Source organism: Halobacteriovorax sp. RT-1-1 (assembly GCF_047085455.1).
GTDB lineage: Bacteria > Bdellovibrionota > Bacteriovoracia > Bacteriovoracales > Bacteriovoracaceae > Halobacteriovorax_A.
Window position 1 is genome coordinate 57,672 of sequence record NZ_JBKIXZ010000002.1, and the last position, 57,671, is coordinate 115,342.

Genomic DNA, 57,671 nt, shown 5'->3' on the forward strand with positions numbered 1-57,671 from the left:
CACTCTTACATCCACTCGGTGAGAAGAGGATATAGTCTTGTGTATTTGAATTTCTGATGATTTGTTCGTATTTAGAATTCTCAACTTTCAAGTTCTTCATTGCCCATGCAAAATAGAGCTTCATTGAATTCCAGTAGTCAAAGCCAATATCTTTTTCCCAATATTTTTCTTTGATTCCTTTTATATCAAATTGATAGCCAGATACTTGAAGATTATCAATTTGATCGATATCCTCAAGGCGACAATCAGTTACCCTTTCGTCTATGTCTAGCAGCTCTTGTGCGATTCGATTTAAGTCTTGAACCGAGGGTTTTTGACCAAAGAGATTCGCCTGTAGAGGACCGAATTTCTTTATTCTAATACACTTAAAAGTTTCATCATCATTGATATATTTTTTCTGAATATAGTTATTATCTTCAAAACTGTCATAGAGACGATGTTTTAACTTATGCGAGTTTGTCCATAGTACGTCCATATAATTATTAAGTTTCGGACACTCTAGTTTTCCATAGCACTCTTTCAATATTCGTTGATACTTAACTGGGATGTTATTTTCACTATCTAAGTAGGGGAGTAGAGGGAGTTCTTGATGAATAAGTTTTTGATGGATTTCATAGATAAGTCGAGTGACTTTATTTCGATAGTCTCTAATAAGCTCTTTTACAACTACCGTCTTATCCTGTCCCGTTCGATTTGCAAGTCGATAAGCAGCTTTTGCAGGAATAGTATTATTTAAAAAGATAAATATTGAAGTTGTTGGTTTTTTTGAATCAATTGCACAAGAGGCACGGTTGTTTAAGTCTATTGTTGTTAACGGTGTGATTAAATTATTTAATTCTTGATGTTGCCAATCATGCCATTTAATTTTTGCATGGGCCGTAAACGTAATTAAAAATAGAAATAAAAAACCTCTCATCATAGAGAGGTTTTATAATTTTGAATTAATCTTAACAATTAAAGAAAAGCTTAAGTTTTTTAGCTTCCGCTATTTCCATTACAGTTGCTTGATTTACCAATGATTGTTGTATAGAAAAGAATCATTGCTTCATCAGCAGGAGTGAAGCCACGGCGTGTATTACCATCTGTGTCAAGTAGGCCATACATATAACGGTTAATAGCAATATAAACAGACTTAGGTACTTTAATACGTTGAGTACACTTACCGTTGTAGTATCTAACATTAACTCCCCAGTATTCTCCGTTAATTTGTCCACCGTATCCTCCAGTGTAGATATTAACTCCACTTCCAGCTTGTTGATTCATGCCTTCGCCAATATTGAATCCAACTTCAAAACCAGCAAATTTGTTTTCAGTAGAAAAAAGAGTACATTCTCCTTTTCGACACGAAACTTTAATGTCTTGTTCTATTCTTAGTAGGATTTCTTCATTTGAAAATTTCTCAAATTCAAATTGGTCCTCTCCACTCCCAAACATATCGTCAACATCATTTGCGAAAGTCGTGCTTGTAAACATTAATAATAAAATCATCAGTAATTTTCTCATTGTTTCCCCTTTGCTAAATATAGCGACTAAAAATCAATATCCCCAAAATCATCATCACTGTCATCGTCCGTTGGGTCCTTCCCTGGAGGAGTACAAGTAAAATATGGTGCTTTGTATTCGTTTGTTGTCTTGTTATCTTGAACATTACTTATTTTTTGGTATTCAAGGACTTCTGAAAGCAGCTCTCCAGTCTTTTCATCTTTCGTTATCTTGAATTTTAATTTCAGTCTTAGCTTGTGATCTTTCATTAAGACACATGATCCCTCGATACAGTAGTCTGAAAAGTATGGTGGCCAAACTGGGTCGTCGAATACACGGCTAATTGAATTAACAGTATTCATTACACCTAAGTGGCTATTCCCAGTAAATTTAATCGTATCAAATACTGGATAAGTCGGTAGTGTCTTTAAAACTTCAACTTTTGCAAATGGTGAAATTTCACCAATTGTTCGTCCTTCTCTATTAATAGAAGGTATTGTTGTCGGTCTCAAAGTTAGGCGTGATTTAATACGGCCCTTGAACATCATAAAATTATATTCTTGATCATCGAGGATTACTTCTAGTTCATAATTCTTTCCAATCTCAAAATAATTAGAAGTAATTTGCGTACCAATTCCGTTTATTAGGCCTGTCCAGTTTGCTGGTGCGATACCTCCATCAAACCAAGAAGTTACATAGTGTTTTTTACCATTGCCAGCTAGCTGAGTAAGAACAAATTCTGCGGCTACTGGTTGCGTATAATTACAAGGTGCCGTGCATAGCTTCCCTGGTTCGCACTTTTTCTCACATGTATTTCTTACAAATAACGGTACTCCGAAGTAGGCACTGTTTTTAGCATCTGCTGAAGTTGTTAAGTATAGTTGTCCCAGTTGAATATCGTTTACAGGCCACTTTGTTGGAAACTTTGGCTCTTCCGGTGTAACTGTTTTATTTACCGTTAATAATCCTTCTGGTGATTGATTTACTCTTAATTTAAAGTCATTAATATATTTTAGTTCAGTTGATCGTCCTGTTGCATCTCCTGAAACATAGACACCAATTGAAGCTAATATATCTTGAAGCTCAAATTCATTTTCTGTGTAAAAATCTTTTGTTAAACAAGCTTCGTTAATAATAGGTTTAATAATATAGGCAGAGTCAGTTTTTGGTTTGAAGAAACAGTAGTAACCTTGAAACCTAGCTGAGTTTTCATCAATTCTTGTTACTTTACAACCTGATTGTGATTTTGGGAAATCGATACCTGTTGCTGATACGTCATTCACTTCAAACTCTAAACAGCGATTCATAATTCGACGACGACCTAATAATCGTTGTTCTCTTTCATCTTTGGTTGTTCCATATGTATTTTCAAGATTTTCAATTCGGCAAAAATCTTTTGAACCATATGTAACACTATCGTTAATACTGTATGTTAGAAATTTATCTGTTAGAACGTAATTTTCTATACCAACTGTAATCATTGTATAGTGATTGTTTGTTGCCGCCGTCATACAGTTGGAAGCTAGTATGTTTGGCATATCATCTTTTTTTACCCCAGCCTCATCATAGATATACAGACCTTTACTGAGTGGAGAAATCGAAATGTTAATATTCTTTGGTGCCGATGCAATTAAGCAGGCAAGAGTATTAAATGTTAAAAATAATAGTATTAAGCCCCTGTAAATCATTTTTCCCCCGCACATCTCTTCACTTAGTAAAGGCAGGGTGGAAAACCACCCTGCAGTATTTAAAAATTGAGATTAGTATCCGTAGTCGTGATCGTGACCTTGGATGTTAGTGATAGCTGTATCAGTACAGATGTTTGCAGCTTGCATTTTCCATCTTCTGAATTTATCAACTGTTTTGTTTGCATATCTTGCATTCTCTTCGAATTCGTAACGAACAACACAACCTCTTAGGTCAGCTGCTGCATAACGCTTGAAGAATTCAACAACAGAGTTTGAAGATAGGTCGATTTGAGCAGAAGGGTTTCCTGATCCACCGTAAACTTGAACGAAGTCACCATCTTTGTCTTTACAGAAAATTCCTGATTTAACAGCAAGTTGAGCTGCTGATTGGTAACTTTCTTCTGACCAGATAACGTCATCTTCGTTTAGATCCCAGTCACCGTTAGTGTTAGAACCTGCGATGTCTGTTACTGTAACTTTTCTTTCGAATTTGTACAGTGGGTTGTCGATGCTACCAAATGACTCTGGCATACCTACTACATAGTCATCTCTGATTTCTTCAGGTACGATGAAATCAAATCTGTCTTCTGAAGACTCTGCTAGGTAGTCTGGTCTTTGACCGTAGTCAATTTGTGTTGCACGGAAACAGATATCAACAAAGTACTTCGCACCATACATTTCTGAACCTAGGTTGAATGATAGTTCTTTAAGTCTCTTGTTGAATTGCTCGTTGTAAGAAAGTAGGCTGTGGTAGTCATACTCACCAGCTGTTTTCTCAAGCGAGAAGCTGTGGTGAGAACGATCTCCGTGATCAGTCCATTTTGTGATTTTACCACGTACTGTATCTAGAGTATTTTCATTTCTTCCATCTAGATCACCAGCACATACGCAATCACAATTTGTTCCATCTGGTCCACAGTCTTGGCCACCGCCATTTGAGCCACCGTAACCGCCGTTACCACCTTCAGCGATAAGTCCTTCTAGGAAAGGATAACCACCATGGCCACCTCTTGATCCTGGATCACATGATCTTAAAGTTTTTGGGTTGTAGCAGAAAACACCTCTGTGCTTTTTGTGCTTTAAACCAGCGTTACATGGATAGATTGATGCTCCCGAAGAATAAACATCAAAGTCGAATTGAACTCTCGCCGCTTGCGTCGAGAAGGCTCCCATAAAAAGAGCCGAAGCTAGTAGTAATTTTTTCATTACCCTCTCCTTTTTAGTTAGGTTGTTAGACAAAAAATATTGATGACAAATTTGTAACAACCGATTTTTTGAAAGTCGAGAGGGGTCAAGGGTGGAAGGCCTGAATTTGTACTTAATTAACCGGCTTTTAAGAAAAGGTTAACTGATTTAATCATTTTCTTTCGATTCTGTGATTTGATAACCGAATTGTTTTACAATATCTTTCGGCGTAAGAATTCCAATGATTCTTTTTTCGTCAAGTCTCGAAACGACCGGTAGACGGGAGATTTGGAACCTTTTAAGTCTGTGAAGGGCAATGTATAAACTTTGATCTGGATATATTTTTATAATCTTTTTTTCGCAACAGTGCTCAATTTTTACATCACCGTTACCTTTAGCAAGTTGTACTTTAAGTTCTGAAGTCGACATCATTCCTAGAAGTCTTCCATTTTTTAAGACAGGAAAACCTTGAAGGTCTGGATTATATTTTTGAATATCTTTTAGTGTTTCACTTACTGTTAAAGTAGCACCGTATGTAACGATATCTTTTATCATTGCATCTTCTACATGTAACTGATCAAGCACTTCAAGGTCATCTCGTGTTGGTAAGTGTATTCCATCTTGTGCTGAGATTTGTTCGTAGATAGATTCATTTTGTGTCGGTTTTGAAGAGAGCATATAGGCAATAATATTTGCAATCATTAGTGGCAAAATAATATTGTAGTCTCTTGTTAATTCAAACACGATTAAGATAGAAGTAAACGGAGCGCGAATAACTGTAACAAAGAAAGCTCCCATTCCTACTAGTGCATATGCACCCGTGTTCGTTGTAATCTCTGGAAAGAAAACACTTGCTAGTGAACCAATTAAACTTCCTAATGTTGCTCCCATTAAAAGTGTTGGCATGAAAAGACCACCTGAAATTCCTGCCGAATAACAAAGGGAAGTCGCAAGAAACTTCAAACAAAACATTAGAAATAAAACTTTTGGATCGAGTATTAGTGAAAGCAATGTATCTTCTAAAGTTCCATGTCCACTTCCAATGACACTTGAATGTACCTGAGTCATTAGTGCAATAATGAGAAAAACAATCATCATATAAGTAAGCTTATGACTCTTCATATGTTTTCGATTGAATTCTCTAAATGCTAAAACCGACTTCATCCAAAGAGGGCCAATAAAAGCACAGCTAATTCCAATTAATAAATAGAAAAGTAGTTCACGATGGTCGTGCATCTTATAGTAAAGCTGCTCAAACATATGATGTTGGCCAGTTAGCATCTGTCCAGTGATTGAGGCTACAACTGAAGAAATAACAATTGAACCAAGAACTTTTGCGTTGAGGTCACCAACAACTTCTTCTAATGTAAAAACCACTGCTGATATCGGAGTTGCAAATGCTGCTGCAATACCACCAGCTGCACCAACTGCAACAAGGGCCTTCACTCTCTTTTTAGAGATATGAAATGAGTAGCCAAGCCATGAGGCAACACCTGAGGCGATAGTAACTGTTGGACCTTCTCTTCCTAGAGAGACACCAGAGCCTAGAGCAAGCAGAGTTGTTACTGCTTTTGCAAATGTATCTTTTAAACTGATTCTTCCGTGATCAACGACTAAGGCCGCACGAACTTTTGGGATTCCCGAACCTTCAGAGAATGGAAATCTACGAGTCGTTAGCCAACCAGAAATAAAAAGGGCGATTCCACCAAGAATTACGGATTGCCATGTAAATGTAGTATCTGTTTTGAGGATATGTTGAATCCAGTGAACACCTTTTTGAAGACCAACGGCGATAAGAGCTGATGAAACACCTGTAATGAGCGTAAGGACAAAAAATGTTCTCTCTTCTGCAGTCTCATTTTGCAGGAATTTACCTAAAAGTTTTTCATTAAACTTTAGTTTCATATGCTGTTTATCGGAGCGACTCCTTATAAAGATAAGTTAACTGACTAATTTTTCGCAATATCTCACAATTTTAACCTTACGGGAAGAGAAATTTTGCTTTGCGCCAATATAAATGTGAAAAAATATGATTTTTTCTAAGTGGCAGACCTTGACATGTATCCGTTCACTCCCAATTTATGTATAAACATACGTGAAATAAATAAAAAATGTATTTAACTGGAGGATTTATGCAAGTTAAACCATTACAAGATAGAGTTCTAATCAAAAGAATTGAAAACGAAACAAAGACAGCTGGTGGTATCTACATTCCAGATAACAACTCAGAAAAACCAAGTGAAGGTGAAGTTATTGCTGTTGGGCCAGGATACCGTCTAGACAATGGTTCTGTTGCAGAACTTGCTGTTAAAGAAGGTGATAAGGTTCTTTTTGGAAAATACGCTGGAAGTGAAGTAAAGCTTGATGGTGTTGAGTATCTAATCATGAAAGAATCAGATATTTTAGGAATTTTAGTTTAATCAAATTGATTAATATACAGGAGATAAAAAGATGGCAAAAGAATTAAAGTATTCAGAAGAAGCTAGAGGACTAATCCTTGAAGGTGTTAATCAACTTGCAAATGCAGTTAGAGTAACTCTTGGACCAAAGGGGAGAAACGTAGTAATCCAAAAATCATTTGGTGCTCCACACATCACAAAAGATGGTGTTTCTGTTGCAAAAGAAATCGAATTAGAAAATAACTTTCAAAATATGGGCGCTCAAATGGTTAAAGAAGTTGCTCAAAAGACTAACGAAGACGCAGGTGATGGTACAACTACTGCAACTGTTCTTGCTCAAGCAATCTATACGGAAGGTGCTAAGCTTGTAACTGCTGGTCACAATCCAATGGATCTTAAAAGAGGAATCGATACTGCTGTTGAGAAAATCGTTTCTGAATTAAGAGCTGTTGCAAAAGAAATCAAGACTAACGAAGAAATTGAACAAGTTGGTACAATCTCAGCTAACAATGACAATGAAATCGGAAAACTTCTAGCGGAAGCGATGGATAAAGTTGGTAAAGATGGTGTTATTACTATTGAAGAGTCAAAAACAGCTGAAACAACATTAGATGTTGTAGAAGGTATGCAATTTGACCGCGGTTACCTATCTCCATACTTTGTAACTAACTCAGAGAAAATGGAAGTTTCTTTTGATAATGCAAATATCCTAATCACTGATAAGAAAGTTTCTAACATGAAGGAACTTCTTCCAATCCTTGAAAAAGCTGTTCAGACTTCAAGACCACTTTTAATCATCGCTGAAGATGTTGAAGGTGAGGCAATTACAACTCTTGTTGTTAATAAGCTAAGAGGAACTCTGAATGTTGCAGCTGTAAAAGCTCCAGGATTCGGTGATAGAAGAAAAGAAATGCTTAAAGATATCGCAGCACTTACTGGTGGTACTGTAATTTCTGAAGAACTAGGAATGAGCCTTGAGACAGCTGCTCTTGAGCACTTAGGTTCGGCTAAGAAAATTTCAATTGATAAAGAAAATACAACTATCGTAGATGGTGCTGGTGATGTAGCTGCTGTTGAAGCACGTGTTAACCAAATTAAAGCACAAATTGCAGAAACAACTTCTGACTATGACAGAGAGAAACTACAAGAAAGACTTGCTAAGCTTTCTGGTGGTGTTGCAGTTGTTAACGTTGGTGCTCCAACTGAAACTGAAATGAAAGAAAAGAAAGACCGTGTTGAAGATGCACTAAACGCAACAAGAGCTGCTGTTGAAGAAGGTATTGTTGTTGGTGGTGGTTCTGCTCTTGTTAAAGCTGCTCAAGTTCTTGCAGATCTTAAAGCAAATAGAGAAGAAGAAATGCACGGAATTAAAATCGTTCAAAGAGCTGTTGAAGCTCCTCTTAGACAAATTGCTACAAACGCAGGACTTGAAGGTTCTGTTGTTGTTAACGAAGTTAAGAAGAACGAAGATGCAAAATATGGTTTCAACGCTCGTGATGAGAGATATGAAGACCTAATCGCTGCTGGTATTATTGATCCAGTTAAGGTTACTCGCTCAGCACTTCAAAATGCTGCTTCAGTTGCAGGACTTATGCTTACAACTGAAACAATGATTGCTGATATTCCTAAGGAAGACGGTCCAGCGATGCCTCCAATGGGTGGAATGGGCGGAATGCCTGGTATGATGTAACCCGCAGCATCTTAGCGAAGCTAAGATTTGATGCGGGGTAGGCGCCCATCTTTTGGAACGCCTATCTCACCGGTTTGCCCCAGCGCGAGGGGACTCACTTAAGTAAAAATAAGCCTGCTTTTATGCAGGCTTTTTTTTATATTACTACTTGCTTCTTTGAGAGTGACTAGTTAAAAGCCAACTCTTCAAGGCGCCTATTTTCAAACCCATCCTATTTAAGGACTCTAGTTTTCAATGCTTTACACCGCTTATCTTAAGTAAATAAAGAATTTTCATTGGATTCCGATATAATATTTATTACGAAAGAGTTCACTTTAAGGGGAAAGTTCATGGAGTATTCAAGTATAAAAGCACTTGTTGTTGATGATCTCGATTATATTAGAAAATCAGTTAAAAGTATTTTGAATGATATTGGAGTAGAGAATATTAATGAAGCTGTTGATGGTATTTCGGCACTTCGAAAAGTAATCGAAGCCCATGAAAGTGGCTCTCCCTATCAAATAGTTTTTTGTGATGTGCATATGCCAAACTGTGATGGACTTGATTTTCTCTTTCAACTTAGAGCTGATGAAAGGATGGCCGACTTGCCTGTCGTTATGGTTAGTTCTGAAAATTCTATTGCAATCATTAGAAGAACAATTGAATTAGGTGCAAATAATTACTTACTCAAACCTTTTTCCGCAACAGTATTAGAAGATAAAATGAAATCTGTTTTAAATATAGAAGCGGCCGTTTAGGCCGCTATGATTTATTCTTACTGATCTTGTTTTCTTAATTCGTAACTGATGTCACTAAAGTTGCGATTCACACAACTTACGAAAGAGTAGCTAACGCCTCTTCCAATATTCATACAGTGGCTCAGAAACATTCCTAATTCACTTTCAATTCTTCTGAAATTATTGTTTACACAACTTTCAAATGAGAAGCTTAAGTCATCACCAAAGTTGCTGCAATATTGTAAGAATAGATTTGGTACTTCGAATTCTGCTCGTCTAAAGTTTGAATTAATACAACTTGTGAATGAATAGCTTACTTTGTCTCCAAAATTAGAACAGTGTGATGGAAAATATGCTTCTTGTTCACTTGATGCACTAACATTTAGAATAGTAAAAAATAAAAATACAATCGTAACTAAAGCTGATTTCATAATTCCTCCCTAAGTTTTATGAATAATATTATTTTATGCAGCTTTTTAAAGGATGTGCAACCAAAGTGTCTAACGCAATTAGCCTTATACTTTTTAGGGACAACTCGTTATAATTTTTTAAGTTAATAAAGTGAGGAAATATGTTTAATAAAGCACAAGAAGTTGAGGAGCAGAAACCTGCTTTTCTTTCAGGTCAATGGTTTAAAGATGAAGCGCTATCATGGATTAAAATTATTTTAATCGTATTTGGTTTCAGATCTACTTTTGTTGACCACTACCACATTCCAACAGGATCACTACTTCCGACAAATGCTATCGGTGATTCAATTGTTGTTAATAAGATGTCTTACGGGTTTAAAGTTCCATTTACGGAGTTCTTTAATCCTATTTATATCGGTGGGCAATCGCTCCCTGAACGTGGTGATATTGTTGTTTTCGAATATCCAATTAATCCTTCTATCCTTTTTGTTAAAAGAACAATTGGCTTACCTGGGGATACGATTGAAGTATATGAAAATGAATTATTTATTAACGGTAAGAAAGTTGAAAAGACTGCGATCGAAGGTGAAAAAGATCAAGAGCTAAGAGGTCTTTACGATAAAGAGCCTTCTCTTAATCCTGAAGATATGAAGTTCTATTATCAACAAATTGGCGAGAAGAAGTTTACGGTTGGTGAAAACCCAACATTCTTTAGGCATCTAAATCAAGAAAAGGTTACTGTTCCAGATGGACACGTATTCGTCATGGGTGATAACAGAGATTATTCAAGTGACTCACGTGTTTGGGGATTTGTTCCTGTAAAGAATATTCGCGGTAAGGCATTCATGGTTTGGATGTCGCTAGTGTACCCTTGGTCAGATAAACCTTTCCACTTTAGACCAAGTCGAATCGGTACATCTCTTTAAATTTTCCTGACAATAAATTTGCTATGGGGCCACAAAGGAAAGTACTCTGGTACTAGTTCCTTTTTGGTCCTATGTTAAGTGCTTGTTTTTGTAGGACCATTGATTTCTCTATAGTGCGGCCTGTGGGGCATTTTGCACACTTCAATTGTAAAGTTTTTGTAAGTTATTGAATCTATTATTTGTCAATTTTGGCACGCTACCTGCTTATATATAAGTATCCAGAGGCCAGGGGGCCTCCCCAAGATTAGGACGATTTTGGGAATTAGCAATAGGACGTTGCTATGGAAACTGAGAGTTACACTTATGAATGTAAGGTCGCTTTCAGGAAAAATGGGCCTAGAGGAAAGGGCAACAGAATTGTAAAAAGCACGAAGCTTAATCAAACCACCTCTAGGCCCCTTTTAAAAGTTGTTGTTTATTTAGAGTGTCCACGGAAGGACACGAAGAAAACATGGAAGTTATAGATAAGCTTTGGAGACATCCCTCTCTCCCTATGATTTGACCCAAAGCTTATAGAGGCCGAGAGTAACGTGTGTGGTTTTAAGAAAGGAGTGCTCTCGGCCTTTCTACGTTTTAGGGCAATTTTTTCCACAATCTTATTCATCTTTAATTAACGTTTGCAATGAACCGATGGGCTCATTGTGAGAAAGTCAAACTATGTCATCTATTTACAATTTGAACGAGCCTTAGGAGAAGAGTTTCTTTATATGTCTCGTGTGTTTTCAGAATTTGGAATGAAACTAGTTCCAATGAAACTTGATGACTTTAAGTCGATTAGAATGAAGGAGCATCAATTTGTTATTTGTTGTATCCGAGATATTCGTGCACTTTTTAATTATAATAAATTATTAAAGAGATATATGAACTTCATGCTTAGACAGGGAAGTATCACACTATTTGAGTATAGTTCATTTGCTATAACTCATGATGATGCCATCTTAAAAACAAAAAAAGTTTTTCAAGAAAGACTACCTGTTAGTATGTTTCGTATGGCCGATCGTGCGGGACAAGAAATGTTCAGCAAACTTGTGACAAATTCTTCTCGCTGGCCAGGTGGAAGAAGAGCAAAGTTACCTGAGTATTAAAAGGGATTGAGAGAGAATGAGAGTTTCAAAGGAAGTAAGTCGCTTACTTATTATTCTTAGACAAGATGCTGCTAGACTTGCAGATAAAATCATTCACCGCGAAAGAGAGTATTTGCAAATCTTATCGATGAAGCGAACACGCGAACACTTCAATGCCATTTTTAGATCTAATTTTAAAACGATAACAGTTGCGCAGTTAATGCTTTTATCTGAAGAGCTGATTATCAATCTTGAAGATTTCTATAATACCGTGGATGACCTCCATTGGTACCTCGCGCATACAGAAGATATGCCCGCAACTATTGAAGATAAAGTCCATGCTATGGTAAAAATGGTGAAAAACAAGTATGAACAACTAAATCTTTATTTAAATGCGGAGCTTGAGACTCATGAAGAAAGCGCAATTGCTTAAATTCATTATTTTACTATCTTGTTTATTTCAAGACACCTTTGCACGCCAAAGCATATCTGGTTCTCGTTATGAGTTACTAACAGGTCAAAGAGTTCAAGATAAAGCCTCAAATATCTGGGATAAGAAGTTTGCTCAGCACGACTATATTTATGGGAAGTCTCCTGCAAATTTTTTAGCAAAAAATTATCAGCATATACCTCGAGGAGCTACTGTTCTAGATATTGGGATGGGTGAAGGAAGAAATGCGGTCTTTCTTGCTACAAAGGGATATAAAGTAACAGGTGTTGATATCAGCTCAGTGGCAATTGATAAATCACTAAGGCTTGCAAGACAAGCTGGTGTTCGTATCAAGACTATTCATAAATCTGTTGATGATTTAAAAATCGCCGCAGGATCTTTAGATGCGATAATTTGCTTCTATTATGTTGACCGTGAAGTATCTAATAAACTTAAAAAGTGGCTAAAGCCTGGTGGGGTTATTATTTATGAAGGGTATACAACTGCACATAAGAAGAAATATAAAGAGCAGAGTGTCGATTCATATTTCTTAAAACCTGCAGAACTATTAACGATGTTTAATGATTTTAAAATTCTAAAATATGAAGAGCCACAACAAAGCTCCGAGCTAACTCAATCAATAATTGCTAAAAAGCCTGAATAAAAGGCATCTCTTTCCCGCAACTATCTAAAATAATTAAATATGGCACAATGGAGAGAGTGAAGTACTTCATCTTAGTTGCCACATTCTTGAGTGGAATTGTTTGTTATGCAAATATTCTCGAATTCAATAAAGACCTAGGCTATTTTTCTGGGAGAGTCTCGCATATTGAACCAAGCGCAAGACTCGTACGCTTCAAAGTCGATTTTGATAATATCAAATATATTAATAAATTAGATGAACTCGATCTCTGGGGTCTTCATCAAGAATCCTCTAAGTGTAAGGCCATTGTGATGGGCCGAACTAGTCACTACTTGTTGGTACGAGTACCAAAATATGACGAGTGCAATCGTAACTCTGCCTTTTCGACGGGGCGTTATTATAATTTTTATTCACAGGATCTTGTTAATAATGTTGCGATGGGTAATGAGTTAATTGAAATTCTTGCGAAGAAAAAATTGGCCCTTGAGTCAAAAATTAGTCGCAATAAAAAAGACCTAATTACTTATACGCAAAGAGTCGAAACGATCAATGCTCGCTATGATTTATTGAGACAAAAACTTGAGAAAGAATGGCGTGATGAGCTGCGTCGACTCGAAGATGACCATCAACAGCTTGTTCGTAACACTGAAGGTATTCAAACACGATTGAATGAAGTCGATTATAAATTACAACAATATCGCATTGAGTCTAAAAATCTTAAAGAAGACCGCTGGTCTTTGGATCCGAGGAATTACATCACAAAATAATTATCTCTTTTGTAAATAATTTTAGCATCTAGACAGACGAACGCGTACATCCTAATGTGCATTCTAGCCATTTGGTGTAAAATTTTATATTGTGACTCGCTAAATATAAAAAGGATAAGTTTATGAAAAAAGGAATCTTTTTACTTCTTTTAAGTACACTTCTATTGTCAGTAGTAGGGTGTAATAAAAGTGGTGGAGCTAAAAAATCAAACAACACTTTTTACTACAATCTAAGTGGTACTCCTACAACACTGAACCCGTTATCATCAACTGATGCTTACTCGTCAAATGTTCAAGGTTATGTTTTAGAAGGTCTTCTTAACAAAAATATTGATACAAATGAGTGGGAACCAGGTCTTGCTGAATCATGGTCAATTGAAAATGATGGTTATGATTTTGTTTTCAAAATTAGAGAAGGTGTAAAGTGGCATGATGGAAAGCCATTTACTGTTGAAGATGTAAAATTCTCTTTTGATGCAGTAACTCATCCAGAAAACAAGTATAAGACAGCTCACATGAAGTCTTACTTTGCTAACTTTAAAGAAGCTGTAATTGAAGGTCCAAGAACAATTCGTTTTAAGGCCAACAAAAAGTACTTTGGTAACCTAATGTCTATTGCTAGTGGTGGATACCTTGCAATCGTTCCAAAGCATATTTATGAAAACCCAACTGAAGAAGAAGAAAAAGAACTTAATAAAACTCTTATTGGTACAGGTCCTTATATCTTCAAAGAGCTTAGAAGAGGTAAAGGTATCTCTCTAGTTCAAAATAAAGACTGGTGGGGATACAAGACAGATAATTATAAGAATGATTACTCATATGGTGAAATCTTCATGAGATTTATTAATGAGTCTTCTGTTGCTATTCAGAGACTTGAAAAAGGTGACTTAGACTTTAACTCACTTTCACCAGAAGAATACGAACAAAAAACTAATGGCCCAAGATGGGGTAAAGAAGTTTTAAAAGTAAAAACAGAAAACAAATCAGTTAAAGGTTACGGTTTTGTTGGTTGGAACTTTAAGAGCCCAATCTTTAAATCAAAAGAAGTTCGTAAAGCAATGAACTATCTTATGAACCGTGAAGAGATGAATAAGAAATTCCGTTTCGGATATTCTGTTCTTGCAACTGGTCCTCTATACGTTCAATCTGAATATGCAAACAAAGACGTTAAAGCGATTCCTTTTAATGTTGAAGAAGCAATTAAGATCCTAAAGAATGATGGATGGAAAGATTCAGACGGTGATGCTGTTCTTGATAAAACAATTGATGGTAAGAAGACTAAGCTTGCTTTTACAATCTTAAACCCATCTAAAACTTTCTCAAAATACTTAACTATGTATCAACAAGATGCAAAGAAAGCTGGTGTTGCGATTGAAGTAAAATACATTGAGTGGAACTCTTTCATTAAAGCTCTTGATGAGAGAAACTTTGATGCTGTAACTCTTGCGTGGTCTGGTGGATCACTAGATTGGGATCCAAAACAAATTTGGCACTCAGATTCAGCAGCTAACAATGGTTCTAACTTTATTTCTTACTCAAATAAAGAAGTTGATAAGCTAATTGATCAAGCTCAACTGACTCTTGATAAAGAAGCAAGAAAGACAATGCTTAAAAAAGTATACAAGCTAATTGCTGAAGACTACCCATATATCTTCCTATTTAACGACCGTTATACTTTCTACGGACATACTGAGCGTATGCAAAAAGAGAAAGATACTTATATTTACGGAGTTGGTTACGGAAGTAAGTGGTCGATTAAACCAGCTAAATAAGTAGGAGAGACGACTTGTTTAATTATATCCTTAGAAGATTAATGATTATGATCCCGACGTTGATCGGGGTCAGTATCCTTATGTTTGTGATGGTAAACCTTGCACCAGGTTCTCCAATCGAGCAGAAGCTTCAGCAAATGAGATTTGGTGGAGTTGGTCAAACGACAACTGATACTAGTTCAAATAATGGTGCTGTATCTCAAGAAGTTGTTGAGGCCCTTAAGAAACAATATGGTTTTGATAAGCCACTATACGTTCGTTATGGTATTTGGCTAAAGAATCTAGCTACTCTAGATTTTGGTGAGTCATTTACATACGAAGAGCCAGTAATGGACGTTGTAATGAGTAAGCTACCGGTTTCAATTCAGTTTGGATTGGTCTCATTCATACTATCGTATTTGGTGTGTATCCCGCTTGGAGTTCTAAAGGCAGTTAAAAGTGGATCTCGATTTGATGTCGTGTCTTCGTTTGTTTTATCTGGCCTTTATTCAATTCCATCTTTCATGCTAGGTATCTTACTTCTTGTTTACTTTGCAGGGGATACATTTGTTGACTGGTTCCCAATTGGAGACCTTGTTTCGGATTACTATGATGACTTAAGTATCTTTGGGCAAATCCAAGATAGAGTTTGGCACTTTGTACTTCCTCTTATCGCATATATGGTAGGACAGTTTACTGTACTAACTCTTCTTATGAGAAACTCGATGATTGATGTCATCTCACAAGATTATATCCGTACAGCAAGAGCGAAAGGTTTAGCGGATAGAAAAGTTTACTATAAGCACGCTTTAAGAAATGCTCTAATTCCAATTGTTACTGGATTCGGACACTTCCTATCTCTATTTTTTGCTGGATCTCTTCTTATTGAAAGAATCTTTAACCTAGATGGTATTGGTCTACTTGGTTACCAATCACTTCTAGAAAGAGATTATAACGTAATTATGGGACTGTTCTTTATTCAAACTGTCCTTATGTTCTTAGGTAACCTAATCAGTGACGTACTATACACTGTTGTTGATCCAAGGATTGATTTCTCATGATTGAAAAATTTATTGAAAATGAACTTACACTTAAAAGATGGAGACGTTTTAAGAAAAGAAAGTCTGCAGTAGTTTCTATTGTACTTCTTCTCTTCTCTGTACTTTTAACACTTTCGGCACCGTTGATTGCTAATAGTAAGCCAATCTATATGACGTACCAAGGAAAGTCTTACTTTCCTGTATTTAAAGACTATCATCCAAAGGAATTTGGAATTACGAACGTTTATGTTACGAATTACAGAACTTTAGATATGGATAGCGTTGTATGGCCGCTTGTACAGTGGGACCCATATGAATCAAATCGTGATGTATATGAATATCCAGCTGCACCTAGTGAGACAAATATCATGGGAACAGATGATAGAGGTCGTGATGTATTCACTCGACTACTATATGGATACAAGTACTCAATCGCTTATGCTTTCTTAGTATGGCTTCTTTCAACTATCATGGGTGTATTCTTTGGTGGTGTAATGGGCTACTTTGGTGGGAAAGTGGATTTCTTCGGTCAGCGTGTTGTTGAAATCTTTAGTACGGTTCCAGTATTCTTATTACTACTTACGATGATTTCGATCTTTAAGCCTACACTAACGCTTCTAATTTTCATCTCATCAATCTTTGGATGGATGGGAGTAAGTTACTATGCTCGTGGTGAGTTCTTAAAGAATAGAAAGCAAGAATTCGTAGAAGCTGCACGTGGTATGGGAGCATCAACTTCTCGTATTATCGTTAAGCATATTCTTCCAAACTCTCTAGGTCCGATTATTACTTTCGCACCTTTCTCAATTGCTGCAGGTATCTCTGGTCTTGCTTCACTTGATTACCTGGGGTTTGGTCTTGCAATTCCTACACCTTCTTGGGGAGAGCTTCTTAACCAAGCTCACCAGAACTTTAGAATTGCATGGTGGCTAGCTGTTTATCCTTCAGCTGCACTATTTACTAGTTTATTCTTACTCGTACTTATTGGAGACGGAGTAAGAGACGCACTAGATCCAAAAATGAAATAATGAGGTTGGCGTGAGAATATTCATCTTAGTATTCTCCGCCATTCTTTTCTTTAATTCTCACGCACAAAATTTTCGAGTCCTTTCAACTCTTCCAAGCTTTACTGAGTCAATGTTTTATCTAGATGCTGGAAAACTGTTAGTTGGAGTCTCTGACTATTGTAATTTTCCAGAAGAAGCCAAGCGTTTGCCACGCTATGGGTCTTCATTTGAAATTAATCTTGAGAAGGTTGTAGAAGACAAAATCACGTCTGTTCTGCTTGCTGAAGTTCAAGGCGGACGAGTCAAAAATAATTTAGAAAAATTAGGCGTTGATGTCATCATTACACCATATAAGAAACTTGATGATGCAGTAGGGATGCTTAAAGTTTTTAACGAAAAGTTTAAGCTTAACAAAGATAAGAAAATCGAAGCGTTTTCTAATGAACTGAAATCTCTTTTAAAACCTATATCTAAAGGTAAGAGAGTTCTGATGATTATCGATGAAAAGTTTAAGGATGGTAAACTACATGAGGTTAGGGCCATCGGTATTGATAATTATTATCATGAGATATTAACAAAACTAGGTGCAAAAAATATTGTAGCGGAATCAGGTTACCCTTTAAGGAGTCTTGAGAGCTTACTGACTTCTAATTTCGATTTAATTCTAAGAATATCAGATCGTAAAATAAAGTCAGAAGAAGATTGGAAGAATTCTTATTTTAAAGATAAAATTTATCTATACGAAAAAGATTATGCGGTTGTTTTGGGACCTAGGACATTATCGTTAGTTAAAGATTTAAGGGAGATTTTGAAGTGATTAATTGTGAAAAATTATCAATTCAAGATAGGCTATCAGTGAATAGCTTCTCATTTGAATCAGGCCATTGTGGAGTTATCGGCCCAAATGGTGCAGGGAAATCGAGCTTTCTAAAGGCAATTGCTAATCTTGTTGATTTCAATGGAAAATGTCTTGTTGAGGGGGATGTTGCGTATTGTGGTGATAGTGCTTCAATCCAAACTGATATGGATGCGCAAGAAGTTATGTCTTATGCTAGGGGTAGCAAGGCGCAAGACTTAGCTTATCTTAAAAAATTAATTAAACACTTTAACTTTGAAAATCTTCTAACTAGAAGAGTGTCAACATTAAGCGGTGGAGAAAGGCAAAGACTTAATCTGATTTGTGCCTTTTATTATGACTGTAAGTTTACTTTACTAGATGAGCCCACAAATTACTTAGATCCAATTTACGTTGAAAGGCTGAGTTGTTTTCTTCAAGAGTATAAAAAAAGCTGCTTTGTTGTTTCCCATGACTTTAACTTCATTATAAATATTTGTGATCGTCTTGTGGCGTTTGAAGACTCTCAAATGAGTTTTGATTCGACTGTAGATGAAGCCGTGTCGACAAAAATCTTTGATAAGATATTTCATAAGAATTTTAACTATCACGTGATTGATAATAAGAGGTATATTCTGTGAAAAAAACAATCCTCTTATATATTGCGGTTATTTTAGCGGTAACACTTACTCCTTTCATAGGCCGAGAAGGAATTATTGACTTAAACGAGCAGGGACTTTATATCCTAGAGAACTTGAGATTCCCTAGGGTTTACTTAGCATTTTTAGTTGGTGGAATACTTTCTGTAATAGGGAGTACAACACAGGTAATTTTTAGAAACCCACTTGCTACTCCATATACTCTTGGCTTTTCGAGTGTGGCCGCCCTTGGGCTTGCTATTGCGGAGCTTGGATTTAATTCTTTTTCTTTAGGGGCTTATATTGCTCTTTCATCAATCTTTCTTCTAATCTTATTATTTCTCTATTTGAATAAGTTCTCGTCTCAAAGAGTATTATTATTTGGAGTTTGTCTTTCTATCTTTTCATCAAGTGCTATAGTCTTTGTTCAAAGTATACTTGGAAATGAAAGCATTGCTAGGCTAATCCGCTGGATGATGGGAAGTCTTTCAATTGTAGGGTTTGAGGGTCTTTTATATACAGCACCATTATATATTTTAGGTTTAATTTTCTTTGTTATTCATAAGAGAAGTTTAACTCTAATTTCTATTGGAGAAGATTTTGCACAAACGAGGGGAGTGCCAACTCGTAAGGTAAATGCAACACTAATACTTGTTTCAAATATACTAATTGCAGTTGTCGTATGGCAATGTGGCCCGATTGGTTTTGTTGGCTTGATTATTCCACATATTACAAGGCGACTTGTAAGTGCTAACTATGAAAGAAGCTTAATGCCTACTTTTATCTTAGGGGGTGGCTTCTTAGTACTATGTGATTTTATTTCAAGAATAGTTTTGGCAAATAGTATTATACCAATTGGTGCAATTACGGCGTGTGTTGGAGCACCTGTTCTGGCACTCCAACTATTTAAACAAAGCGAATCTTAATTTCTTTTTATTTCTTCAAGTTTTACGATGGCCTTTTTAAGTGCAGAACCTCTTCTGTAAAGAACTTCTACGTTATCGCCAACTTTATATTCATAAAGAGTATTAAAGATATCATCGAAATCATTTATTTCTTTTCCATCAATCTTTAAAATAACATCTCCTAGAATAATACTTCTTGTACGTGGATCTTGTTCTAGACCTCTTAATCCCGCTTTTGCAGATGGCCCATCTGGTCGAACACTTTGAATCGGAAGTCCCTTTTCAACATCAATACCGTAGAAGTATGAGAGCTCTCTTTTTTCAGCAATGGCTATACCAAGACCTGGTCTTTTCACAATTCCGTATTTAATTATTTGTGGCACTACTTTACTTACAATATTTATAGGAATAGCAAAACCAACACCTGCCGATGAGCCAGAGTTTGAAAAGATCATTGTATTGACACCAATTACATTTCCTGAAGAATCAAATAGCGGTCCTCCTGAATTTCCAGGGTTAATTGAAGAATCTGTTTGTAACATTCCTCTAATTTCAACTCCACCAATGCCTTGAATTCCTCGATTTTTAGCCGAGATAATCCCTGTTGTTACCGTTGCATCAAGACCAAATGGCGAACCAATAGCAATGGCCTTTTGACCAACCCTAACTTTATCAGAGTCTCCTCGATTTAGTGGCTTAATATCTCTTGGGATTTCTAATAACTTCAAGACAGCAATATCTTTTGCTGGCTCTGTTCCAATTAGTTTTGCTTTATATTCTTTTTTATTGTTATTAAATCTTACTAAGAAGTTATCTCCACCTTCGACTACGTGAAAGTTTGTAATGATGTGCCCTTTATCATCCCAAACCCATCCTGAACCTTCACCTTTAACGACTTGTTTATTTGTCATCGAAAAGAAGAAGCCACTTCTTGCTCTCATACGACCTAGGGTCGAAATATTTACGACTGAATTCACTGAACGATCGAACACTGAAATAGTATTACGTTCACTTTCTAATATCGCCTTATTTTCATCAAACAAAGCCTTTGAATTTAGGGATGTTAGTAGAATAAGAATTAAAAAGAATGGCCTTAAATTGCTTTTCATAATATTCCTCATTATCTCTTTTTGACGCTCATCTCATTATACATATATAATCATAGTATAAAAAATTTTGTAACACAGAAATGTCAAATTTCTGTAAGAATTCTGAGGTCACTCGTGGATATTAATTATTTTAATCGTTATACAAATCAAATGGAAGTGGAGAAAGTTTACGGGGATACTGCTATTAATTTCCTCTATGGAAATCCTCTTGGAAAGCTAATCTCTGGTGCAATTACTTCATCAATTGTCTCGTGTATGTATGGCGAAATTCAAAATATGAACTTTACTAAGAATAAGGTTCCAAAATTTGTAAAAGATTATCAAATAAATATGGATGATTTCCTTCCAACTGAAGGACGTTCAAAAGATGACCCTTATGGCAGCTTCAATGAATTTTTTATTCGTAGGTTTAAAGAAGGAAAGAGGCCATTCTTAGATGAAGCTGATTCGATGTCTGCGTTTGCTGAAGCAAGATACTTTGGATATGAATCAATTAATAACCAAGTTAAGATACCGGTTAAGGGCAAATTTTTAAATTCAACGGAGTTATTACAGAATTCTAAGTGGGAAAGTGTTTTCGAAGATGGACCACTTCTTCTCGCTCGATTATGTCCTGTTGATTATCACCGTTTTCACTATCCTCTAGATGGTGAAGTGATTGATTACTACAAGATTGGTGGTGGATATCATTCAGTAAACCCACTTGCTCTACGTAAGAAAAATGATATTTTTTCTACAAATATCCGTGAAGTAACAGTTATGCAAACTAAAGAGTTTGGCAAAATTGCATACGTTGAAGTTGGTGCAACGATGGTTGGCCGTATTGTACAATCAAGTGATTTAACAACATTTAAAAGAGGCGATGAGAAAGGTTATTTCTTATTCGGTGGCTCTACTGTCATTGTTATTGGTGAGAAAGGTAAGTGGTCACCAACATCAGATATCCTAAATAATACAAAGAACGGAATTGAAACTTATATTCATTTAGCAGATAAAGTTGCACAAACTGGAAAGTGATCTGATGGGTAAATCCCCTCAGAGCTTTCTTTATGAAGGTGAATTTCTTCGCACTTTAAAGTATCTTTTGAGTGAAGAATCCAGTCAATTCGAGAACCATCTTCACGAAATCCTTTGAAGCTATGATGACTCTCACACTCTTCATGACCCAGGTCTAGCCATGGATCAGTAAGATTGAGGTCACTTTCATCTAGTACTTTCCTAACTTTTTCAAAAGGTGACTCATTAAAGTCTCCAGTTAAAATAATAGGATAGTCAGCTCTTACTTTTTCAATTTCACTAATTAGGACTTTAATTTGTTCCTTTCGTGTATCAGATTCAAGGTGATCTAAATGAGCATTCACAAAGAAGTAGTGTTTTCCATTTTCCTTGGCCTTAAGAATCGCCCATGTACAAAGTCTTGGAAATGCACTTCCAAATGATTTCGACGCAGCAATATAAGGTGTTTCAGAAAGCCAAATGTCTCCTGAATTTATTAATTCAAAGATATCTGGTCGATAATAAAGAGAAGGATACATTCTATCTTCAATCCACTCACGATTTGAATCAATGATCTCAAGTCCATCTAAGAGCTCTTGGAAATCTCTTAATTGGGGCTCCCAGCCTTCTTGGGTTCCAATAACATCTGGTCGATAGGCATTCAGTGCGTTTGCAAGGATAACACGTCTCCCATCCCATGAATGAACTCCATCGGCAGGGTTGTTAAATCGAATATTTGAAGAAATTACAGTGAAATTAAACATATTCCATTAATGAAAACATATTTTTCATCAATAGAAAAATAGAAAACTCCGCAATCGACACAAGTAGTTAAAAACTGACTTTTTTATTAAAAATGGGCCAGTTAAGGAGGTCTTATGGTTCAACAAGAGCAATTAATTAAAGAAATTAAAAAACGTTATCCAAAGCATACATACAAGCAGTTGGGAGAGATGTTTCAGATGCAAACGACACGTCTATTTAGATTAATGAATGGCGCAGAAATGAGAACTAGTGAGTATTTTAAGATAAAGGAAAAGCTAGAGATTAATTCTTCGGAACTCAGTTCATTAATTCAATTCTTAGAAAAGCATTCATTCAGCTTAAGTCGTAACGACTGTAATGAAATTGTGAGTAACTTAGAAGAAAAGTTTTTTATTAGAAAGTTAACAGGGTTATAGGGAGAGAATATGTCACGTTTATTAATGGTAGAAAGAGCAATTTTAGAAGTTTGTGGTAAGTCTCAAAAAACAATATTTCAAATCTCTAATGAAACAGGAATGAGTTTATCTTTAGTGGGGAGCTTGTGTGTTCGCTTAAATAAGAAGGGCATACTAAAGAGGCAAGATAGTACATATTCGCTTAATAAAGATGCCCAAGGTTTAATGATTGCAAATGCAGTAGAGAATGTCAGAAAAGAAGTAAATGAAGTGGCCAGTTCAATTGTAGAAAATTATTTTAGTCAGAAAGAAAATCGATCATTAAAACTTCAAAAAGTTTATGTAAACAAAACAGAAGAGCTTATTCTTAATTCAATGCTTGATCAGTTAAATAGTTTTGTTGAGGAGCTTCAGCGTAATTACAAAAAAAGTTCAAATAATATTGTGAAAAAACAAAAGGTTTTACTTTGGGGACATGGTAATTATTCAGACATAATTAATAGCTCTTTAAACTTAGCGAAGTAATATTAATAATGTCTAAAATTAGCCAACGTAGCCAAAATCATTAAGCATTTTGGCCACAAGTTCTTTTAATTGATATTTTAAAATCTTATTTTCAGGAGACAGTGTAGAACATTCGATATAGCCAATCATTGTTTTAAAATCTGTCTCTCTTTCATTTTCCTTTAGCCATGAATCAAATGTGAGGATGGCCTCAATCCAAGCACGAACAGAGTATTGAGTTTTATCAATAAGACTAAATAAGAGTTCACCATTTTCTTTCTGACTTGGTGAAGATTTCAGATGCTTTTGTAGGTAACTAAAGATTATTTTTATCTCATCTTCAGAATGTATATTCTCTAACAGAAGATTAAGCCTTTCATCAGAAAGGAAGGCCACTGGATATTGTGCTCTGAGTCTTCTAAAATACTTTTCAATCATAGTGCCTAACATGGTGTGCAAACGAGTTATTTTGTTCTAAACTAGCAAAGTTAATTATATCTAATTTAGCAAGGGTTTTTCATGTTTGAAACTATTAAAAATATATGGCCACTAATCCATCGCCATCGCGCCAGAGTTATCGGAAGTATGATCTTCGGTATTGGTATGGCCTTAATTAAGGGTGGTCAAATGGCGCTAATTAATCCTCTTTTCACAAAGGGGCTTTCGCCAGAATCAACACTTGAGGAGATTCTTGGAATTGTAGGATTAGCTTGTTTACTTGCACTTATTAATTTACCTGTTCGCTTCTTTCATTTCTATTGGATGCAATTTGCAATGAACGATGCTGTATGTGAAATCAGAACAAAGATTTATTCAAAGATTCAAGATATTCCAATTTCATTTTATACGACGACTAAGCAAGGTGACGTTATTTCAACAATCTTAAATGATACGATGATTTACTCGCAGGGGATAAGTGGTCTTCTTACATTATTAAGAGAGCCGATCACATTATTTGTTTTATTAGGATATGCCTTCTATCTTGATTGGCAACTAACACTTGTTACATTTGCACTTCTTCCTATTATGCTTTTAATTTTCGGTTTCTTTGGAAAGAGAGTAAAGGCACACCAATCAGATGTTCAATCGAGACTTTCTGATATGACTCATGTCATTGGCGAAGGTGTTGGTGGACAAAAAATTATCAAGGCTTTTAATCTTCAAGATTATACGAGGGATTTCTTTAAAGGATATCAGAATAGCTTTTTTGAATTTCAAATGAAATCAGAAGTAATGAGACAAATTTCACACCCTTTAGTTGAATTTATGACAACTCTAATCCTTTCTTCAGTTATCGTTTTTGCTCAGGTGAAGATTACTGGAAATGCAATGACAACAGGTGAGTTCATTACTTTTATTGCAATTATGGCAATGATCCAAGATCCGATTAGAAAGACAAATGAAGCAAATTTAAAAATTAGCCAGGCGCAAGCTGCGGAAAAGCGTATTTTTAAATTTTTAAAAGTTGAAAATGAAAAAGATGACGGTAAAAATGAGCACTCTGAATTAAGTGATAAAATTTCTTTTGCAAATTTAGACTTCTCTTACGGTGATCATCAGGTCATTAATAATTTGAGCTTTGATATAAATAAAGGTGAAAAGGTTGCTTTAGTTGGGCTTTCAGGCTCTGGTAAGTCGACTCTTATTAATGTTCTTCTTGGACTTTATCCTGTTAAAAAAGGAAGTTATAAAATCGATGGTATTGATTCAAGTGATTTCAAATTAAAATCACTACGCCATTATTTCGGCTTAGTTTCGCAAGATATCTTCCTGTTTAATACAACGATAAGAGAAAATTTAACTCTAGGTAAGGAAGTCAATGAAGCTCAAATTCAAGAAGCATTAAAAGTGGCCCATGCGATAGAGTATATTAAAGAGCTTCCAGAAGGGCTAGAAACTGTTATCGGTGATCGTGGGGTAAGACTATCTGGTGGACAAGCACAACGTTTAACAATCGCTCGTGCTTATCTTCAGGATAATGATGTCTTCTTATTTGATGAAGCGACTTCTGCTCTTGATAATGAATCAGAGAAAGTAGTTCAACAGTCGTTAAATGAGCTTGCAAAAAATAAGACAGTTATTGCTGTTGCACACAGGCTTTCAACTATTCAAAACTATGACAAAATCATTGTATTAAAAGATGGAAGGATGATTGAGCAAGGCCGTCATGATGAACTAATGAACCTTGATGGCGAATATAAAAAGTTATATGAACTGAGTATGAAGTCTTAACTTCATACTCAGTAGGTATTGATTAGAATGGTAGTCGTTTTCCGGCCCTAAATGGATAAATCCATTCTGGTTCTTCTTCATTTAAATGTTGTCCATTTAAAACAATCTTATACTTTTCAACAAAGTCCTTTGTGAACCTTTCAATTGAATAGTTTTCGATTACATGATTTCTAATAAAGTCTCGATCGAATTCTTCTGCACCATTTTTAAAGTATTGAATAATCTCTTCATGGCTATAAAAAGTTCTTCCAGTTCCTTTTACGATTAGATCAGGAAGTGAACCGAAGCTAGAACCAAATACAGGTATACCTTGAGTCATTGCTTCAATAATGGCAATTCCAAAAGGCTCATGCCATCTAACTGGAAATAGTAAGGCGTCGCATTTTTGCATGATCGACAACTTATTATCACCCCCAACCATACCATGGTTGTGGATAAGAGGATGAATTCCAAGTATTGAGTTTCCACCACAGATGTGTAGATGCTTATTTGTTTTTAGAGCTATTTTTAAGGATTGCTTTAAATTTTTTACTCGCCATGATGCTTTTGCAAGAAAGAGAAGGTGTTCTATTTCTGTTATCTTATTACTTGTGTAATTGATAGGGTATTCTCTCATGTCGACAGCGTTATTTACATAAGATGTACTATTATGATTTCTTGCATGTGACTTCGAGCAAAATACCGTATTACGATCATGCTTTTCACCAGGGAAGCCATTCCCTTGGACATTTAATACGTATGGTACATCGATTCTAATTTTCTCCGGAAATGAGACGTGTACAATATCGATATTATCGGGAACAAGTTTTTGCCAATCTTCGCCTTTGTTCCATACAATATGCTTGATTCCGTGCTTTGTTACTTCACTCTCTTTTGGTCCAATAAACGTTACTTGATGTCCTTGTCTAACTAGTTCAAGCATGTGCCAAAAAACGGCCCTTTCAATTCCACCATATTTCTTTACTGGAAGAACTTTATGGTGATGGATACATACATGCATTTCTGCTCCTTATAGTATTGGCCTAAGCCATTTTTTAGTTATTTCTAGGTCCTGAGCTTTTACTTTTGAGTAATGCTCAATTTGGTCCTGGGCAATGTTTAGAATATTAAAATATTTAGCACAAGGGTTAAAGAAGATGTAGCCAGAAACTGAACTAGCAGGATACATGGCAAAGTTCTCTGTTAAGTATGCGCCAGTATTTTCTTGTACATTCATAAAATCCCACAGCTTCGCTTTTTCTGTATGGTCAGGGCATGCAGGGTAGCCAGCTGCTGGTCGAATACCAATATATTTTTCTTTAATAAGTTCATCTAAAGAAAATTCACGCTCTTCTTCGATTCCACACATCTGACGTGCTCTTTCGTGAATTAACTCTGCATATGCTTCAGCAAGACGATCTCCTACGGCCTTAACCATAATTGAAGTATAATCATCACCACTTTCTTCAAAAGTTTTAGCATACTTCTCAACTTGATCTCCCATTGTGACAACAAATGATCCAATATAATCCTGCTTTTCACCCTTTGGTAGGATGTAGTCGGCCAGAGATAGATAAGGGCGATCTTTTTGTGTCTTTTCTTTTTGTTGCCTTAGGAAGTTGAAGGTACCAAATTCATTCATATTTTCATCGAGTAGGATAACATCTTCATCTTTTGAATAAGCTGGCCAAAATCCTAGGACTGCTTTTGGAGAAAAGCGATTGTTCTCAATAATATCGTCTAAGATATTTTGAGCTTCGTTATAGAGTTTTTTGGCTTCTTCTCCATAATCTTTATGCGATAAGATATGAGGGTAGAGACCTTTTAGTTCCCATGTCCAAAAGAAAGGTGACCAGTCGATATACTTTGCAATTTCAGCAACACTAATATCGTCAAACTTCTTAGCGCCAATGAATGGAGGTGTGAATTCGACAAATGTTTGTCTTGGGTCAACTCTTAAGTGATCACGGGCCGCTTCTAATGAAACCGTCGCTTGGCCACTATCTTTCTTATTTTCAAAATATTCTTTTGTTCTTTTTTGTGACTCTTTAAGATCTTTTAAAAAATCATCTCTTAGATTAGTACTTAAAAGGCTATTACAAATTCCAACTGTTTGAGAGGCATCCCCAACGTGAACGACAGGACTTGTACACTCAGGTGCAATTTTTACTGCAGTATGAGTTTTAGAAGTGGTAGCACCGCCTATTAAAACAGGTACTTCAAGACCTTGACGATTGAACTCTGCTACGTTGTGAATCATCTCATCAAGTGAAGGCGTGATAAGGCCACTTAGTCCAATGAATTTGGCTTCGTGTTCTTTGGCAGCTTTAATAATTTCTTCACAGCTAACCATAACCCCAAGATCAACAACGTTATAGCCATTGCAAGCGAGAACAACACCAACAATATTCTTTCCGATATCGTGAACATCACCTTTAACTGTTGCAATAACAAATGTATTCTTTTTACTTTTCCCGTCAGCATCCTTTTCCATAAATGGTTCAAGGTATGCAACAGCCTGTTTCATAACACGTGCACTTTTAACAACCTGTGGAAGAAACATTTTACCTGCACCAAACAGATCACCTACAACTCTCATCCCATCCATTAGAGGGCCTTCGATGACATTTATGGGAGCACCTAGCTCTTGTCTTGCTTGTTCGACATCTTCTTCAATGAATTTACCGATACCTTTTACAAGTGCGTGGGTGATACGCTCTCCAAGATTTCCTTCACGCCAAGTTAAATCGTCTTCTTTTGCCTTTGATTTTACACCTTTAAATTTTTCAGCATATTCGATTAAGTCATCAGTTGCACTTTCAGAACGGTTGAAAAGGACATCTTCAATTTTCTTCATTAGCTCAGGTTCAACGTTCTCGTAAACTTCGAGCATTCCCGCGTTTACAATTCCCATATCTAGGCCTGCTTTAATCGCATGGTAGAGGAATGAGCTATGCATAGCCTCGCGTACAATATTATTTCCACGGAATGAGAAAGATATATTTGAAATACCACCACTAGTTAAAGCGCCTGGACATTTTTCTTTTATTTCTCTTACCGCTTCGATGAAGTTTATCGCGTAGTCATTATGTTCTTCAATTCCTGTTCCAACTGTTAGTACATTTGGGTCAAAGATAATATCTGTGGCCGGGAATCCTACTTCTTCAGTTAGAATTTTAAAGGCGCGTTGGCATATCGAAACTTTTTCTTCTTTAGATGCAGCTTGTCCCTTTTCATCAAATGCCATGACAACAACGGCCGCTCCATATTGAAGGATCTTTTTCGCATGTTCTTTAAAAACTTCTTCACCTTCTTTCAATGAGATTGAGTTAACAATCCCTTTTCCTTGAATGCACTTAAGCCCTTCTTCGATGACCTCCCACTTAGATGAGTCGATCATAATAGGAACCTTACAAATATCTGGCTCAGATGCAATTAGGTTTAAAAATTTAACCATACAAGCTTTAGAGTCGAGGAGACCTTCGTCAAAATTCACATCGATGATATTTGCTCCATTCTCAACCTGCTGTCGGGCAATATCTAAAGCTGCTTCAAAGTTTTCTTCACGAATAAGGCGTGCAAATCTTGGTGAGCCTGTCACGTTTGTACGTTCTCCAACCATGATGAATGGACGCTCTCCTGTATAATCAAGATTTAACGGTTCAAGTCCTGAAAGTCTTTGCGTTTTAGGGAGATCGTGTTTTTCGCGAGGATTGATATCTTTTAGATGATTGTAAATAGCGTTGATATGATCAGGAGTTGTTCCACAACAACCTCCAACAATATTAACGAGCCCCGATTCTGCAAACTCTTCAAGAAGAGCAGCTGTCTCATTTGGCTTTTCATCATAACCTGTATCACTTAACGGATTAGGAAGTCCTGCATTAGGGTAACAAGATATCAAGCAGTCTGAAACTCTTGATAACTCTTCAATATATGGGCGCATCTCTTGTGCTCCAAGTGCACAATTGATACCAACACTAAATGGCCTAGCATGTTCAACTGAGTTCCAAAAAGCTTCAACAGTTTGACCTGATAGAGTTCTTCCTGATGCATCTGTAATAGTTACAGAGAGCATAATTGGAGTATCAAGGTTGTTATCATCTAAATACTTTTTCATTGCAAAAATTGCAGCTTTTAAATTTAGTGTATCAAATGAAGTTTCAGCTAAAAGTAGATCGGCACCGCCGTCAATTAGTCCTTTTGTTTGCTCGTAATAATTATCAACTAACTCATCAAATGTAATACCTCGAAAAGCAGGGTTATTAACATCAGGTGAAATTGAAGCTGTTTTATTTGTTGGCCCTAGAGCTCCAGCAACGTAGCATTTACGCTCCGGATTTTCTTTCATGAATTCAAGACAAGCCGCTTTGGCAATCTTGGCCGCTTCCACATTTAGTTCATATGCAATTTCACTTAAGTGATAATCGTCTTGAGCTATTCTCGTTGCCGAGAAAGTATTTGTTTCAATAATATCTGAACCAGCAGCAAGGTATTTTGTATGAATCTCTTTAATAACTTCTGGTTTAGTAAGATTTAATAAGTCGTTATTTCCTTTCAAGTCTATCTTAGTATCTTGAAAGCGATTTCCTCGAAAATCTTCTTCTGTTAGATGGTATTGTTGGACCATTGTTCCCATAGCACCATCTAGAAAAAGAATTCTATTCTTTAGTGTTGATTCTAATTCACTACGAATATCTTTCATTAATATATACCTTTTAAAACTTCTGAAACATTTGCACTATCATTCATTACATAGAAGTGAACTGAAGGAACATTTGCATTTAGTAATTCTTCCGTTTGTTTTCTTGCCCATTTAATTCCGATTTCTTTAATATGTTCTGAATTTTCTGTCGCTTCATTTACGAACTCATCTGGGAAGTCTACATAGAAGTGCCTCGGTACATTTGAAAGCTGTCCCATGCTCTTAATGACTTTAATTCCTGGAACAATTGGACACGTGATTCCAGCTTCACGACATTTATCAACAAATTCAAAATACTTCGTATTATCAAAGAACATCTGTGTAACGATATAATCAGCACCAGCATCAACTTTCTCTTTTAGGTACTTTATGTCTGTCGCTAGATTTGGAGCCTCAAAGTGTTTTTCTGGATAGCCTGCAACACCAACAGAAAAGTCTAGAGGTAAGCTATTTGAAATATCATCAAGATAGATACCTTTTTTTACGTTATCAATTTGCTCCACAAGGTCTTTTGCATAGAAATTTCTTTGGCGAGAAAGATCGTATTTTTTATTATAGTTAAGGGCGTCTCCACGTAAGGCCAAAACATTATGAATACCGAGGTAGTTAAGTTCGATTAGAGCATCCTCAGTCTCCTCTTTGGTAAAACCTTGAGTTAAAAGGTGAGTAACTGTATCGATTTTAAATCGATTTTGAATAACTCCACAGATCCCAACTGTTCCCGGACGTTTCTTGTAGATCTTTCTCTCAACTGAGCCATCATTTTTTTCGTTATAATATGCTCCTGCTGAGTGTGCTGTTACGTCAATCCATGACGGATTAAATGGCAAGAGCTCCTTAACGATATCCGTTACAGCTGAAATATTTTTTCCTCTTGGTGGAGGTACAATTTCAAAACTAAAAAGTGGGCTCGTCGCCTTGTCGATGTGCTCGATAACTTTCATTCGTGTATTTCCCTATGTGTAAATTAGACACCTTATTTTAATCATTTATGAGCAATAAGAAAAGGCGAGGGCCCCTTTTTCTGGGGCCTTAGGTTAATTCGAATGAATCAGGTAAATGGAATATTTAGATAACTTTAGAGGTTAAATGGGGGGAGCTAGAAAGCATCATGTTTGCTTCTAACTTGAAGGATTTTTAACCTATGGCCGAATATATTTGGACTTTTTTCACAAATGAAATGAGTGATCTATTCCACAATGAAATATATTGCCTAAATTCAGGTGCTTATGAGTTTCACGATGGGCCAAAAACTGTTATCATATTTATTAGAGGATGATTTGATGAATCAGGATCAGATTTACCATTTAGAAAGTGAGTTTATTAGAGTTTCAGTTACGAAGCAGGGAGCTGGGCTATTATCAATATTTGATCTTGAATCATATGTTGAATATCTATGGCAAGGTCATCCAACTCTAAACCCTTGGAAGCCACAAATAATTTTTCCAATTGTAGGAAAACTTAAGGATGATCAGTATTGGTTAGGTCGAAAATACTATCACATGCAAAAGGATGGCTTTCTTAAAGACTTCCAATTCGAAGTCAAAAATCATCGTAAAGATCGAATTACCTTCGTTCATACGAATAGCCCCGATACAGAGCTTATATTTCCATTTCGCTACAGTATTGAAGTTACTTATATGGTTTATGGGCCAAAACTTACAGTTTCTTTTGTTATTAAAAACCTTGATAAAAAAGAAATGTTCTTCTCTTTAGGCTTTGCTCCAACTTTCAATGTTCCTTTAGGACCAGAAGGGCATGATGATTGCTTTATTGAGTTTTCAACTCAAGAAGAGCGTGGAGCGTATTTTCTTGAAAATGATTTAGTTAACTTTCATGATGCGGATAATAAAAAAGTTGTTCAAGATTGTCGTGTTTTCTTCACTCAAGAAAATTTTAGAGGTGGAGAAATGGTATTTAAGGATATTAAGTCAAAGAGTATCGCTCTTAAGAATATTTTAAATGAGAAGTCGGTTAATATAGATCTAGGGAATATTCCATATTTATCAATTTGGACATATCCAGGTGCGAACTTTGTTAGGATTGCGCCAGCCTTTGGAGTTACTGATGCTCTAGATTCAAATAATGACTTTTATACGAAAGAGGGACTAATCGATTTAGAGCAAGAAAAGACCTTTAAGCACGAGTTCGTCTTTCACATAAGATAGTCATATCCACTAGGACCAAGAATGTATCGAAATGAATTAGAAGAAATAAAGAGCAGTATTCATACTAAACTCGACACAATGGTGTGGGGTGATATGTCTATTGAAAGAAAGGCCGATAAGAGTATTGTAACTGAATTTGATATTTTTGTGTCTGATCAAGTGAAAAAGGTTTTTCATGAATCAAATTTTGATTTTAATTTCTTTTCAGAAGAGGACCAAGAGAGCTTTGAGTTTCCTGTCATTGTTCTAGACCCAATTGATGGTACTCGAGAATTTGCCAAGGGGTACGGTGAATGTGCTGTATCTTTAGCTATTTTATATTCTGCTGATATTCACGATGATCGAAACTTTGGTTGGATTTATAATCCTTTTACTGGATTTGAGATTACAAGTGATGTGAAATATCCACTTGGAAGTCGCCATGCTCATGCTGAGGCGGTAAATATTATGATCTCCCGTTCAGAGTGGGAGAAGGGTGCTAATAAATTAGATTTTAAGCATAACTTCAGGATAACTCCACTAGGTTCAATTGCATTTAAATTAGGTCTTCTCGCAGCAGGTGCAGCAGAATGTGTAATCTCATTTCGAGATAAGAATATTTGGGATATTGCTGCTGGAGTAATTATTTGTCACTCTAGAGGAATCTACTCAGATGAGATTGATGATCTTTCAACAAAGAAGTTAAAAGGACCATTCATCTTCTGTCGAGATGAGTTAAAAGAAGCTGTTCATAAAGAAGTGAATCGTTTAAAAAATTCTTAGTTAAATAACTCTTCAAAATCTTTCATTGTGAGTTTTCCGCTGAATAGTTCTTCATCATCTTCAGGAAGAAGTTCTTTGAATAGCTCACGTTTGATATCTTGTAATTTTAAGACTTTCTCTTCAACTGAACCTTTTATAATAGGTCTAAATACGTTTAGAGTATTTTTCTGACCAATACGATAAGCTCTGTCGATTGCTTGAGATTCAACAGCTGGGTTCCACCAAGGATCCATAATGAAGACATAGCTTGCTGCTGTTAAGTTAAGACCAACACCCCCGGCCTTTAGAGAAATAAGGAAAAGCTTTGTTTTCCCACTTTGGAATTCATCTACTGCTGCTTGTCGCTTCTTAACATTCAGAGAACCATCAATTCGAGAATACTTCCAACATTGGCCATCAAAAGCAGAACCAATGATATCAAGATAAGTCGTAAATTGTGAGAAGACGATAACTTGGTGACCTTCTTCAACGATTTGTTCTAAACTTTCAATTAGGTAGTCAACTTTTGTTGAAGTAAGACTTCTAATATCCTTTGTCGTTTTATTGCTATGATTTTGCCACAGGCAACTTTGACGTAATTCAAGAAGCCCTTTGAGAATTTCTCCATACTTCTTGTTCTTAGGAGCATTATTAATATTATCTTTAATTGATTGTAATTTGTTTTTGTAAAACTCGTCTTCGCCTTCATCAAAACTAAGGAGAACATTATTCTCTATTTTAGGAGGAAGGTCTGTGAGAACTTGATTCTTCGTACGCCTAAGGATAAATGGGGCGGCAGTTTTTCTCGCGTATACTCTTGATTTAGGAGTAGAGCTAGATCTTAAGAATCTTAGATCTCCCCAGATACCAGGTATACTAAGATCAATAATATTAAAGAATTCAGCAAGATCGTTTTCAACAGGTGTACCCGTTAGGCAGATTCTAAAGTCTGCATTGATTTTTCTTGCAGATGACGCTCCAAGAGAGCGCATATTTTTAAGGTGCTGAACTTCATCCAGAACGAGTACATCATAATGTGATTCTTCAAATTCAGCTTCAAGTTCTCTTTTTAAGATTCCATATGAAGTTAGGATTACTTTCGCTTTACTATCTTCAGGTAATTCTCTGTCTGCACCGTGGAAGATATGAACATCGATATCCGAGAATTTTTTAAATTCATTTTCCCAGTTAAGTAGTAGGGAAACTGGACAAACAATTAAAACTTTATCGATCTTATCGTAGATACTCTCAATAAAGGCGATTGTTTGAATTGTCTTACCAAGACCCATGTCATCTGCAAGACAGGCCCCAAGCTTATTTTCATGTAGAAATTTAAGCCAATTGTAACCAGTCTTTTGGTATGCCCTAAGAGTTGAACCTAGATGTTCAGAGATAGGGTAGTCTGGAATACCTTCTAGATTTTGAAGTCTTTGACAAAGCGCAATTTCTTCTTCTGTAAGCGCGCCCTCTAGACCAATTTTCTTAAGTTCAAATAATTCAAAAATTCTGGCACGAGAAAAAGGTAAGATGAATTTTTTAAATTTTCCATCTTGTATCTCTTCTTTTGCTTCAAATTTTGTATATTTTTGTACAAATTTTAAAAGATCTTTTTGCTCATTGTTTAGTAAGATGACACCATCTTTAGTAATGGCAATACTATTGTCCAAATCGACGTTCTTGAGGACTTCTTGGTCGACGTCATTTATTTCTAGTTCTAAATCAAACCAACCTGAGCGCCCAATTTGCTTTCTTTCAAAGCGTATTCGCGAGTTCCAGTTTTTGATTTCATTATTATTATAGAAAATTTCAACACCGTAAGGTTTTGTTACCGTAAATAACTTAGAAAGACCTTGGGTAATTTGTGACATTGATACCTGAAAGATAACTTCGTTAGTATCTCTGTAAAGGTAAGAGTAGCGGAAAAAGTGATCTCCAAACTCTGTTACCATAACTTTAAATAAAAGGCGTTGAAGCTTATTATCATATTTATAAAGCTTATGATTTTCGTGATCAAAGCTCAGCGTGTAGTCTTTACTAACAACTTCTGAAATAAGGCGAATCCACGAAGACTTTTTCGATTTTCCTGATAGTGACTTTTTATAACTATCAACACCTGTTTCAAAGTAGTGTTGAACTTCTCTTAGGAAGTGATAGGCTTCAATCTTCTTTCTAAAAAGATCAAGATAGCCACCTTCAAAAGTGAGAGAGGCCATAAATTGTGGAGGCCTAGTCCTCTTATCTTCCTTATTGAAAAATTCAATTGAGAAGTTGTTGTAACCCTTTCTTTGAGAGTTGTTTATATAAATTCTTAAGTCAGGAGACTCAATACTTGAAATATCAAATTGGTTTCCTTCAACTTCAAATGCGATATATTTTTCTAGCCTTTCTGAATAAGCCAGATTTAAGGCATCATCGATTTTATATGATGTTAAGTTTGATCTTAGAGTCGAAAAGAACTCTTTTAGTTCACTTGGTAGCGAATATAAATGACCAGTATCCCAATTAAATAAATATATACTTTCAAAAATACTAATATTTCGATGAGTTTTTCCCTCATCATCGAGTAAGGCAAAACGAATACTCGATTTTAAGTCATCCTGAAAATCTACACGTTGCTCTTTATTTGGAGCAATATTGAAAACAAGTTTCCCAGAAAGATTTTCAGGGATAGGGAATTCAATAGTTTTCTTAGATGTTAAAGAATAGTTTAGTGTAGAGTATGTCGGGCCATGAGGTGCATTTTCTAGCTCGTGTGGTCCACTAAGAATTGTTCCATACTCAAGAGGGTAAACACCATATCCTCCAATTGGTGGAAGGTGAGTACTTGTATCTGACTGATCGTTTGTTGTCGCAATATAGTACATAAAGAGCGCAGCTGTATGGTGACAGTGCTTTTCTTTTGTCCACTCTAAACAGTCACATGAAGTTGAGAGTGGAGACTCGTCAGTTCCCTCAAGTCTTTTCTTGTAAACAACTTTAGACTCATAAGGACGGTCTTCTTTGATAATACCTGTTGTAATTAGGTAACCATCAAGACTTCCTTTCTTAAATGAAAGAGAGACCTTCCCAAGGCTGAGAACTTTTCGGGCCTTTGAAATTGCCAGAGTTGAAAAATATTTTTTTGCTAGGTCGAGTCCAGGTTCTTGTGTCATATATTACTTTTATGTCTAAAAGCCTTATTATAACGCAAAATTAAGGAATGTAATAGTTTTAGTTAGCTCAAGTAATAAGGCCCCTTAATAGGGGCCTGAATTACTTAGTTATTTTCGATATATGACTTAAGAAGTTTTGCTCGAGAAGGATGTCTTAGCTTGCGAAGTGCTTTTGCTTCGATCTGTCTAATACGTTCACGAGTTACGAAGAAGTCTTGTCCAACCTCTTCTAGAGTGTGGTCAGATTTCTCACCAATACCAAATCTCATTCTTAGAACTTTTTCTTCTCTTGGAGTAAGAGTTGAAAGTACTGAACGAGTTTGCTCAGATAATGTAATGCTCATTACAGCATCTGCAGGTGAAATAATTTTCTTATCTTCAATGAAGTCTCCTAGAGAAGAATCTTCTTCCTCACCAATTGGTGTTTCAAGAGAGATTGGCTCTTTAGAGATCTTTTGAACTTTCTTAACCTTATCAACAGGCATTTCCATCTTCTCAGCAATTTCTTCTGGAGTTGGCTCACGCCCAAGTTCTTGGATAAGTTGTCTTTGAGTTCTAACCATCTTGTTGATTGTTTCAATCATGTGAACTGGGATACGGATTGTTCTTGCTTGGTCAGCAATGGCACGAGTAATGGCCTGACGAATCCACCAAGTTGCATAAGTTGAGAACTTATAACCACGACGGTACTCAAATTTATCAACAGCTTTCATAAGACCGATGTTACCTTCCTGAATTAGATCAAGGAATTGTAGACCACGGTTTGTATATTTCTTAGCAATAGAAACAACAAGTCTTAAGTTTGCTTCAACTAGTTGAGCCTTCGCGCGGTCAGCTCTTTCTTCACCATTAGTGATAATCTTGTAAACAGTCTCGATATCGTCAAAGCTCATTCCAGCTTCTTGTGATAGTCTTCTTAGTTTTCTTAGAATATCTTCTTGGTTACGAACTAGTTGCTCTACCTTTGCATCAGTTGTGTAAAGCTCTTTAGCGAATGCACGTTTGAATGCATCGTCTTCCATAATCTTTTCATGAAGATCACGGTAAGCTTCAATTGTTTCGACTTCTAGGAATTTAAAGATACGATCTTGTTGCTCGTAAAGATCTTTAAATTGTAGGTAGTACTTCTTAACTGGTTCAACGAAGCTATTGATGATCTTTCTGTTGAAAGTAAGATCCGCAAGCTCTGTTGCAATAGAGTCCATTTTTGTTTTTTCAGTTTTTGAAAATTTATCAAGAGTTCCATCATCTTCGTTTAGTGAAGAGTCATAGATTTCTTTAAGCTCATCACATACATTGATGATTGTTTTCTTAACCTTATCAATGTCTTTTTGTGTTGATTCATCATCAAGACCACGTACAAGCTCTCTTACGAACTCAGTTGGGTTTTCTAGTTCAGTGATACGATCTTTTAGGTTAATGATTTCTGCAATCGCGTGAGACGATTTAAGTGAAGAAAGAATAATTTCTCTTTCACCTTCTTCGATTTCTTTTGCAATTACAACTTCGCCTTCTCTTGTAAGAAGGGCAACAGAACCCATTCTCTTTAAATATAATTTTACAGGATCAGTTGAGGCACTTCTAAGTTCAGCTCTCTCTTCTTTTGAAAGCGTCTCTTCAATAATTTCTGTACCGTCAAGCTTGATTCCTTCATCTTCCTCTTCAACTTCATGATCAGTTACTTCAATCTCTGATTCGCTGATAGCTAGCATAATGAGGTCAAGTTCTTCAGGAGCAATTAAACTTGCTGGAATAGCATCGTTAATTTCTTCTGGAGTTAGAGAGTCTTGATCCTTACCGCGAGCGATAAGTTTTTCGAAACCCTTTGATTTTAAAAATTGTGCAGCACTTGACATGTTTGGTTTCTCCAGTCTTTTACTTTTTTAAAGCGTGAAGCTTTCTTCGGATTTTAAAAATCTTTTCATTCAACTTAGTTTCTTCTTCTTGAGTTGTAATATTACTTCTCTCAGAATCTAAGCGACCAATTTCTTCTTCTAGACTAACTCTTTCAAGTTTTGTTTTAAGGTCTTTAATAATTTTAAACGCTCCCTCTTTTTCTAGTTTGATTCCTTTGTATTTCTTTATGCCCTCATCGATTATTTCATGTAGGCCGAATTTGGAAGAACTCGAAAGCGCAAAGTTTTTAAATTCCCTCTCATCTATTTCAAAGATTAAATTTTTCAGATTTAAAATATATTCTTTTACCCTATCTGAGTGCATAAAATCAAGCAGATCGGTCATTTCATCATACTCAAGACAATCCGGATGTTCAACGATAGCAAGCAGTAAAGTCTTCTCCGTTTTTGAGATTGGAGCTTCAACTTCATCCATTATTGGCATCACACTTGCATCACTTTCGATGAAACTTGCCATATAGTCTTCGTCAAACTCAGCTGGAACCATTTCCATTGGTGGATTCTCTTCAATGGCCGGCTTAAAGGCTGGAGATTTCTCATTTTTTAAGAAATCTTCATAATTCTCGATAATACTGTCTTTACTTGATTCAAGATTAAGTTTTTTTGCCCAACTAACAAGTCTTTCGATAGCGTTCAGGTCTTTACCTAGTGGAGATACAAGATCAAATGCCTGTTTTAGAAGAGCTAGCTTTTCATCCAGAATTTCAATCTTACGATCTGGTAGTAATTTTGAAAATTCATAGTCAATAAATGGAACAGCGTTATCAATTCTGTCTTGATAGGCAATGATGCCTTCCTTTTCAAGGAAGTCGTCCGGATCTTTATGGGGATTTAGATCGACAAACTTAGGGATAATACCTGTTTCAAGAAATTGGCGATTGGCCCTCTGTGAAGCCTTAAAACCAGCTTCATCATTATCAAGCGAAAGATAAATATTCTTTGTCATGGACTTAAGCGTACGAAGAGAGTTGTCGCCAAGGGCCGTCCCCATGATTGCGACACTATTTTCAAAACCCTTCTTGTAGTTTGCAATTTGGTCCATATTTCCTTCAACTATAATCACGCTATCGCGCTTTCTAATGAATGATTTTGCAAGATGGAGGCCATAGAGAAGGTTTCTCTTGTTAAAGATGAACGACTCTATAGAATTCATGTACTTAGCGTGTTGATATTCATGAATTCGTCGGCTAGTGAAGCCGATAACTTTACCGTAATGGTCCCAAATCGGAAACATTATGCGTTCACGAAAAGTATCATAATGGGACTTGTTGTCGGCATTATATTTAACGATACCAATTTTCAGGGCCGTCTGTAGAATCTCTCCACGGTCTTTGGCCGGAAGGGAACATATATAGTCGTAGATGCTATTTTTTTTAGGAGCAAATCCTAGTTGATAGAGATCTGCAATTTCATTGCTTAAATGACGATTCTTTAAAAAGTCTAAATACTGTTCAGGTTTGAGGTTTCGCCCTGACTGAAAGTAGATAGTTGATGCAACTTTAAGAATTTTTTCAGCATAAATGAACTCTTTCGACTTTTCTTTAGTATTTGTATAAGAGTCGAAATCGATACCAAACTTATCGCAGATATCTTTCATGGCCTCGATGAATTCGAGGTTTTGAAGATTCATAACGAAGTCGAAGTGACTGTGACCTGCTCCACATGAGAAGCATTTATAGATCTTCTTGTCGTTAACAACAGACATCGAAGGATTTGTGTCGTCGTGAAATGGACAGACCCCATAAAGGTTGTTGCCCTTGCGAACTAAGTGCACACCATAGCGCTCGATTAAATCAGAAATCGGGATCTCATTGACGATCTTTTCGCGCAGTCTTTGTAATGACATGTGTGTGCTAACCTAGCTTATTAATTTGCTTTTTTGGATTTTAGAACAAAAGCCTTAATATTTACACCTTGCTCGATAAATATTTTCTCAAACTTTGTTTTAAATTGGCAAAGTAGGTGATCTGGAGCGTCGTTCCATAGATCTTTTGTCTCGAGTTCAAGCTCAAATAGGTCCTGTTTCTCGATAACTTCCTTCATCCACTCCGCATAACCATCGTGATCAGTCTTCACAAAGAAATATCCACCTGGCTTAATAACTTTGTATGCTCTCTCAAGGAAAGGAAGCTGAAATAGCCTCTTCTTGTGATGACGCGCCTTTGGCCATGGATCAGGGAAGAAGTAGAATACTTTATCTAATTCATTCTCTGCAAAAAGGTGTTCGATTCTTTCACCCTTAGCTCTTAAGTATTTAAAATTACGATATGGAAGTGACTTTAACTTCTTAGCTAAGGCGTAGCTTCTTTTAAAACGATAATCTAAACCAACAAAGTTTTGGTCTCTATAAGCATCACAGTATTGAAGCATAAAGTGGCCGTATCCAGTTCCGATCTCAAGGCATAACTCGCCATCTTGCGTGAACACTTCTTTGTTCCAATTACCACGGTGAACTTCAGCTTCTTCATCTCTTAGAACAAATTCACTAAATTCCTCTAACTTATCATGGTAAGGGTTGCGGTGCTTGTACTGAAAGTCCTTAGCAAATGACTTGTCTTGGTCTTGTTTGTACGCAAATGGATCGTTTGTCGCTTCTTGAGCGTCTGATTTTACTGGCAACTTATACTCCTAAATGATTATTGCACCTAGTTATCAAATTGAAGGCGCTCAGGCAAGGCTTTAAAACCTTTCTACAAGGTTTTGAAGAGGTATTCATAAATAAATATTAGGGATAATTAAGTATTAATTAACTCAAAAGCTATGGAAACTGTAGTATGAAGTTTATTTTGCAACTTTTTCTAATTTTTCATCTCTCTCAAGTGGCCCATGCCTTCGATGCAATGAGCAGAGGGCCAGCTTCTATTGATCCTACTCCCACATACAAGGAGCATGAAGTTAGTATTATTCAAGGACATTATCGACATCAGTATTTTCGCTATTTTCTAGAGGAGATATTAACACTTTCTCGAAGTGACTTCGGTGATTTTAAAGTTAAGAGCCTTGAGTGCGGAAATGAGAAAGAATGTGTGGAGTCGGGAGCTTATAAGAAAGGTGATATTATTTATTCTCCTTCTGAAAATTGGGATTTAGCAGATTTTAAAAAAATAGAGGCCCCGATCTTATCTGGCTTGATGGGACTTCGCTTGCCGGTTTATGAGTATAAAGATCGCATGAAATTTGAAGCGATAAAATCCCCTGAAGAGTATAAGAAAAAGCGTGTATCATTTAATAAGAATTGGCGCGATTATAAAATATTAGAAAAATCAAAGTTTAAACTAATTGCAGTTGAGACATTTGATGACATCTACGGTGCACTAACTGATAGTCGAGCAGACTATACTCTTAGGGGAGTTTCTGAAGCATTTATTGAAGTGCTCAACCAAAAAGAGAATCTTCTCATTGATACAAAAAACTTTATCTATTATCGTTATCCAGTTTATCTCTATGTGAGAAAAACTAATAAGAGACTCTATCGAGCTTTGATTTTAGGAATGAAAAAAATGGAAAGCCAATCCTATAATAACTTTACTAGAAGTTTTGTCGGACAAAACCTTGTCTTGGACGAAAGAGAGAGTTGTAAGATCTATAATGTGAATACAGAAGTCGTCCAGGTTTTAAAGCAATGTGAGCTAAAGGGTCTAATTGAAGCTGTTGCCAACTTCAATCGAAATTAACCTTTTAACATTTGCTCAATAAGACGAGCTGCTTTCTTTGCTTCTTGTGGATTTTCTAAACGCTTTTGAATGAGCTTTTGAAGTTGTTCAACTTCTTGCTTCATCTTCTTATTGCCTTGAGGGGCAGTAGGTGCTGAGTTTTCACGTGAGTCAGCACCCTTAAATAAGTGAGTATATTTTTTAACACCCATGAGAATTCCTAAGCAACTGCTTCAGCTGCACCTTTTTTCATTGTAGAAACTCTTTTCATGTGTTCCTCAATTACTTCATATAACTCTAGTTTTGTTGAATACGGATCCATACCATCAGGCATTGTCGAATAAATTACTTCGTTGTTGATTTCTGCAAAGATAAACCAGTTGTTACCTAGTTTTTGAAAAAGAACTTCTGTACCTTTGTGTTGAATTGTCATAAATCATCCTCCTGAAATAGTTTTTGCAATCCTTGCTAAAACAATGACACTAACTTTATCGTCGCTTTAATTTTTTCTTTTAAAAAAAAGTGAGTACTATTTATGAACGGAATTTTTTGCCGATGGTCTCTAGAGAAATGCCAAAAGGCTAGTAACGATAGGTGAATCCGACATTGTAACCAAATGTTCCTTCAAGGTCTGTCGAGATTTTATTATCTGGCCATAATTGAGAATTTGTAAATTGACCATCTGACTCAAGTGTTGATGGAAGTCGAATGTCGATAACAGGGCCATGATAAAGATAAAATGTGGAAGAATCGAAGATTCTTTTATGGGATAAATTTATTGAAAGTCTTGCATTAAAAAATAAGCCACTAAATAGTTTCTCTTCTGTAATTCCATTTGTTTCATCATCTTGATTAACAAATCGTCTTTGGTAATTGAGTCCAACTTGTAGCATTGATTCGATTTCAAAATACTGTCTCTTGTGAAACGTATATGAAACAACTGGCCCAAACGAGTAGTGAATATTACTCTCTGTTGTGAAGATATCGCCATTAAGTCGATACTCCGCTTGCCCTGTCGTAACACCTCCGAAAAAGCCGTAGTAGAGGCGGTTCCCATCATCAAATGTTGCTGGGCTTAGATACTTCACATTTAAGCTTCCTTCAAAACCTGTACTTTCTTGCTGAACTTCAGAGTTGTAGGCATAACGAGAAGAGACACCTTTTTTAAAGATGAGATCAAATTGGGCGCGATGAAGAGGGCGCCCCTTTAATGGATATTCATCAGGAAGAGGTTCTGCAATAACATAATCAGTTGGATCATTTTTAACATAAATAGTGTTGCCGAGATCTTCTGATTCATTATTTAAAATCAGCTTAATAAAGTCCTTTCTAATATAGGCTTTTCTTCCATCTCTCGTAAGAGTTACGTAGTAGTCCTCTTCGTTCAAGTAGTTTGGATGCAAGTAAACTTTGGTACCTTTTCTCAATTTCATTAGGATGTGGCCATCTTCATTTGGCTTGCTGACAACAGGGGCTTCATGGACGCGAATGATTCCATTTGTTGCAAAGACAGAAGTTGTCAAAAGTATAATGAAGACTAGCTTTTTGATCATATTGAAACCTCAAATTCCTTGCCAATATTAAAGCTAATAGCTGTCGCAGAATTATCATTAGTAAGGTTTGCAGCTGGTAAAACGACACTTGAATCAAATGCATAATTTTGCATTTTAAGGTCTAAGCTTACAAAGTATTTTGCATAATTGTAATTTACATTGATACCAAATGAATCGATTGTGTAATCTACTTTAGAATTATCAATTGTTGCTGAAGTGTAGAGTGATCGTTGGGCACTAAGGCCGGCGGCAATAAACGACTTTTCATTTATGTGATAACGATATTCTGTGCGTAGTCCTATTGAAAAAGATGTGAGTTGGACTTCTTGGCCACTATTTTGTGCTAGGTATTCAGCAATAAGAAAGACAGGGATATTTGTAAACGTTTCAACTCCAGCTTCTAAAGCAAGAGTGGTGCTTGATAGTGAAATATTATCAAGAAAGAAGTTCGGTGTTGAGCTCCCTAATCCTGCTCTTATCTGTGTATAAGTATGTATTTGCTTCTTATCGTATTCGATTGCTTTGAATTTATCTTGTTTAAAAGGAGTAAATTTCTCATTGTTGAAAGTTAAAATTGTTTCTAAATGATCTAGGTTCGTACTTAAGGTAACGTACTTCACATTATCTTCATTTCCATCACTTGGAAGGATAAAGAAATAGCGTGAACCCGGTGATACTTCTTTAGTTCTAATGATTGTATTCTCTTTTATGCGATAGTAACTTTTTCCATCAAGTGACTCAATTAATGAATTTGCCAAAATAACACTTCGAAAAGTCTTCGCCTTTAAATTATTCTTTATGTATTTAAAGCGTGGTTTCGCCTTTGTTTTAACAGCTTCCTCTTTTAGATTAATTCTTCGTAAGTCTTCAAACAGCTTGTCAGAAGAGCTTTGGGCCACACATGTTTGTTGAATAAGCAGACAAGTGATGATGAATTTAATTAGTCGAGACATTCAAGTGCCTTTTGAAATGCAATGAAGTTACTTTCGTACTTAAAATCCTTCTTTGTTATTTGATCAAATGAAACCCATTTGTAGCCTTGATGTTCTTGTGGGGAAATGATGACTTCTTTCTGATTGGTTTTTGCAAGAAAGCAATACTCCGTCACATCCTTGTTCCAGCGATCATGAAATTCAAATTTTTGATCTAGTTGAATTATTTCTGCAGCACTAATTGAAGTCTCTTCAAGTAGCTCACGTTTGGCAGCTGTAAAAATATCTTCTTCAGGCTCAACAGATCCTGTTACATTTTGCCAACCAAAGCCACGATCTTCCTTCATCTCAAGTAGAAGAATGGCCTTTAAATCATTGTGCACAGTGACAACCTGAACCTTTTTATGACGCGTATTCATAGGTTTATTATAGCAAAAAAATTTAATTTCAATGCCTTGGGCAAATTTGGAGGTTAATTTCTTTAATTTGTCTTACATTCCGTTCATTTTGCGGCGCAAATTTTTGTCGATTCCCGTGGTTTTTGGTAGATTATTGCGATGGATTTAATGCGAATTATCAATACATTGACTTTGGCCCTTCCGGGCTTTCTATTAGCGATCTCTTTTCACGAGTTTGGACATGGTTGGATGGCCAAGAGATATGGTGATGATACGGCCGAAAGAATTGGGCGCTTAACTTTAAATCCTATTCCACATGTGGACTTAGTTGGAACAGTAATTTTCCCAATGGTAGGAATTATGCTTGGCGGAGTTCCATTCGGTTGGGCCAAGCCAGTACCTGTGGATGTTCGTCGATTTAAAAATATGAAATCAGGGATCTTCTGGGTAAGCTTTGCAGGCCCTGGAGCGAACTTAATACTTATGGTTTTATCTGCGCTATTCTTTGGAATGGTTTACGCTTATGTTCCAGCGACTTTCTCATTAAAGACGCAATTTATGGATATGCTTCAGTACTCGGTATTTATTAATATCTTACTGGCGGTCTTTAACTTAATTCCATTTCCTCCACTTGATGGATCGAAAATGGTTGCAGCTTACTTAGATTACAACTCAGCACGAAAATATGAAGAACTTCAAAGATTTAGTTTTATTTTTATTCTAATTCTTTGGTTTACACCTATCTTTGGTTACATGATCAGACCGGTTATGCAGCTAGGGATGGTATTAATGAATACTTTTGCGGGTATTCTCTCTTAATTAAGTTAATTGAGGGATTTGAGGGAATTAACACATGTTAGACACAACGATTAAGGTTAAAACGGATACATTTGATGGTCCACTTTCACTGCTTTTGCTTCTTATTCAAAAAGAGCAAATGTCGATTAAAGAGCTAGACCTTACTAGAATTACTAAGCAGTACTTAGATTATCTAGCAAATATGAAAGAGCTTAACTTTGATATTGCAGGAGATTATTTATTCTTAGCTGCAACGTTAGTCCTTCTTAAATCAAAGAATGCAGTTACTGAAGAGGAGCAGGCTAAACTTCAAAGTCAGCTTGGTTCGGAGAGCTCGTTAAATATCACTTCTCATGCGGAGCTTGTTCGTCGTCTTGAAGAGCTTGCCCTTTACCAAAAGATGGGTCAAAAGCTTCTTGATCTTCCTCAAACGGGAAAAGATATTTTCGTAAAGCCAAAGGTAAATCGTAAGGAGATTGTTAACTCAATTCTTACTCCAATGGAGCTTGAGAAGCTAACTGATACGATGATTGATTTCATTTTCCGTCAAAATCGTAAGTATACAGTTATTAAGCGTGACCGTTTATCGATTAAAGAAAAATTAGAATTCTTAAAGACATATCTACAAGTGGGACAAAAAACAAATCTAGATGAACTACTTGAAAATGATAGCAATAGCCGAATGGCAACGACGACTGGTGAAGATACTGCAAAAATGTCTGCAGACGGTAAGAACACAATTGATAACGTTGTAATTACATTCATCTCACTATTAGAACTTGCTAGACTTAAGCGTGTACAGGTTTTCCAAAATGAAAGCTTTGGGCAAGTTTACGTTGATGTTGTGAAGACTCTTGATGACTTCGATGTTACTCAAGCCGATGGGTTTGATGATGAGAATGAGTCAAAAGATAAGATTGAAACACAAGAATTAGAAAATATGGAACAAGTAGCGCAATAAGCGCTATTAGAGAGAGCACACAAATGGAAGAGAACACAACAGTTACTGAAGCAAATCTAGAGTTTCTATCAACAGAAGAAGAGATGGTTGAAGAGTTAGAAATGGCCCTAATGCCATCAGATGAAGACCTAGAGTTTCCAGAAGAATACTTAAAGCTAGAGTCTGACTTTGCTGATGAAAAACTTCAAGAAGATAAGCTTTGGAAAGCCAGAACAGGACTTAATGAAGAAACAATTTGTGGTGCAATTGAAACAATTGTATTCATGAGCGATAAGCCGGTTCCATTAATGAAAATCAAATCACTTATTGATGAAGATATTCCTCTACGTGTTGTTCACGAAGCAATTACTCGTCTTCAAGATGAATATGAGTTAAAGCACCACGGAATTCGTCTGCAAGAAGTTGCAAATGGATACCAATTTAGAACAAAGGCAACTTTCTCTAAGTATGTGCAAGACCTATTTAAAATCAATGAATTAGTACTTTCTCCAACAGCTCTTGAAGTACTAGCAATCATTGCCTATAAGCAGCCAGTTTCAAAAATTGAAGTTGAAAAAATCCGCGGTGTTGATAGTTCACACATTGTACGTGGTTTAATGGATAAGAGACTCGTTCGCGTAACTGGACGTTCTGAAGAAGTTGGACGCCCTGTTCTTTACGGGACAACTTCTGAATTTTTAGAGGTATTCAACTTAGCAAATATTGATCAACTACCACCAGAACATGAGCTTGCTGAAATTGCTACTCAAGGTGTTGGTAAAATCGAAGATATTAAAACACTTGTTAACGCCGACCTTGCGTCACGATTTGATCAAGATGAAATTGAAGAACTTGATAATATCGCAATGTCGATTAAGGCAATTGATTCAGAAACAGCATTTACAAAGTCTCTTAAGGTTCAAGAGAGAAGACGTAAGTCAGGTAGAACTGAAGAAGGTGAAGAAGCTGCACCAATTCTTACTGCATTTGATCTTCTTGAGCAGCACCTTGATAACTCACTTGTTACAGGAGCAAATAAGGAATCGGCTGAATCGGAAGTATTTACGGCCATTACTTGTCCAGAAGTTATCGCAGACTTAACTAAAGGCCCATTCAATATCCCTGAAGAAGAGGAAGATGACTTTGAAATGATCGATCTTGATTCAGGTGAAGTTATTAAAGATATCTCTGTTGAAGAAGCGCTAGAAGAAGTTGCTGAAGCAATTTTATCTTCTGGAAGTGAAGAAGGTCTTGATGAAGAAGATCTTATTAATGATGAAGCCGATATTGAAGTAGCGGCCGAGCAGGTTGAAGAAATTGCTATTATTGATGAAACAAAAACGGATGAAGAAGCCGATCAATTAGCACAAGCTCTTGATGATGCGTTTGCAAAGTTATTTGGTGGTGACTCTGCTGTGCCACAAGATGAGATGGAAGTTGATCTGGATGATAGTATCAATGAAACAACTCAAAATTTAATTAATGGAGCAAAGGATCTTGATCTTGATCTCGATTTTTTAAATAACAAGGACTTAGGGGATTCTGAGTCATATATTGATTAAGAAATAATTACTTAAATACTTGTAAAAGCTTACGTTTAGTTCTATTTAGACGTAAGCTTTTTCTTTTAGCTTTTAACCGCCGAGATGGCAGATAGGAGAGTCAAAATGTCTAAATTAGTACGTTTACAAAAATTTATTGCAGATTGTGGAATCACTTCACGTCGTAAGGCCGAAGACCTAATCGTTCAAGGACGTGTAAAGGTTAATGGTATTGCTATTCGTGAACTTGGTTCTAAGGTTGATCCAACGATTGACGCTGTTGAAGTAGATGGTAAAGCAGCAGATCTTGGTTCTGTTGAAAAAATCTATATGATTATGAATAAACCTCGTGGGGTTATGACTACAGTTAATGATCCTGAAGGAAGAGAAACTGTTGTTGATCTATGTAAAGAAATCAGTGAAAGAATCTATCCTGTAGGTCGTCTAGATTACCTTTCAGAAGGTCTTCTATTAATGACTAATGATGGTGACTTTGCAAATCTTGTTATTCACCCAAGTTCAGAAATTACTAAGGTATACGAAGTAAAAGTATTTGGTGCAATCAATGAATTCCTACTTAAAAAGCTAAGAGCGGGGGTTTATATTGATGGTGTAATGACAAAGCCACAAGCTGTTCGCGTAATTAAGCAACTAGAAACAAAAACATGGCTTGAGTTTAGAATCAATGAAGGTAAAAACCGTGAAATTCGTCGTATGTGTGAAGGTGCAGGTCTAACTGTTGATAAACTAAAGCGTGTTGCTATTGGTGGCTTAACTGTAGAGGGGATTGCTCCTGGTTCATACCGTCTAGTAAATAGAAGAAACTTATTGAATGCTATTGGTATTGATATGGCAGGAAATAAAATGCAAGATGCTGTTGAGTATATTTCAAGCAAGAAGTCTGTAAACTTAAAGAAGAAAGGTCATCAAGGTTGTACAGCGGCCGATGATAAAGCTTTTGTTAAGTTTAGAAGAGAGACTTACTTTAAATCAATTAAAGAGATTGCTGAAACTAAGAAAGCAAAAGAAAAAGAGATTAGAAGACAAGCTTGGGAAGAAAAAGAAGCAGCTTTCAAGAAGAGACAAGATAGGAAGAAAGCTCGTGTCGCTAAAAAAGAAAATGAACAGAAACATGTTCACGTAGAATTTGTTAAATAGAAAAAGCCGCTTTAAGCGGCTTTTTTTTTATCTTTTTAGTCGGTAAATTAGTCTAACTCTTGGATATCTTCGATTCGATCAATTCGATCATCAATTCTTAAGTCCTCATCTGTTCCTCTAATATAGCGGTTCAGGTACTCAAGTTGATTATAGATTTCTTGGTAATTATTAGTTCCGATTCTTAGGTCGACTAGAGTCTCAGAATCATCAGCAATATAAACATCAAGATAAAGATATTTTTCAATATTATCAACAGGTAGAAGCTCTACTAGAAGTTGCATAATATATTGCTCGTTATTTATATTTCTAAGTTTTGAAGTGAATTTATCGACCTTTTCATTGTAAGGCATATCACTATGGATGATATCGTAGAAGAACTTAGCAAGTTTCTTTGTTTTTCTTTGGTATTCATCTTCCGGTACTTCATATGGACGCATTCTAGAGTCTTTGTCATGGCCTGATGTGCGAATAACTCTTTTGCCTCTTAAGTGTTCAGCTAAGCGGTAGTGAAAATCTTCAAAGGAGATCTTGTTAAGATAAGAGAAGGCATCCTTCTTTAAAATCATTGTAAGTTTCGAATTAAAATTTACGTAACGCTTCTCTTTAGGGATTCGTGCGATGACGTCATCTCTTACTATCTCAGGAAGTATTCCACTAAGAATTCTTAAGTATCTTTTTTGCTCTAATCTTCTAAACTCGTTATCAACTCGATTAAAGTTCATTCCTACGTTTAAGAATTTATGATCACTATGAGATGAAGTTAGTCCAAAATATGAAAGGATTTCTTTCTCTTTTGTATCAAAAATTTCAATAGAGATTTTTGATTCTTTCGTCTTTGTGTAGTTAGGGTAGTAGAAGGCGACAGTTGAGCCATCAAGTTTTTCGAAATTAAAACGGTTATTAACGTAGTGGCTCTTTGCTCCAAGCTTTAGAATATCTAAGTTAAGCTGAATCCCTGAGGATTTAGATTTGTATCTATTGTGTCCTTTAAAAACACGCTCTACTCTTGGAGAGTTCTGACCATTATCAATCTTAGCAATTCGATCAACATCCTCTAGGTTAACAACGTAGTACTTATCTAAAAGATCAGAGTTAAGTGATTCAGCAAGAAGCTTGGCTTCTTTAAATTTAAAGACATTGTTGAATAATTTATCATAAACCTTTCTAACTTCTTCATCTTTAAGGTTAAAAACATAGTCCGCAAGAATAATATTACCCTTAGTGCGAGAAGCATCTAGTTTAAACCAATCAAGCTTATACTTGTAATCGACATCTTGACCCAAAATTTCAAAGCTAATAAGTTCTATCCCAAAACGGCTTCTAAAGCTTATTCCAGAAGTTTTCTTCTTTTGAGCAATGATTTTTACACGAACTTTCTTATCATCAAGCTTGTATACCTGAATTAAGAAGTCTCCTGCCATCGTATAAAACCCAGTAAGACCTGTGTTCATAAGTGGGATTGCATTGTTGTAACTAAAGCCTGTCGTAATGGCCATTGAAGCAGGGATTGAAATAAAGTCACCTGGATTTAATTCATCAACATATTTAGAGCGAATTGGGATCTTAGCGACATTAAATGGAAGGGCCTTCATTGCATCTGTTTTCTTTGCAAATTGTCTTGAAATGATTACTTCATTATTTCGATCGGCCTTTAAGAAAAATGGCGTTTGAAGCTCTGGGAAGAAGGCATTCTTTGTATCGTGCTGAATTCTAAAATTAAATTGATCACGGCGAGTATAGTTTCCTTGAATATAGGATTTTTCTACTTCGTATTCGTACTTTCCTCTTAGAGAAAGGCCATCTGCGATATTGATTTTAAAAATATCAACATCAAAGCTGACTTTTAAACTGTTAAAAGCATCGATTAGCTTTCTATTGATATTTTCTTTCGACAGGTGATCTCTTAGAAAGTACTTGAACTTCAAATAAGTACTTGGAGTACTATCTTGAGTTGTGGTTTCTACCACATTCTTGTCGTTAATAGGCGCCTGCTCGGCCGCAAAGCTGAGTGACGTAATCAGGATAATTATCAGTGTTTTGAACCTATTCATGTCTATGATTAATATCATAATAAATAGTTGGAAAATCGTTGAATGTAATAGTTATAAGTGTGAACAAAGTCTAAGCATATTTTATCGACTGATAGCTCATTATAAGGAGAAAGTTAATTCAGTTAACTTTTAAGTGACTAAATTGGCAAACACAGGAAATTATAGGCATTTTCTACAATAAATTCCCTTTGGGGAAATAATAAACTTTGACACAAATTGGCATAAATTTAAATTAGTAAAAGCCGATAACTAACTAGATATATTAAGTTTAAATAAGAGATCAAAACTTTTTTTATTTGCTGGGAAAAATAAGGTCGCTATTTGCGCTATTTACCTGGTGATATATTAGTTGAAGATTATTGAGTAGGAGAATGAGTATATGGAAGATCTTAAGAAGTTTTCTTTTTTAATTGTAGATGACATGAGCACAATGAGAAAGATCGTAAAAAAGCTATTACGTGATTTAGGGGCCGATCGTTTTGTTGAGGCAGTTGATGGAAAAGATGCTCTTAAAAAAATTGTAGAGAATAAAGGTGGACCAAATGAGATATCTTTTATCATCTCTGACTGGAGTATGCCGAATGCTACTGGACTGGATCTGCTAAAAACAATTAGAGGCAGTGAGAACTTCAAAGAGATGCCATTCGTAATGGTTACAGCAGAGCAAGACGTTGCACAAATTCAAGAGGCAATTGCTAGTGATGTAGATGGTTATGTTATTAAACCATTCGATCAAGCATCATTTAAAAAGAGGTTGGCCCTGGCCATGAAGAAAAGGTTTCCACAAGGTTAATAGGAGGCTTTCATGGGTATGGTAGAGAGAATTACTAAATCTCACTTCTCTGTTTTGGCCTTCTCAGGTGATATCGATCTAGATTGCGTAAAGTCTTTATCGATGATCTTTGATGCGATTCTAGAGGACGAGAAGGATAAGCTAATTATTCTAGATTTTAAGAGTGTCGAATTTGTATCACCAAAAATTTATAATGAAATATTTAGGCTTTTTAAATCTGCAGAAGATAAATCAATTCTGATTTATACAATTAATGCGCGATCAAAATTAATTAGAGAACTTAAAAGTGATTATGCAGATGAACGTTTTAATTTCACAGATTCGATATCGAAAAGACTACAAGAGCTAAATCTTAAAAAAAAGAGAATTGAGCTTGATGTAAACTTTGTTAACCCATTTATTCAAGCAGCAATTGATACATTTGGGGTTCAGGCAAATTTAAAAGTATTACCGGGAAAAGTATCAAAAGCAAAAGATTTTGAAAGTTATGAGATTGGTTTAATTGGATCAATTGATGTTCAAAATGAGCAGTTTAATGGCAGGCTTTTAATTTGTTTTCCAGATATTGTTTTTATCAATATTTATAATCAAATATTCGGAGAAGATTACACTGAGCTTAATGAAGATGTGAAAGATGCAATTGCAGAATTTACAAATATTACATTAGGGCAGGCAAAGGCTACTTTAAATCAAAATAGAGGGATTGTTATTGACCGTGCAATTCCATCAGTTTTACTAAGAGAGAACTTTTCAGAAATTGAGCTAGGCAAATATGAGTCATTAATGATTCCACTAGCAACGAAACTGGGCTCTTTTTATATCTACATCCTATTGGGGGCAAACGAATAATTAGGTAGTTGGAAAAAACTGAACATGATCTTTGTCATGTAATTAAGATTGTTTATAGAAATTTATAGTAAGCCACTAAAAACACTAATTAAATAAAAATTTTGTCCGAATAATGAAGAGATATTAACACAAAAGACAAGATGTGATTATGGATGAGTTTGAATTAGAATTAAAGATGGATTTCCTTGAAGAGGCTGTTCAGCTTCTTGAAGATTGTGAAGAGTCTTTCCTAGAGCTAGAATCGGGTGTCGATAATACAGATGAGCATATTGATAAAATCTTTCGCCTTGCTCACAACCTTAAAGGTACATCAAGAGCGGTAGAGTTCAGTGACGTCGCAGAATTTACACATGAGATGGAAGAGCTGATCTTAAAGGTTAAGAAAGGTGAAGTCGACATCTGTGCTGATGTTATCGATGTATTCTTAAAATGTTCTGATCATTTAAATAATATGATCTCAACTCTAAGAGATGATATTGAAGCCAAGTTTAATTCTGATGAGATTATTCAACTTATTAAAGATGTTTCAAGTGCTGACGTTGAACATAATGACCTGAGAATTTCAAATATTCCTGATGAAGCTGAATTTGAAGCGAGCGCGCAAGAAGAAGATGAAGATACTTATCATCAAGAAGTAGAAGAGGACTTTGAAGACGAAGAACTACAAGGAATTCTTGATAACGAGGAACCTGTAAGCTTTGATGAAGAAGTTGTTGCGGATGCACGTCCGAGTCAATCAGATATGAGTGACCTCGATCGTCTATTATATGGTGAATCTTTTGATACAACAGAAGAAGTAAAGCCTGTTGAAGCACCTGTTTCAAGTACACCAAATGATCTCGATACTTTAATGAGCGAAACAGCTCCTAAAGATCCTGTCGTTGATAATGTTGTAAGTCTAGATTCTGCAGCAAAGAAGGAAGAGAAGAAAACTGCTTCAACTCCTGTTGCAAAAACACAAGCAGCAGCTCCTAAAAAAGCAGCTAAGCCGGAAGAGACAATTCGTATTGGTATCAGCCGTGTAGAAAAGCTTAATAACTATGTCGGTGAGCTTGTAATTCTACAAACTGTTCTAAGTGAGTGTAATGATCTAGTTGCGGACGAACACGTAAGAAAGAGTGTTAGTCACTTATCAAAAATTACAAAAGAAATTCAAGATATTTCAATGAAAATGAGAATGGTACCACTTAAAACAACATTCTCTAAATTACAACGTATTGTAAGAGATACATCAAAGGCATTAGGTAAGAAGGTTAACCTTACTATTGTTGGTGAAGAGACGGAAGTTGATAAGAATATTCTAGAGCAACTTTCAGATCCATTAGTTCACATCGTTAGAAATGCAGTCGACCACGGGCTTGAAAAGAGTGTTGAAGATAGAAAAGCCGTTGGTAAGTCTGATGCTGGTGAAATTCAAATCAAAGCTTATCATGAAGGTAATAGTCTTGTGATTGAAGTTGTTGATGATGGAAAAGGGATTGACCCAGAGATTATTAAAAGTAAAGCAATTGAGAAAGGCGTTATTAAAAATGCAGATAAGCTAAGTGATCAAGATGCGATTAACTTAATTTTTGCACCAGGTTTTTCAACTAAAGAAGCTGTAAGTGAAATTTCTGGACGTGGTGTAGGGATGGATGTTGTTAAAAAGAATATCCAAGATATCTCGGGGGCCGTTGAAGTTAAGTCTGAGGTCGGATCTGGTTCTGCCTTTAGAATTAAGCTTCCATTAACAATGGCTATTATTGAAGGGATGGTTACACGAGTTAGTGAAGAAAACTATGTTGTTCCATTGAACTTAATTCATGAGACTGTCTCTGTTACAGAAGAAAACTATAAGAAAGTTAATAATGTTGGAGGATGTATTGTGCTTAGAGGACAAGTACTGCCAGCATTTAGACTTAGTACACTTCTGAAACATAATGTGAAAGAGCCTTCAGTAAATGAGATTGCACTAGTTGTAAGAACTGAAGATATGGATTTTGCAATTGTTGTTGATGATGTTTTAAGACGTCAGCAAGTCGTTATTAAGAGTCTTGGAAATGATATCAAGAATACACAAGGTTTTATGGGAAGCTCTATTCTTGGTAATGGGCGTCCTGCTTTAATCTTAGACTTGAAAGAACTTGTTGTGAATAAAGTAAGTAAAACAAAAGGTCAGAGACCAGTAAGTAACGCAGCTTAATATTATAACTTGAAGTGTGGGGAAAATATGGAAAATGAAACAACTGATGTAACAAAAAGGTACTTAGAATTTAAACTTGGGGATGAACACTATGCAATCCCACTTCTACAAGTAAGAGAACTTATCTCTGTTCCTGAAACAACAAATGTACCATTTAGTCCTAGTTACTATGTCGGAATTATGAACTTACGTGGACAAGTAATTTCAATTATTGATCTACGCACGAGGCTAGGTGTTAAGCCTGCTGAATCTAATGAAGAGGCCGTGATTATTGTTGAGTTTGGTCAGCTATGCTTAGGTATTGTTGTTGATAATATTTGCAAGGTTCTATCTGTAGATGAAGAGCAGATTCAAGAAGTTGCTTCTGTAGAAACAAAGAAACGTGACCGCTTAAACAAGGTATATCGTCATAACGAATCTTTAATTCAATTAGTTGATCTTGAATCAATTTTGAATATCGATGAAATTAATGGCCTAGCTAAGAAAGCTGCATAATTGGGGATGGTGTAGATACACCGGGAGAAAGTAATGAAACAAACAAAACTGTCAATGAACAAAAAAACGATTCTGAGTTTTCTTGGTATCTTTGCAATGTTTGGAATTGGATTAGCTATCTCAATTTATTCTTACTATGGACTCGTTGAAAGCTTAAAGAATACTGTTCAAAATGACTTGAAAATGAAAGATTCGATGAGAACTTTTGCAGCAAATCTTGGAGAACAAATTTCACACGAGAAAGAGTTTATAATTTCACAAGATCCCGCTGGAGTTAAGCGTTTTCTTGAGCTAGCTAAAATAAACGAAGAAACTTTTACCAATATGAAAAAAATAGATGTTGATTATTCTAATGAAATCATTTGGGATGAGCTTTATAAAGAGTTTAAAGAACACTCTAAGAATTTTGGTAATACTCGCAGTACTTTAAAGATTGAAGGTGACTCAAAGAGTGGTCTTAGAGGTGAGCTTAGAAGTTACGCTCATGATATTGAAAAAAAGATTAAGAAATACGATTTAAATCCAAGTTTCATGATTTCTCTACTTAATCTTCGTCGCCACGAGAAAGATTTCCTTTTAAGAAGAACAAAGAGTTATGTAGATAAAGCGAAATCAGAAGGTGAGAAAATTAAGAAGGAGCTAATTGCTCGAAAGTATAAACAATATGTTTATAGTGATGTGAGTAAGTCTGTTAATGACTACATTCGTACATTTGATAAATTATATTCAAATCAACTACTTTTAGAGAAATATAGTGCTACCGCAGTAAAAGGGACAAAGAATATTTTCGAAATTATCCAAAAAAATATTGAGTTAATTGATAGAAAAACTAAAGAAAGAATTGAAGAAAGTACTGTATTAGAGGATAAAATTAGCTTTTTTATTCCAATTCTTTTTGCTGTGATTGCAGCCTTTGCATATGGATTTCAGTATAACTTCTCAAAATCAATTAAGAAAATTATTGTACTTAGTGAGAGACTACGTGACTCGTCACAAGTTACTGAAAAGTCTTCAACTAATATGAGTATGGCATCAGCAAAAGTTTCTTCTTCAGTAACTCAACAAGCAAGTGCTATTCAAGAGACCGTTGCTACTCTTAATGAGATTACGGCCATGGTTAACAAAAGTGTTGAGAATGCAAAAGTTTCAAGCCAAAAGGCTGATGAATCACAACGTGTTGCTCTAGAAGGTAAGAAGGCCGTTAATGATATGGTTGAAGCTATTGGACAAATTAACGGTAATAACGAAGATATTATGAAAGAGATGAATCGTAATAATGAAGAGATTGTAAAGATCGTCGATGTTATTAATGAGATCTCTGAAAAAACAAAAGTAATCAACGATATCGTATTCCAGACAAAGCTATTATCTTTTAACGCTTCTGTAGAGGCAGCTCGAGCAGGCGAGCATGGGAAAGGTTTTGCTGTTGTCGCTGAAGAAGTTGGAAATCTTGCTCAGATGAGTGGTAACGCTGCTCTTGAAATTGAAGAACTACTTGGTGGCTCAATTAAGAAAGTACAATCAATTGTTGATGAAACTCAAGTGAACGTTAAAAGACTTATTTCAGAAGCTCAAACAAGTATTACTAAAGGTGTTGATGTTTCTGAAAATTGTGGAAAAATTCTAGATAGTGTTGTTGATAATGTTGATGCCGTTACAAAAATGATGACGGAGATTTCAACAGCATCTCAAGAGCAAGCTGAGGGGATCAATAATATCTCAGATGCGATGAATGAACTTGATGAAGTAACTCATACTAACTCAAGTATTGCACAGGAAACTTCTGGTTTTGCAGAAAGCTTGTCTGAACAAACTTCAATTCTAAATGGAATTGTTGAAGAGTTAGAAAGTGAAGTATTAGGAAAAATTCAAAATTTATCGGCAGATAGAGATAGACTTGTAGACTCAATTTCAAGCGCGCCAGTAGAAACTTATTCTGCACCAGAGCACAAAGTGGTTGAAGATTTTCCTGTCTTCGACTCGACTCCAGCACCACAAGTTGTTAAGGATAAGCCAGCAAAGTTCGTTGCAAAGAGTACACCAGTCGTCGAGGATATGGGGTTTGATGACCCTGTTTTAGAAGTAGACTC

53 protein-coding genes and 2 pseudogenes (2 of these 55 cut by a window edge) are annotated in these 57,671 nt (G+C 35.9%); 31 read left to right on the top strand and 24 right to left on the bottom strand.

The genetic code is table 11. The features are described from left to right. The 5 genes from ACMAWV_RS10575 to ACMAWV_RS10595 all read right to left on the bottom strand — a co-directional run. A protein-coding gene (locus tag ACMAWV_RS10575; RefSeq protein ID WP_412470399.1) for a hypothetical protein crosses the window boundary here: on the bottom strand, positions 1–919 show its 5' portion. It extends 1,712 nt beyond the left edge of the window; only the first 919 of its 2,631 coding nucleotides appear in the window; its start codon is at positions 917–919; its stop codon lies beyond the left edge, outside the window. A 56-nt stretch (positions 920–975) separates the two neighbouring features. Continuing rightward, positions 976–1,503, bottom strand: coding sequence for a hypothetical protein (locus ACMAWV_RS10580; protein WP_103217626.1), 528 nt, complete (start codon positions 1,501–1,503; stop codon positions 976–978). Positions 1,504–1,529: 26 nt separating this feature from the next. After that, positions 1,530–3,020 carry a hypothetical protein gene (locus ACMAWV_RS10585; RefSeq protein WP_392993577.1) on the bottom strand — a complete coding sequence of 497 codons (1,491 nt, stop codon included), beginning with the start codon at positions 3,018–3,020 and terminating at the stop codon, positions 1,530–1,532. Positions 3,021–3,242: 222 nt separating this feature from the next. Further along, entirely contained in the window at positions 3,243–4,376 is a 1,134-nt protein-coding gene (locus ACMAWV_RS10590) for a hypothetical protein (protein ID WP_103217628.1), read from the bottom strand. Between the two features lie 147 nt (positions 4,377–4,523). Then, complete coding sequence (locus ACMAWV_RS10595) at positions 4,524–6,260, bottom strand: chloride channel protein (protein ID WP_103217629.1); 1,737 nt, start codon at positions 6,258–6,260, stop codon at positions 4,524–4,526. 227 nt (positions 6,261–6,487) lie between these two features. Between ACMAWV_RS10595 and groES the strand changes: the two genes are divergently transcribed. From groES to ACMAWV_RS10610, 3 genes are all read left to right on the top strand, one after another. Then, a complete protein-coding gene (groES, locus tag ACMAWV_RS10600; RefSeq protein WP_103217630.1) occupies positions 6,488–6,775 on the top strand; it encodes a co-chaperone GroES in 288 nt (95 codons plus the stop codon). Positions 6,776–6,806: 31 nt separating this feature from the next. Continuing rightward, entirely contained in the window at positions 6,807–8,444 is a 1,638-nt protein-coding gene (gene groL / locus ACMAWV_RS10605) for a chaperonin GroEL (RefSeq protein ID WP_103217631.1), read from the top strand. Positions 8,445–8,773: 329 nt separating this feature from the next. Then, entirely contained in the window at positions 8,774–9,181 is a 408-nt protein-coding gene (locus ACMAWV_RS10610; protein WP_392993573.1) for a response regulator, read from the top strand. A 17-nt stretch (positions 9,182–9,198) separates the two neighbouring features. On the opposite strand, the gene ACMAWV_RS10615 is transcribed toward ACMAWV_RS10610, so the two are convergent. Next, the gene (locus ACMAWV_RS10615; RefSeq protein ID WP_392993570.1) at positions 9,199–9,591 is read right to left on the bottom strand and encodes a hypothetical protein; all 393 of its coding nucleotides are present in this window, start codon (positions 9,589–9,591) and stop codon (positions 9,199–9,201) included. Positions 9,592–9,731: 140 nt separating this feature from the next. Between ACMAWV_RS10615 and lepB the strand changes: the two genes are divergently transcribed. The 11 genes from lepB to ACMAWV_RS10670 all read left to right on the top strand — a co-directional run bounded on the left by lepB (position 9,732) and on the right by ACMAWV_RS10670 (position 19,597). After that, complete coding sequence (gene lepB / locus ACMAWV_RS10620) at positions 9,732–10,496, top strand: signal peptidase I (protein ID WP_103217634.1); 765 nt, start codon at positions 9,732–9,734, stop codon at positions 10,494–10,496. A 641-nt stretch (positions 10,497–11,137) separates the two neighbouring features. Beyond that, the gene (locus ACMAWV_RS10625; protein ID WP_103217636.1) at positions 11,138–11,581 is read left to right on the top strand and encodes a hypothetical protein; all 444 of its coding nucleotides are present in this window, start codon (positions 11,138–11,140) and stop codon (positions 11,579–11,581) included. 16 nt (positions 11,582–11,597) lie between these two features. Next, a complete protein-coding gene (locus ACMAWV_RS10630; protein WP_103217637.1) occupies positions 11,598–11,993 on the top strand; it encodes a hypothetical protein in 396 nt (131 codons plus the stop codon). After that, positions 11,971–12,654 carry a class I SAM-dependent methyltransferase gene (locus ACMAWV_RS10635; protein ID WP_158246845.1) on the top strand — a complete coding sequence of 228 codons (684 nt, stop codon included), beginning with the start codon at positions 11,971–11,973 and terminating at the stop codon, positions 12,652–12,654. The genes ACMAWV_RS10630 and ACMAWV_RS10635 overlap by 23 nt, the downstream gene beginning before the upstream one ends. 56 nt (positions 12,655–12,710) lie before the next feature. After that, positions 12,711–13,400, top strand: a complete 690-nt coding sequence (locus tag ACMAWV_RS10640; RefSeq protein ID WP_103217639.1) for a hypothetical protein — start codon at positions 12,711–12,713, stop codon at positions 13,398–13,400. A 122-nt stretch (positions 13,401–13,522) separates the two neighbouring features. Continuing rightward, positions 13,523–15,172 carry an ABC transporter substrate-binding protein gene (locus ACMAWV_RS10645; RefSeq protein WP_103217640.1) on the top strand — a complete coding sequence of 550 codons (1,650 nt, stop codon included), beginning with the start codon at positions 13,523–13,525 and terminating at the stop codon, positions 15,170–15,172. A gap of 14 nt (positions 15,173–15,186) precedes the next feature. After that, positions 15,187–16,212, top strand: a complete 1,026-nt coding sequence (locus ACMAWV_RS10650) for an ABC transporter permease subunit (RefSeq protein ID WP_103217641.1) — start codon at positions 15,187–15,189, stop codon at positions 16,210–16,212. Then, positions 16,209–17,219 (top strand): ABC transporter permease subunit, encoded by a 1,011-nt coding sequence (locus tag ACMAWV_RS10655; RefSeq protein WP_103217642.1) that lies wholly within the window; start codon positions 16,209–16,211, stop codon positions 17,217–17,219. The genes ACMAWV_RS10650 and ACMAWV_RS10655 overlap by 4 nt, the downstream gene beginning before the upstream one ends. A 10-nt stretch (positions 17,220–17,229) precedes the next feature. Beyond that, positions 17,230–18,015 carry an ABC transporter substrate-binding protein gene (locus ACMAWV_RS10660; protein ID WP_412470398.1) on the top strand — a complete coding sequence of 262 codons (786 nt, stop codon included), beginning with the start codon at positions 17,230–17,232 and terminating at the stop codon, positions 18,013–18,015. Beyond that, the gene (locus tag ACMAWV_RS10665) at positions 18,012–18,674 is read left to right on the top strand and encodes an ATP-binding cassette domain-containing protein (RefSeq protein ID WP_412470397.1); all 663 of its coding nucleotides are present in this window, start codon (positions 18,012–18,014) and stop codon (positions 18,672–18,674) included. Before ACMAWV_RS10660 ends, ACMAWV_RS10665 begins: the two co-directional genes overlap by 4 nt. After that, positions 18,671–19,597, top strand: coding sequence for a FecCD family ABC transporter permease (locus tag ACMAWV_RS10670; protein ID WP_412470396.1), 927 nt, complete (start codon positions 18,671–18,673; stop codon positions 19,595–19,597). The genes ACMAWV_RS10665 and ACMAWV_RS10670 overlap by 4 nt, the downstream gene beginning before the upstream one ends. Here the strand turns inward: ACMAWV_RS10670 and ACMAWV_RS10675 are convergent. Then, on the bottom strand, positions 19,594–20,685 hold the full coding sequence (locus ACMAWV_RS10675) for a S1C family serine protease (protein ID WP_158246846.1): 1,092 nt from the start codon (positions 20,683–20,685) through the stop codon (positions 19,594–19,596). The two genes, ACMAWV_RS10670 and ACMAWV_RS10675, sit on opposite strands and share 4 nt — an antisense overlap. A 150-nt stretch (positions 20,686–20,835) precedes the next feature. Between ACMAWV_RS10675 and ACMAWV_RS10680 the strand changes: the two genes are divergently transcribed. Further along, complete coding sequence (locus tag ACMAWV_RS10680; protein ID WP_392993557.1) at positions 20,836–21,702, top strand: phosphatidylserine decarboxylase; 867 nt, start codon at positions 20,836–20,838, stop codon at positions 21,700–21,702. Here ACMAWV_RS10680 and ACMAWV_RS10685 read toward each other — a convergent pair. Further along, complete coding sequence (locus tag ACMAWV_RS10685) at positions 21,666–22,445, bottom strand: endonuclease/exonuclease/phosphatase family protein (protein ID WP_412470395.1); 780 nt, start codon at positions 22,443–22,445, stop codon at positions 21,666–21,668. The two genes, ACMAWV_RS10680 and ACMAWV_RS10685, sit on opposite strands and share 37 nt — an antisense overlap. Before the next feature lie 114 nt (positions 22,446–22,559). On the opposite strand from ACMAWV_RS10685, the gene ACMAWV_RS10690 reads away from it, so the two are divergent. Both ACMAWV_RS10690 and ACMAWV_RS10695 read left to right on the top strand, forming a co-directional pair. Further along, positions 22,560–22,862: a hypothetical protein gene (locus ACMAWV_RS10690; RefSeq protein WP_103217648.1), complete on the top strand. Its 303-nt coding sequence runs from the start codon at positions 22,560–22,562 to the stop codon at positions 22,860–22,862. Between the two features lie 9 nt (positions 22,863–22,871). Next, positions 22,872–23,366, top strand: coding sequence for a hypothetical protein (locus ACMAWV_RS10695; RefSeq protein WP_103217649.1), 495 nt, complete (start codon positions 22,872–22,874; stop codon positions 23,364–23,366). Between the two features lie 18 nt (positions 23,367–23,384). On the opposite strand, the gene ACMAWV_RS10700 is transcribed toward ACMAWV_RS10695, so the two are convergent. Further along, positions 23,385–23,783, bottom strand: coding sequence for a hypothetical protein (locus ACMAWV_RS10700; RefSeq protein ID WP_103217650.1), 399 nt, complete (start codon positions 23,781–23,783; stop codon positions 23,385–23,387). A gap of 81 nt (positions 23,784–23,864) precedes the next feature. Between ACMAWV_RS10700 and ACMAWV_RS10705 the strand changes: the two genes are divergently transcribed. Further along, positions 23,865–25,577, top strand: a complete 1,713-nt coding sequence (locus ACMAWV_RS10705; RefSeq protein ID WP_103217651.1) for an ABC transporter ATP-binding protein — start codon at positions 23,865–23,867, stop codon at positions 25,575–25,577. Between the two features lie 22 nt (positions 25,578–25,599). Here the strand turns inward: ACMAWV_RS10705 and ACMAWV_RS10710 are convergent, their stop codons facing one another. Genes ACMAWV_RS10710 through ACMAWV_RS10720 form a run of 3 tightly spaced genes read right to left on the bottom strand, consistent with a single transcriptional unit; the run spans position 25,600 to position 31,205 of the window. Then, the gene (locus ACMAWV_RS10710) at positions 25,600–26,577 is read right to left on the bottom strand and encodes a glycosyltransferase (RefSeq protein WP_103217652.1); all 978 of its coding nucleotides are present in this window, start codon (positions 26,575–26,577) and stop codon (positions 25,600–25,602) included. A gap of 9 nt (positions 26,578–26,586) precedes the next feature. Further along, positions 26,587–30,261 (bottom strand): methionine synthase, encoded by a 3,675-nt coding sequence (gene metH, locus ACMAWV_RS10715; protein WP_412470394.1) that lies wholly within the window; start codon positions 30,259–30,261, stop codon positions 26,587–26,589. Next, on the bottom strand, positions 30,261–31,205 hold the full coding sequence (locus ACMAWV_RS10720; RefSeq protein ID WP_103217654.1) for a methylenetetrahydrofolate reductase: 945 nt from the start codon (positions 31,203–31,205) through the stop codon (positions 30,261–30,263). The genes metH and ACMAWV_RS10720 overlap by 1 nt, the downstream gene beginning before the upstream one ends. 200 nt (positions 31,206–31,405) lie before the next feature. Between ACMAWV_RS10720 and ACMAWV_RS10725 the strand changes: the two genes are divergently transcribed. The 3 genes from ACMAWV_RS10725 to ACMAWV_RS10735 are packed head-to-tail and all read left to right on the top strand — an operon-like array spanning position 31,406 to position 33,191. Beyond that, complete coding sequence (locus tag ACMAWV_RS10725) at positions 31,406–31,540, top strand: hypothetical protein (protein ID WP_255407613.1); 135 nt, start codon at positions 31,406–31,408, stop codon at positions 31,538–31,540. A gap of 4 nt (positions 31,541–31,544) precedes the next feature. After that, on the top strand, positions 31,545–32,429 hold the full coding sequence (locus ACMAWV_RS10730) for a hypothetical protein (RefSeq protein ID WP_412470393.1): 885 nt from the start codon (positions 31,545–31,547) through the stop codon (positions 32,427–32,429). A 21-nt stretch (positions 32,430–32,450) separates the two neighbouring features. Beyond that, positions 32,451–33,191 carry an inositol monophosphatase family protein gene (locus ACMAWV_RS10735; protein WP_103217656.1) on the top strand — a complete coding sequence of 247 codons (741 nt, stop codon included), beginning with the start codon at positions 32,451–32,453 and terminating at the stop codon, positions 33,189–33,191. Here the strand turns inward: ACMAWV_RS10735 and ACMAWV_RS10740 are convergent. The 6 genes and pseudogenes from ACMAWV_RS10740 to trmB all read right to left on the bottom strand — a co-directional run bounded on the left by ACMAWV_RS10740 (position 33,188) and on the right by trmB (position 40,857). After that, on the bottom strand, positions 33,188–36,322 hold the full coding sequence (locus ACMAWV_RS10740) for a DEAD/DEAH box helicase (RefSeq protein WP_412470392.1): 3,135 nt from the start codon (positions 36,320–36,322) through the stop codon (positions 33,188–33,190). The two genes, ACMAWV_RS10735 and ACMAWV_RS10740, sit on opposite strands and share 4 nt — an antisense overlap. A 104-nt stretch (positions 36,323–36,426) precedes the next feature. Continuing rightward, the gene (gene rpoD, locus ACMAWV_RS10745; RefSeq protein ID WP_412471931.1) at positions 36,427–37,809 is read right to left on the bottom strand and encodes an RNA polymerase sigma factor RpoD; all 1,383 of its coding nucleotides are present in this window, start codon (positions 37,807–37,809) and stop codon (positions 36,427–36,429) included. Next, positions 37,788–37,896: pseudogene (locus tag ACMAWV_RS15635) on the bottom strand (sigma-70 factor domain-containing protein); the annotation flags it as partial. The gene rpoD and the pseudogene ACMAWV_RS15635, both read right to left, overlap by 22 nt. Before the next feature lie 75 nt (positions 37,897–37,971). Further along, positions 37,972–38,178: pseudogene (locus ACMAWV_RS15640) on the bottom strand (RNA polymerase sigma factor region1.1 domain-containing protein); the annotation flags it as partial. Between the two features lie 19 nt (positions 38,179–38,197). Continuing rightward, positions 38,198–40,084 carry a DNA primase gene (gene dnaG / locus ACMAWV_RS10750; RefSeq protein WP_103217659.1) on the bottom strand — a complete coding sequence of 629 codons (1,887 nt, stop codon included), beginning with the start codon at positions 40,082–40,084 and terminating at the stop codon, positions 38,198–38,200. Between the two features lie 20 nt (positions 40,085–40,104). Then, on the bottom strand, positions 40,105–40,857 hold the full coding sequence (trmB, locus tag ACMAWV_RS10755) for a tRNA (guanosine(46)-N7)-methyltransferase TrmB (protein WP_103217660.1): 753 nt from the start codon (positions 40,855–40,857) through the stop codon (positions 40,105–40,107). A 155-nt stretch (positions 40,858–41,012) separates the two neighbouring features. On the opposite strand from trmB, the gene ACMAWV_RS10760 reads away from it, so the two are divergent. Beyond that, entirely contained in the window at positions 41,013–41,912 is a 900-nt protein-coding gene (locus ACMAWV_RS10760; protein ID WP_412470390.1) for a hypothetical protein, read from the top strand. On the opposite strand, the gene ACMAWV_RS10765 is transcribed toward ACMAWV_RS10760, so the two are convergent. From ACMAWV_RS10765 to ACMAWV_RS10785, 5 genes are all read right to left on the bottom strand, one after another. Continuing rightward, positions 41,909–42,103 carry a hypothetical protein gene (locus ACMAWV_RS10765; protein ID WP_103217662.1) on the bottom strand — a complete coding sequence of 65 codons (195 nt, stop codon included), beginning with the start codon at positions 42,101–42,103 and terminating at the stop codon, positions 41,909–41,911. The genes ACMAWV_RS10760 and ACMAWV_RS10765 overlap by 4 nt on opposite strands. Before the next feature lie 8 nt (positions 42,104–42,111). Then, the gene (locus ACMAWV_RS10770; RefSeq protein ID WP_103217663.1) at positions 42,112–42,324 is read right to left on the bottom strand and encodes a hypothetical protein; all 213 of its coding nucleotides are present in this window, start codon (positions 42,322–42,324) and stop codon (positions 42,112–42,114) included. A 148-nt stretch (positions 42,325–42,472) separates the two neighbouring features. Next, positions 42,473–43,444, bottom strand: a complete 972-nt coding sequence (locus ACMAWV_RS10775) for a hypothetical protein (protein WP_103217664.1) — start codon at positions 43,442–43,444, stop codon at positions 42,473–42,475. Further along, positions 43,441–44,397, bottom strand: a complete 957-nt coding sequence (locus ACMAWV_RS10780; protein ID WP_412470389.1) for a hypothetical protein — start codon at positions 44,395–44,397, stop codon at positions 43,441–43,443. Before ACMAWV_RS10780 ends, ACMAWV_RS10775 begins: the two co-directional genes overlap by 4 nt. Beyond that, a complete protein-coding gene (locus ACMAWV_RS10785) occupies positions 44,385–44,795 on the bottom strand; it encodes an NUDIX domain-containing protein (protein WP_412470388.1) in 411 nt (136 codons plus the stop codon). The genes ACMAWV_RS10780 and ACMAWV_RS10785 overlap by 13 nt, the downstream gene beginning before the upstream one ends. 138 nt (positions 44,796–44,933) lie before the next feature. Between ACMAWV_RS10785 and ACMAWV_RS10790 the strand changes: the two genes are divergently transcribed. From ACMAWV_RS10790 to ACMAWV_RS10805, 4 genes are all read left to right on the top strand, one after another. Next, positions 44,934–45,593 (top strand): site-2 protease family protein, encoded by a 660-nt coding sequence (locus ACMAWV_RS10790; RefSeq protein WP_103217667.1) that lies wholly within the window; start codon positions 44,934–44,936, stop codon positions 45,591–45,593. 34 nt (positions 45,594–45,627) lie between these two features. After that, positions 45,628–46,533 carry a segregation and condensation protein A gene (locus ACMAWV_RS10795; protein ID WP_103217668.1) on the top strand — a complete coding sequence of 302 codons (906 nt, stop codon included), beginning with the start codon at positions 45,628–45,630 and terminating at the stop codon, positions 46,531–46,533. A 23-nt stretch (positions 46,534–46,556) separates the two neighbouring features. Continuing rightward, a complete protein-coding gene (gene scpB / locus ACMAWV_RS10800; RefSeq protein WP_103217669.1) occupies positions 46,557–48,074 on the top strand; it encodes an SMC-Scp complex subunit ScpB in 1,518 nt (505 codons plus the stop codon). A gap of 105 nt (positions 48,075–48,179) precedes the next feature. Beyond that, on the top strand, positions 48,180–49,211 hold the full coding sequence (locus tag ACMAWV_RS10805) for a pseudouridine synthase (protein WP_412470387.1): 1,032 nt from the start codon (positions 48,180–48,182) through the stop codon (positions 49,209–49,211). A 47-nt stretch (positions 49,212–49,258) separates the two neighbouring features. Here ACMAWV_RS10805 and ACMAWV_RS10810 read toward each other — a convergent pair whose 3' ends face one another. Beyond that, on the bottom strand, positions 49,259–51,262 hold the full coding sequence (locus tag ACMAWV_RS10810; protein ID WP_146037831.1) for a hypothetical protein: 2,004 nt from the start codon (positions 51,260–51,262) through the stop codon (positions 49,259–49,261). Positions 51,263–51,641: 379 nt separating this feature from the next. Between ACMAWV_RS10810 and ACMAWV_RS10815 the strand changes: the two genes are divergently transcribed. The 5 genes from ACMAWV_RS10815 to ACMAWV_RS10835 form a co-directional block, all read left to right on the top strand. After that, positions 51,642–52,055 (top strand): response regulator, encoded by a 414-nt coding sequence (locus ACMAWV_RS10815; protein ID WP_103217672.1) that lies wholly within the window; start codon positions 51,642–51,644, stop codon positions 52,053–52,055. A 12-nt stretch (positions 52,056–52,067) separates the two neighbouring features. After that, on the top strand, positions 52,068–52,904 hold the full coding sequence (locus tag ACMAWV_RS10820; RefSeq protein WP_103217673.1) for a chemotaxis protein CheX: 837 nt from the start codon (positions 52,068–52,070) through the stop codon (positions 52,902–52,904). A gap of 148 nt (positions 52,905–53,052) precedes the next feature. Further along, positions 53,053–55,086 (top strand): chemotaxis protein CheA, encoded by a 2,034-nt coding sequence (locus ACMAWV_RS10825; protein ID WP_412470386.1) that lies wholly within the window; start codon positions 53,053–53,055, stop codon positions 55,084–55,086. A 27-nt stretch (positions 55,087–55,113) separates the two neighbouring features. Next, positions 55,114–55,581, top strand: a complete 468-nt coding sequence (locus ACMAWV_RS10830; protein ID WP_103217675.1) for a chemotaxis protein CheW — start codon at positions 55,114–55,116, stop codon at positions 55,579–55,581. A gap of 33 nt (positions 55,582–55,614) precedes the next feature. Further along, positions 55,615–57,671: the 5' portion of a methyl-accepting chemotaxis protein gene (locus ACMAWV_RS10835; RefSeq protein ID WP_412470385.1), read on the top strand. 49 nt of this gene lie beyond the right edge of the window; the window shows 2,057 of its 2,106 coding nt (coding positions 1–2,057); the start codon lies at positions 55,615–55,617; its stop codon lies beyond the right edge, outside the window.

Excerpts from the sequence above, each read along its gene's own strand:
- ACMAWV_RS10580 (WP_103217626.1), bottom strand. The coding sequence starts at position 1,503 with ATGAGAAAATTACTGATGATTTTATTATTAATGTTTACAAGCACGACT.
- ACMAWV_RS10585 (WP_392993577.1), bottom strand. The coding sequence starts at position 3,020 with ATGCCAAACATACTAGCTTCCAACTGTATGACGGCGGCAACAAACAAT.
- ACMAWV_RS10590 (WP_103217628.1), bottom strand. The coding sequence starts at position 4,376 with ATGAAAAAATTACTACTAGCTTCGGCTCTTTTTATGGGAGCCTTCTCG.
- ACMAWV_RS10595 (WP_103217629.1), bottom strand. The coding sequence starts at position 6,260 with ATGAAACTAAAGTTTAATGAAAAACTTTTAGGTAAATTCCTGCAAAAT.
- groES (WP_103217630.1), top strand. The coding sequence starts at position 6,488 with ATGCAAGTTAAACCATTACAAGATAGAGTTCTAATCAAAAGAATTGAA.
- groL (WP_103217631.1), top strand. The coding sequence starts at position 6,807 with ATGGCAAAAGAATTAAAGTATTCAGAAGAAGCTAGAGGACTAATCCTT.
- ACMAWV_RS10610 (WP_392993573.1), top strand. The coding sequence starts at position 8,774 with ATGGAGTATTCAAGTATAAAAGCACTTGTTGTTGATGATCTCGATTAT.
- ACMAWV_RS10615 (WP_392993570.1), bottom strand. The coding sequence starts at position 9,591 with ATGAAATCAGCTTTAGTTACGATTGTATTTTTATTTTTTACTATTCTA.
- lepB (WP_103217634.1), top strand. The coding sequence starts at position 9,732 with ATGTTTAATAAAGCACAAGAAGTTGAGGAGCAGAAACCTGCTTTTCTT.
- ACMAWV_RS10630 (WP_103217637.1), top strand. The coding sequence starts at position 11,598 with ATGAGAGTTTCAAAGGAAGTAAGTCGCTTACTTATTATTCTTAGACAA.
- ACMAWV_RS10635 (WP_158246845.1), top strand. The coding sequence starts at position 11,971 with ATGAAGAAAGCGCAATTGCTTAAATTCATTATTTTACTATCTTGTTTA.
- ACMAWV_RS10645 (WP_103217640.1), top strand. The coding sequence starts at position 13,523 with ATGAAAAAAGGAATCTTTTTACTTCTTTTAAGTACACTTCTATTGTCA.
- ACMAWV_RS10655 (WP_103217642.1), top strand. The coding sequence starts at position 16,209 with ATGATTGAAAAATTTATTGAAAATGAACTTACACTTAAAAGATGGAGA.
- ACMAWV_RS10675 (WP_158246846.1), bottom strand. The coding sequence starts at position 20,685 with ATGAAAAGCAATTTAAGGCCATTCTTTTTAATTCTTATTCTACTAACA.
- ACMAWV_RS10680 (WP_392993557.1), top strand. The coding sequence starts at position 20,836 with ATGGAAGTGGAGAAAGTTTACGGGGATACTGCTATTAATTTCCTCTAT.
- ACMAWV_RS10685 (WP_412470395.1), bottom strand. The coding sequence starts at position 22,445 with ATGTTTAATTTCACTGTAATTTCTTCAAATATTCGATTTAACAACCCT.
- ACMAWV_RS10690 (WP_103217648.1), top strand. The coding sequence starts at position 22,560 with ATGGTTCAACAAGAGCAATTAATTAAAGAAATTAAAAAACGTTATCCA.
- ACMAWV_RS10695 (WP_103217649.1), top strand. The coding sequence starts at position 22,872 with ATGTCACGTTTATTAATGGTAGAAAGAGCAATTTTAGAAGTTTGTGGT.
- ACMAWV_RS10700 (WP_103217650.1), bottom strand. The coding sequence starts at position 23,783 with ATGATTGAAAAGTATTTTAGAAGACTCAGAGCACAATATCCAGTGGCC.
- ACMAWV_RS10705 (WP_103217651.1), top strand. The coding sequence starts at position 23,865 with ATGTTTGAAACTATTAAAAATATATGGCCACTAATCCATCGCCATCGC.
- ACMAWV_RS10710 (WP_103217652.1), bottom strand. The coding sequence starts at position 26,577 with ATGCATGTATGTATCCATCACCATAAAGTTCTTCCAGTAAAGAAATAT.
- metH (WP_412470394.1), bottom strand. The coding sequence starts at position 30,261 with ATGAAAGATATTCGTAGTGAATTAGAATCAACACTAAAGAATAGAATT.
- ACMAWV_RS10720 (WP_103217654.1), bottom strand. The coding sequence starts at position 31,205 with ATGAAAGTTATCGAGCACATCGACAAGGCGACGAGCCCACTTTTTAGT.
- ACMAWV_RS10725 (WP_255407613.1), top strand. The coding sequence starts at position 31,406 with ATGGCCGAATATATTTGGACTTTTTTCACAAATGAAATGAGTGATCTA.
- ACMAWV_RS10730 (WP_412470393.1), top strand. The coding sequence starts at position 31,545 with ATGAATCAGGATCAGATTTACCATTTAGAAAGTGAGTTTATTAGAGTT.
- ACMAWV_RS10735 (WP_103217656.1), top strand. The coding sequence starts at position 32,451 with ATGTATCGAAATGAATTAGAAGAAATAAAGAGCAGTATTCATACTAAA.
- ACMAWV_RS10740 (WP_412470392.1), bottom strand. The coding sequence starts at position 36,322 with ATGACACAAGAACCTGGACTCGACCTAGCAAAAAAATATTTTTCAACT.
- dnaG (WP_103217659.1), bottom strand. The coding sequence starts at position 40,084 with ATGTCATTACAAAGACTGCGCGAAAAGATCGTCAATGAGATCCCGATT.
- ACMAWV_RS10760 (WP_412470390.1), top strand. The coding sequence starts at position 41,013 with ATGAAGTTTATTTTGCAACTTTTTCTAATTTTTCATCTCTCTCAAGTG.
- ACMAWV_RS10765 (WP_103217662.1), bottom strand. The coding sequence starts at position 42,103 with ATGGGTGTTAAAAAATATACTCACTTATTTAAGGGTGCTGACTCACGT.
- ACMAWV_RS10770 (WP_103217663.1), bottom strand. The coding sequence starts at position 42,324 with ATGACAATTCAACACAAAGGTACAGAAGTTCTTTTTCAAAAACTAGGT.
- ACMAWV_RS10775 (WP_103217664.1), bottom strand. The coding sequence starts at position 43,444 with ATGATCAAAAAGCTAGTCTTCATTATACTTTTGACAACTTCTGTCTTT.
- ACMAWV_RS10780 (WP_412470389.1), bottom strand. The coding sequence starts at position 44,397 with ATGTCTCGACTAATTAAATTCATCATCACTTGTCTGCTTATTCAACAA.
- ACMAWV_RS10785 (WP_412470388.1), bottom strand. The coding sequence starts at position 44,795 with ATGAATACGCGTCATAAAAAGGTTCAGGTTGTCACTGTGCACAATGAT.
- ACMAWV_RS10790 (WP_103217667.1), top strand. The coding sequence starts at position 44,934 with ATGGATTTAATGCGAATTATCAATACATTGACTTTGGCCCTTCCGGGC.
- ACMAWV_RS10795 (WP_103217668.1), top strand. The coding sequence starts at position 45,628 with ATGTTAGACACAACGATTAAGGTTAAAACGGATACATTTGATGGTCCA.
- scpB (WP_103217669.1), top strand. The coding sequence starts at position 46,557 with ATGGAAGAGAACACAACAGTTACTGAAGCAAATCTAGAGTTTCTATCA.
- ACMAWV_RS10805 (WP_412470387.1), top strand. The coding sequence starts at position 48,180 with ATGTCTAAATTAGTACGTTTACAAAAATTTATTGCAGATTGTGGAATC.
- ACMAWV_RS10810 (WP_146037831.1), bottom strand. The coding sequence starts at position 51,262 with ATGAATAGGTTCAAAACACTGATAATTATCCTGATTACGTCACTCAGC.
- ACMAWV_RS10815 (WP_103217672.1), top strand. The coding sequence starts at position 51,642 with ATGGAAGATCTTAAGAAGTTTTCTTTTTTAATTGTAGATGACATGAGC.
- ACMAWV_RS10820 (WP_103217673.1), top strand. The coding sequence starts at position 52,068 with ATGGGTATGGTAGAGAGAATTACTAAATCTCACTTCTCTGTTTTGGCC.
- ACMAWV_RS10825 (WP_412470386.1), top strand. The coding sequence starts at position 53,053 with ATGGATGAGTTTGAATTAGAATTAAAGATGGATTTCCTTGAAGAGGCT.
- ACMAWV_RS10830 (WP_103217675.1), top strand. The coding sequence starts at position 55,114 with ATGGAAAATGAAACAACTGATGTAACAAAAAGGTACTTAGAATTTAAA.